The sequence below is a fragment of the Acidovorax sp. 62 genome, assembly GCF_002754495.1.
Classification (GTDB): domain Bacteria; phylum Pseudomonadota; class Gammaproteobacteria; order Burkholderiales; family Burkholderiaceae_C; genus Acidovorax.
In genome coordinates, this window is sequence record NZ_PEFJ01000001.1 from 4,332,775 (window position 1) to 4,388,016 (window position 55,242).

The window sequence follows — 55,242 nt, forward strand, 5'->3', positions numbered from 1 at the left end:
GCGGTCATGCCAGCGAGCAAGGCATCGGCGGTGGGCTCGGCGAGGGGGTAGAGGGCTTGGGTCATGTGGTGTGTCTTGCGGGTGGTCAGGGGCATCTCGATGTGCCCATGCCGCCACGATAGGCAAGTGATCACATGATGTCCAGTGCAATGTAGGCAATGAATACGTTACCCTGATGCAATGGATATGAACCTGCTCACCGCCCTCGATGCCCTGCTCGAGCACAACAGCGTGGCCATGGCTGCGGAGCGTCTGCACCTGACGCCGCCTGCGGTGAGCCGCACCCTGTCGCGCATCCGCCATGTGACGGGCGACGACATCCTGGTGCGTGCTGGTCGCACCATGGTGCCGACGCCGTACGCCCAGGCCATCCGCGCGCAGGTGCATGCCCTGGTGCAGGAGGCTTCGACCTTGTTGAAGCCCGCCGGTGCGCTCGACTTCACCACGCTTGACCGGGTGTTCACGCTGCGCGGGCACGATGCGCTGCTGGCCGCACTGGCGCCAACGCTGATCGCCAGCGTGGGCGAGGCGGCACCTGCCTTGCGCATCCGCTTCCTGGGCGAAGACGCGTCAGGGCGCCAGGAAGGGCTGCGAACAGAGGTGGACCTGGAGCTGGGCGCGTCGGTGCCGACCCAGCCGGAGATCACGCACCAGGTGCTGGGTGAGGACCATCTCGTCCTGGCGCTGCGACGCCAACACCCCCTGGCCCGGGCCCGGCTGTCGCCTGCGAAGCTGGCTGCCCTGCCGTACGTGGTCGTGTCGCGTCGTGGGCGGCTGCGTGATCGCGTGGACGAGGCCTTGGCCGACCTGGGCCTTTCGCGGCGTGTGGTGGCGTCGCTGCCCACCTCGGCGGCGGCGCTGGAGGTGGTCGCGCGCTCGGATGCCGTCACGGTGGTGGCCCAGAGGCTGTGCGCCGGGCTGTGCGAGGCGCTCGACATCGTGCAGCGACCACTGCCCATGCCGGTGGCGCCTGCACCGGTCGTGCTGTCCTGGCACCGCCGGTTCGACAGCGACGCTGCGCACCGTTGGCTGCGGGCCCGCGTGGCCGACACGCTTCAGGCCGCACTCGTTCAGTGAATCAGTGAAGGCCCGCACCTGGCGCTGCCCATGTCGTGGGGCACAGCAGTGGCTCACCGCGTTCGCAAACAAATTTCGCACCATCACTAGACGACCGGTCTAATTCAATCTATCATTGACCCATGTTCTGCATAGCGCGGCCCGCGAAGCCGCTCCACGCAGCCCACATCGCCGCACTTCCGTTGAAGTGTATTTTTTGATCCGGTTAAATAGTAGACCGGTCTAATGTTTTGACATCAAGGTGAATGCAATGAAAGTTCTGATGGTCCTCACTTCCCACGACCAACTTGGCAACACGGGCCGCAAGACCGGCTTCTGGCTGGAAGAGCTGGCCGCCCCCTACTACGCGTTCAAGGACGCCGGCGTCGAGATCGTGCTGGCCTCGCCGCTGGGTGGTCAACCCCCGCTGGACCCCAAGAGCAACGAGCCGATGTTCCAGACCGAGCTGACGCACCGCTTCGAGGCCGATTCCGATGCCAACGCCCAACTCGCCAACACCGTCCGCCTGGACACCATCGACCAGGCTGACTTCGACACCGTGTTCTACCCCGGTGGCCACGGCCCGCTGTGGGACCTGGTCGAAGACCCGCATTCCGTCGCGCTGATCGAGGCCTTCATCGCCGCCCACAAGCCGGTCGCCCTGGTGTGCCATGCCCCCGGCGTGCTGCGCGACGTCAAGGCCCCCAATGGCCGCCCTCTGGTGGAAGGCAAGCAGGTCACCGGCTTCGCCAACACAGAAGAAGACGGCGTGGGCCTGACCGATGTGGTGCCCTTCCTGGTGGAAGACATGCTGATCGCCAAGGGCGGCCGCTACAGCAAGGGCGCCGATTGGGGCTCCTACGTGGTGACCGACGGCCTGCTGATCACCGGCCAGAACCCGGCCTCGTCGGCCGAAGCGGCCACGGTGCTGCTGAGCCAGTTCGCCGCCACCGCCTGAGCCCGCGCCTCACGCTCACCCGCCATCTTCCATCCCGTTTCAAAGGATCCCCATGACCGCCCGACGCATCTTCGCCCGCTCCGCCCAGCACCTGCTGACCTTGTCCACTTTGGTTGCGGCCTTCGCCGGTGCGGCGCTGACGCCCACCGCGCCCGCCCTGGCCGCTGGCGTCCGGCCTGCGCTGCCGCAAACCGGCAGCGCCCAGCCCTCTGGCAGCTACATCACCACCCGTGACGGCGTGCAGCTCTACTACAAGGACTGGGGCCCGCGTGATGGCCAGCCCGTGGTCTTCAGCCACGGCTGGCCCTTGAGCTCGGACAGCTGGGAGAGTCAGATGATCTACCTGGCCGATCACGGCTACCGCGTCATCGCGCACGACCGCCGCGGGCATGGCCGCTCCAGCCAGCCCTGGGAGGGCAATGACATGGACCACTACGCCGATGACCTGGGCACGGTGATCGACATGCTGAAGCTGAAGAACGCGGTGCTGGTGGGCTTTTCCACCGGCGGCGGCGAGGTGGCGCGCTACATCGGCCGCCATGGCACGGCTCGGGTGGCCAAGGTGGCGCTGGTGTCGGCCGTCACACCGGTGATGATCAAGTCAGCGAAGAACCCGAACGGCGTGCCCATCGAGGTGTTTGACGGCATCCGCGCCGGCCAACTGGCCAACCGCGCCCAGTTGTACAAGGACATCGCCGCCGGTCCCTTCTTCGGCTTCAACCGCCCGGGCGTGAAGGTGTCGCAAGGCCTGATCGACAACTGGTGGTTGCAGGGCATGCAGGCGGGCCACAAGAACACCTTCGATTCGATCAAGGCCTTCTCCGAATCCGACATGACGGAAGACCTGAAAAAGATCGACCGGCCCACCCTGGTGGTGCATGGCGATGACGACCAGATTGTGCCCATCGACATTTCCGGCCGCGCCACAGCCAGGCTGGTCAAGGGTGCGCAGTTGCTGGTTTACCCCGGTGCGCCGCACGGTCTGACCGACACGCACAAGGACCGTTTGAATGCCGACCTGCTGGCCTTCATCCGCCAGTGAACCGGGCGCCGGGCCGGTCGTCTGTTTTGAGATTAATAGACGACCGGTCTAATCTGAGATAGGATGTGAACATGGTTTCCGCCCACACCTCCGAATCCTCTGACGTCCGCGACGGCATCATCGCCGTCGGCCAGCGCATCATGGCCAGCAAAGGCTTCTCTGCGGTCGGCATCAACGAAATCCTGACGGCCGCCAGCGTGCCCAAGGGCTCGTTCTATCACTACTTCGGCTCGAAGGACGCCTTTGGCGAGGCCATGCTCACGGCCTACTTTGCGCAGTATCACGCCGAGATGGACGCCACCCTGGGCCGCAGCAAAGGCTCGCACGCAGACCGCCTGCTGGCCTACTTCCAGGCCTGGCGCGAGGGCCAGTCGCTGCAAGACTGCCAGGGCAAATGCCTGGCCGTGAAGCTGGGCGCCGAGGTGGCCGATCTGTCCGAGGCCATGCGCGCGGCCATGAAGCTGGGCACCACGGGCATCGTGTTGCGCCTGGCGCAGGCCATCGCGGCGGGGCAGGCCGACCATTCGCTTGGCGTGCAGACCGACCCGGCCGAGCTGGCCGAAAGCCTCTACCAGCTGTGGATGGGCGCCAGCGTGATGGCCAAGATCGCCCGCAATGCGCAGCCCTTTGACGTGGCTCTGGGCGCCACGCGCCGCCTGTTGCAATTGCCGGGCTGACCCCTCCCATCGGGCACTTCGCGGGAAGTGCTTTTTTTTGCCCGATTAAGAATAGACCAGTCTACTATTAATATGAACAACCCTTACAAGACACTCTCCCTGACCGATGCCAAGGCCATGTCCCAAGCGGCAGAAGCCTTTGCGCTTCAGTTCGGCCTGCCGTTTTCGGTAGCCATCGTGGACAGCGGCGGGCACCTGCTGCACTTCACCCGGGGCGACGGTGGCGCGGTGGGCTGCGCCGACCTGGCGATCAACAAGGCCTACACCGCCGTGGCCTTCGGGCAATCCACCGCCGACCTGGCGCTGCTGGCGCAACCCGGTGCACCGCTGTTCGGCATCCAGCACAGCCTCAATGGGCGCGCCGTGATCTTTGGTGGTGGCGTCCCGGTGCTGTCCAACGGCAACGTGATGGGCGCCATCGGCGTCAGCGCCGGCACCGTTGAGCAGGATGTGGCCGTGGCCATGGCCGCGATGGCTGCACTGGAGACCGGCGCCGCCGATGCGTGGTCCACAGGTCACAGCCCTGATTGAACGCTTCATGCCCGCACCACATTGGAGATGACGATGCACACCTGCACTGCCGACGCCTTGTCCAGCCCTATCGAACAGAGCCGAATACTCAAGCTGGCTGGAAAGCCGCGCCTTGCAGCGGCCATACGCCCCGCCGAGCCCACCGGGCTCAGCCTCCCCATGACCATCGCAGTCATGGTGCTGGTGGCCACCAACCTTCGCCCGGGCATCGTGTCTGTTGCCCCTGTGCTGGGCTCCTTGCGCAGCGAGTTCCACATCAACAACGCGCAGGCCGCCCTGCTGACGGCCATCCCGACCTTGCTCATGGGGCTGCTGGCCATCCCCACACCCTGGCTGGCGCGGCGTTTCGGGCGCCATCGCGCGGTTCTCGCGGCGTTGGTGCTGTTGGCCGTGGCCACGCTGTTGCGTGCGTTCACCACGTCCACCGTTCTGCTCTTCATCAGTACAGCAGGCGTTGGTGCGGGCATCGCTGTGGCGGGCGCACTCATGTCCGGCTTTGTCAAGGCCCACCATCCGGGGCGCGGGTCGCTGTTGATGGGCCTGTATGCGGCCTCGCTGGGCCTGGGCAGCACCCTGGCCGCTGCGTTGACCGGGCCAGTGGCAGCACTCACCGGTGGCTGGCGCATGGCCACCGCCATTTGGGCTGTTCCGGGCCTGGTGGCCATTGGGGCCTGGCTGCAGGTGTCAAGCGCCGAGGGCACCCATACCGCACCCGATCGCACGGCAGTCAAGGCTGCGCACCCGCATCCGGCCCGCTCTCGGACGGCCTGGCTGGCTGCGCTCTACTTCTCAGCCAACAACTTCTTGTTCTTTGGCCTGCTGGCTTGGCTGGTACCCATGAACCAGGCCTTTGGCGCAACTGCAGCGCAGGCTGGGCTGATGCTGGCTGGCTTCACCACGGTGTTCATGTTGGCCAACCCCATGCCGGCCTTGGTGAGTCGGGGCCATGACCGGCGCTGGCCAATCGCAGGCTTTGCCGGCGCCTTCCTGGCGGGCATCGGCATGTTGATCGCCGCGCCGCATGCCCCGGGCTGGCTGCCCATCGTGCTGCTGGCCGTGGGCGTGGGCGGGTCTTTCTCGCTCGGGATGACGCTGCCGCTGGACAACGCGGCCGACGCGACCGAAGCCAACTCGTGGACTTCCTTCGTTTTAGCCATAGGCTATGGCGTGGGTGCGCTTGGCCCGCTGACCCTCGGGCTGCTGAACGACCTTACCCACAGTTACCTGTCAGGTCTGTGGGTGCTGGCGGCAGTGGGGGCGCTAAAGCTGGCTCTGGCGCCATTCCTCAACAGGCGAAGAGACGAGTGAGAGACTCCATGCATTGAGCCTCAGCAAAGGCGAAGCACCGCATGGTGGCCTCACGGGCAGAACCCATGCAAATGGTCGGATCGAACGCCTTTGGCACCTTTCCCGACCGCCCTCTGATGACCCCAACAGGCTGGGAGCGAACGCTTAAACAATGTCGCTGAAGGTCCGTGGCGATCTAAAGCAGACATAGATGGACTGCCCTTGTAGAACCAAGGTTCACGGTGAAGCAACTCGATCGAATTGCCGCTTGGCGCTCAGACTGCCAGTGGCAGCGCCATTTTGTGGTGTTTGACAGTTTGTTGAAGGTGCGTGTTTCAGTGCTTGCGGACGGCTATCAATTGAGTCGCTAACCACAAGGCGCTGGCCACAGGTGTGTCACCAGGGCATTGCACAAGGTAGTGTTTGCCGGTCATGCCGTTCTTGAACGCTGCCATCTCGATGAAAGCCTCGGTCGTCGGTACTTTTGCTCTCTCCTGCACTTGCTCCAACTTGCGCTGAAGGTGGTCACGGGCATCCTGCCCGCTGTACCAGGTCCCATTTCGGTTGAATTTGCAGCAGGATGACTCCAGGCGAGTCAATAGCGCACGTACCTCTGCTTTAACTGCAGGTGTAAGTGGCTCTGCGTAGCACGTCGAAAGGGCTAGGAAAAACAGGGCTAGGACGATTGAGCATGCGCGCATGGGAGCCCCTTCGCGTGTGGCAACGACCATGCTTAGCCGATGAACAGGTGGAACATGAATCGATGCAAGGTTCACCCAATCAGCTCTTTTTCGGTGACTGGGAGTCAGACAACTTATCAACCACGGCATTGAAAAGCAGCTCACTGATCACTTCGATGTCTTTCCGTGAGTTGCCTTGGAGCACCAGCGAAAGCAAGCCTTGGGACGCAGCCCAAACGGCGAGTGCTGCTGTGTCAACTGTCACCTTGAATCGCCCGGTGTCCACCAGGCGCTGTACCCGGGCATGCATCAAGGCATGTGCATCGGCCACCAAGGACGGTTGACTCCGTGCGTGATGCCAGAGCAATGAAAAGAGCGCTGGACGCTTGAGCGCAAACTCCAGCGCGACATCCCATCCCGAACGGAGTTGGACCAGCAGCTCCGATGAACTCGGTGGCTGCTGCTTGCGCCGCATGAAGTCTGCCAGCCCGCGGCGAATCATGGCCTGCTCCAACCCGTCCTTGTCACCAAAGTGGTGATAGAGCGTTGGCGCCTTGATGCCAGCCGCCTCGCAAACCGCACGGGTGGTCAATGCACTCGGCCCTTGCGACTCCAGGATGCCAAAGGCCGCATTAAGAATTGCCGTTTCCGTGTCCATCTATGCCCTCACATAGCTCTATCCATTGACAGAACTATATCATCATTATATTATCCATGTATCAATGTTACATGGGGATTTTCATGCTCAAAACTTGCTTGATCACTGGCGGCTCCGGTTTTGTCGGGGGGCGACTCATCGAAAGGCTCGTGACACAAGGGTGGCATGTTCGTGCGCTTGCACGCAGCGAAGAAGCCATGCGAATTGTAGAGAGTCGAGGTGCGCAAGCGGTGCGCGGCTCGCTGGATGATGTGAATTCGCTCGTCCGTGCAGCACAGGGTTGCAGCACCGTGATCCACGTGGCCGCGCACTTCAAGTTGTGGGGCGATGCCTCGGCGTTCGAGCAGTCCAATGTGAAGGGCACATCCAACATGCTGACGGCTGCAGCTTCCGTGACATCGGTCAAGCGCTTCATCCAGTTGGGGGCCGCTGCGGTCGTGATGGGCGACATGGCACCGATGTGCCGCGTCAACGAGTCACTGCCTCGCAATGAGCGCGCATGGGCCCCCTACAGCGCATCCAAAGCCCGCAGCGAAGCACTGGTTCTGAGTGCCAACAGAAATGGGGACTTTGAAACCGTGGTGCTTCGTCCGCCGATGATCTGGGGTGCGGGCATGCCAACGCTGGATCACATGATCGACAACGTCAAGGCGGGTCAATTCCGATGGGTGGGTGGTGGCTCGCAAGCCATGTCGACAGCGCATGTCGACAATGTTTGTCATGCGTTGGAGTTGGCGATCGAGAAGGGCCAGGGCGGTCAAGCGTACTTCATCAGCGATGGCGAGGACAGCACGCTCAAAGAGGTGATCTCCGCCCTGTTGAAGTCGCGTGCTGTCGAGCCGCCCCGTGCGTCCGTGCCCCTGCCTGTGGCGTGGGTCATGGCCAGTGCGATGGAGTGGATCTGGCGCACGTTTTCAAGGCGAGGTGAGCCGCCCATCACGCGCCAGATGTTGCGCCTGATCGGTGCGCCTTTCACCTTGGACATTGGCAAGGCAGAGCGCGATTTGGGGTATCGCCCCGTGGTCACGCGGGAGCAGGGCCTCAAGGCCATGCATGCGCCCATGCATGCATGACACCCGCAGAGGAACACCAGAAATGCCTGCCCGAAAAACCCTGATTGGCACGGCCATGGCCGCCTTGGCAACATTGGCCAGCCTGACAGGATGTGCAACCCGTCATGACGGACCACCCAGCGACCACTTCGACGGACGTGTGTTCCGCAATGACGAGCCGGCGCCGCCTGGCGCACTTTGGAAATTTCTGCGTTGGCAGATTTTTGAGCCAGGGGTTTCATGGCCCGATCATCTTCCCATCGAACGAGATCGACCTCCGCCACGTGTGCATGGCGATGACATTCGGGTGTCCTATGTGGGGCATGCGACCGTGCTGGTTCAGGTCGCAGGCATCAACATCCTGACTGATCCTGTCTGGTCTGAACGCGCCTCGCCATTGACCTTCGCGGGCCCAAAGCGCGTGCGTGAGCCGGGCGTGGCCTTTGAAGACCTGCCGCGCATCGACATCGTGCTGGTCTCTCACAATCATTACGACCATCTGGACAAAGACACGCTGGCAAAGCTGTGGGAGCGAGATCACCCGCTCATCGTGTCGCCGCTGGGCAATCTTGCGGCGATGCGGGGCAAGGCCTTGCAAGCCGTTGAGCTCGATTGGGGGCAATCGGTTGACAAGGGGGCCATCCGCATCACGGCTGAGCCCATGCAGCATTGGTCAGCTCGGGGCCCGATTGACCAAAACCTGTCGTTGTGGGCCGCATTTGTGCTGAAGACCCCGTCTGGGGCTGTCTACTTTGCGGGTGACACCGGCTACGGGAGCGGCGCGCATTTCAAGGCCACTCGCCAGAAGCATGGCCCGATGCGCTTGGCGATTTTGCCCATCGGCGGCTATGAGCCCAGCTGGTTCGTGGGCTATGCGCACATGAACCCGGAGGAGACCGTTCAGGCGGGAATGGACCTGGGTGCACAACGGGTGCTGGGCCACCATTGGGCGACCTTTCGGGTGACCAATGAAGCGATCGATGAGCCGGGACAACGTTTTGCATCTGCAGTGGATCGCGCCAGAATCCCCTGGGAGCATTTCCGAGCGCTTCTGCCAGGAATGGCTTGGCTGATCGACTGAACCAACCATTTCAGTCGTCCTCTTGTTGGCGCCGACTGAACATCGAAAGCGACGATGTCAGCATTGCCATCGAATCCGGTCATCCCAATGGCTTCAGGCGCGTTGGACCATTGACTGCAAAGTGGCCGAGACCGTGAGTCCAGAGCGTGACAGCAAACGGCGGCAACCGCTGCATAGTTGTCCACTGGCATCCAGTCGGCAGCTTCAGGCTGGTTGCTGTCGCTCAACACGCAGTTGTTGAACGACCGCTTCGAACACTTTTCGCCATGTAGCTGCTATGTTGGCAGGAACGCAACGAAAGGACTTGTATGTCTTTGAATCCAAAAACTGTCAGAGCGCGCGCTGAGCTCACGCGATCTGTGCTCATCGACAAACGCTACCGTTGTCCTTTGCCCGGGGAAGTATCTTGGACGTTGGGTACGAGAGTATTCTTCTCTCCGGTGAAAGCAGATGCGCGTGGAGGCTCCCCGGGGGTTGTAATCAGTAAAAAGCCCATGGGCGTGCGTAGAGGGCGAATCCTTTCAGCACGGGTACACCGTGTCGGACATACTCCATTAGCCAGGGCGCGATACAAGCCGCTGCAAACTCGCCCACGAAGACCAGTCACCGGTTGATTTCGCCAATGATGCGCAGATGAAGCTCCTTGTTCCTTCCTTTTGCATGTGGAATTTTCCCCGTTCAAACCAGACTCGGTAGCAACGGCCATTGCCGACATGGTGGACTGGCCGGGGACATCGACAAGAGCAGTCGGGTAGCCGCATGGGCTCGCCAGACGTTTCCAGCTGAGCCGGTGGTGCTGGTTGCGGGCAATCATATGGGGGTTAGTGGGGGTGCGGATAAAAACTTGGACTGGTTTTATGCCGCAAGTCCAAGGCTCACCCGGTATTCGATCGGGCTGAGGGCCCCCAAGGAGATCTTGATCCGCTTCTCGTTGTACCAGCGGATGTAGTCATCGACCACCTCAATGAACTGCTCAATGGTGATGCTCTTCCAGTCGCGAGGATAGAACAGTTCGTTCTTGAGGCGACCGAAGAACCCCTCGCAAGCCGCGTTGTCAGGCGAGCAGGCCTTGCGGGACATCGAACGGGTAAGGTTCGCTTCACTCATTCTCGATAGCCAGCCTGGCCATCGGTAGTGGCCACCGCGATCGGAGTGAACTATCGGCCTATCGGTGGTCTCCGCCACTGTCTCAATAGCCGCATCCAGCATGGTGTTGACCAATTCAGCGTCCGGACTTGTGCCAATGGTCCAACTAACCACCATGCCGTCGAAGCAGTCGATGATCGGCGACAGGTAGACCTTGCCTGCTGGGATCTGGAACTCCGTGATGTCCGTCTGTTAGAGCCGATCCAATCTTGACCACCAGTGCCAATCGAATATTGACCAGGGGCTAGGTCGACCTTCGTGAAGGCCAACTGTGAATAACTATAGGCTGCTTGCCTCGGTTGGTCCTCCTTTTCTTGAATCGATCTGTGGTGTTCCCGAGCCGTCAGGCGAGGCCCCTTCCTCCACGGTATCGCTGGCTTGGAGGCCTCGGCCGGCCGCCACCTTCCTGGCTTGCTCCCGCGTCTTGATGCGGCCTTTGGCTTCATTGCTGCTGTGGCGGAAGCGGTAAGACTCGTTGCCGGTTTCGATGATGTGGCAGTGGTGTGTGAGCCGGTCCAGCAGCGCCGTGGTCATCTTGGCGTCTCCGAACACCGTCGACCATTCGGCGAATGTCAGGTTGGTGGTGATCATCACGCTGGTGTGCTCGTAAAGCTTGGACAACAGATGGAACAGCAAAGCCCCACCGGCCTGGCTGAACGGCAGATAGCCCAACTCATCGAGCACCACCAAGTCCATGCGCCCCAGGCTCATGGCGATGCGACCGGCACGTCCGAGGCTCTTCTCCTGCTCGAGGGCGTTGACCAGGTCCACCGTCGAATAGAAACGCACCCGCTTGCCGTGCTGAGTCAGCCCGGAGATGCCCAGCGCGGTGGCGAGGTGGGTCTTGCCCGTGCCCGGACCGCCAATCAACACCACGTTCTGCGCGTCCTGGGTGAACCCCAGGTCGGCCAGTTTGTGGATCAAGCCTTGGTCGACTTGCGAGACCTCGAAGTCAAAGCCTGCCAGGTCGCGGTGGACCGGGAAGCGTGCGGACTTCATCTGGTGCGCAATCGAGCGCATGGCCCGGTCGGCATCTTCTGCCTGCAGCAGGTGTTCCACCAACCAGCGCGAAGCCGCCAGGCTGGTGTCACCGCCTTGCTCGGTCAGATCGGCCCAGGCAGTCGCCATGCCGTTGAGTCGCAATGCCTTCAGTTGGGCATACACATCCCCGGTGGTGTCACGCATGGCCGGCCTCCTGTCCATCCAGATGGGTGGGCCGCAAGCGGTCGTAGCGCGCCGTGTCCGCTTTGGGCGCCTGGCTCAGCCGCAGCGAGGTTTCTGCCTGCGCCGGCGTGGCCGGGTTGTTCAAGCGGGCGAGCACGTTGTGCACATGCTCGACGCTGATGGTGCCGCTGGGGGCCATGCCTTCGAGCACGAGCTCGACCGCCACCAGCACCGCTTCAAGCCCAGACTGCGGCACGGCGGCCAACACCTGGGCCATGGCCCGGTCGCCCCCCGCGTGGCGCAGCAATGACTGGCGTAAGCGCAGCAGTGGCGGCGGCAAGTCCAGGAACGGTGTGCCGTTGCGCAAGGCGCCCGGCTTGCGTTGCACCAGGTCGATGTAGTGCTGCCAGTCGTAGCTGGTCTGGCCGCTGCCGGGCAATCGGGCGTGGCTGGCCACCACGGCGTCTGCGGCGGCAACATCAATACGCTCGGGGTAGACGCGGGTGCTGACGATGTGCCCGGCCCACTCGCAGGGCACGGAGTAACGGTTGCGGGTGGCCGCCACCAGGCAGGTGCTGCTGACCCGAGCCAACTTCTCCACGTAGCCATCGAAGGGCGTCGGCATCGACATGAGGTGGCCTTTCTCCAACTCCCACATCTCGGCCACGGTGAACTGCCGATGGATCGGGTGTGCGGTGTCGGCCCACACCGAGCGACAGCGTTCCGCCAGCCAGGCGTTGAGTTCGATGAACGAGCCGAAGCGGCGCGTGGCGGCTTCGATCCAGATGCGCCGACGGCTGTCCTGCACGTTCTTCTCGACCACGCCTTTCTCCCAGCCCGAGGCGACGTTGCAGAAGTCGGGGTCGAACAGGTAGTGGCTGCACATGGCGGCGAAGCGGGCATTGACGATGCGTTGCTTGCCGCGCTGGACCTTGTCCACGGCGGTCTTCATGTTGTCGTAGATGCCGCGCCGCGTGACACCGCCCAGGGCCTGGAAGGACCGCGTGTGTGCATCGAACAGCATCTCGTGTCCTTGGCTGGGATAGGCCACTAGCCAGAAGGCCCGGCTGGCACACAGCTTCAAGTGCGCCACCTGGACGTTGTAGAACACGCCGCCGACCACCATGCCTTCGTCGCTCCAGTCGAACTGGAAGGCTTCGCCGAGTTCGAAGCTCAGCGGTACAAAGGCCTTGGTGGGACTGGACACGGACTCCACCCGCCAGCGGCGGATGTAGGCGGTGACGGCGCTGTAGCCGCCACGGTAACCCTGGGCCTGAATCTGTGCGAACAAAGCCCGGCCGCTGCGCCGGCCTTGCTTGGGCCGATGGCTGTCGGTGGTGAGCGCCTGGTGCAGGCTTGGCTCGAAGGCCGTGAGCTTGCCCACGGCGTGGGCCCGTTCGTACCGGGGAACGGCTTCGCTGGGGGCCTTCAGCCACTTCTTGACCGTGTTGCGCGACAGGCCGGTGCGCTTCGCGATCTCGCTGAGGGAGAGTTGGTCGCGCAGCTTCATGCGCCTGACCTTGCCAATCATGTCCATGGTGATCACCTTGTATCCCCCTGCTGAAAGATTCAGCAGGTCAGTGGAACACCCTGGTCAATTTTGGATTGGCACTTTGCGCTTTAGATGGTCAGTTTTGGGTTGGCACTAACAATCTCTGCGCTACTGTGAAAAATGTGCATCAGAGCATATTTCGTCGCATGGCGTTGCAATCTGGCGGGTCTCTCATCAACTTCCGGGCGTCGTAGTCTGCGTAGAACATGCTCAACCATTAGTTCAGTATTCGCAAATTCGCCAAATTTGGACCTTGCCTCTTTCGAGACGAGCAGGCGAAATATGTATTGCTTCGCAAAGGGAGCTTGAGTTCATGATTGCCGTAGCCAGGGCTGCTCGATATATTTTCGAAGACGAAGCAGTAGACGTAAATATGCTTCGGAATAATGCTTGCAAGGTGCTGTGTGAAGCCTATGGTGCGCTAGATGCTAAAAGATTAGACCCTGACCTCGTGGAGCGTGAATGGAGTCATTCAACCTTGTTTCAGTGGTGTACTCGCACTGCGACATGTATCAAGGCTTTTCCAAGATTTTGGCTCACTGATGTGATTAGAAGACGGCGCTCAGAAAGAAATCCTTTGAGATGGGCGTTTGCGGTTGCATATTTCAGTGAGCGATCATGGACTTCGATTGACATTTTTTTTGCAAGCCTGTCTGTTGCGCAGACTACTCAGCTCTCCTTGTGGTCAGATATTGAAGGTATTCCCCAAGAAATCCAGCACGCTTTTGAGCGCGCACATAGCCTTACCGAAGCGGCCGCGATGCTGAGAGTTACAGCACCTACCGTCCGCAGATGGATGCGCACTAATCCAGATCTTTCCGGTATCACTCAGCATTGGAAATTCAGGCGATGATAGCAAACGTGCCAGATGGGGTAGAGCTCGATTCCTATGTAAATTTGCTGCAATATTTGCGTGGTAGAAGAGCAAGTCCTTTCAAGAGGAGGTGCCTTATCTGGCGCGCCAATCAGGTTTCTGAGTCCATGCTCAGCGGTCGAAGTAATCCGTTGCAGATACTTGTGAGGCACTCCGTTTGGCCTTTGGTAGTCGCAACGCTTTGCGAATCTGCGAATAATAGCGTGATACCAGAAATGGCCTCGGCGCATGTTGACGTTGATTTTTCCGAAAGGGTCATGCGCTTGATGCCAAAACGCGCGCCGAGCTATAGGCGTTGCCCGCGCTGCATATCCGAGGATCTTAAGGAGTATGGATTCGCCTTCGGTCGGAGTCTGCATCAATTAACCGTTGTACGCACTTGCCCGAGGCATGACGTAGTACTGGAAGAGGAGTGTGCGAAGTGCCAAGCAGATTTTGAGTCGCCGATCCGTTGTGCACCATATAGAGGCGAACTTCAGCTATGCCGCCAATGTGGATCGACAAAAGGACGACCGGTTCCTCATACACCTTCAGACGGCTATAGGGCGTTGGTTGAGCTGCTTGGTTGTGGAATGGAAGGGCGTGCACCTGAAGTTGGGCCGCGGATGTTGAAAGTTGCGTTGGATCGTTTTGCCGAGCTCACTTTGGAGCATGGTGTTGACTTATTTCCAATGTTCTCTAGGTTTTGGGCTAAAAATGATTTGCAAGGCGCCTGCGAGGTGAGCAGTGCCAATCCGCAGGAGATTCGTGCTGCATTGTTGTTTGGAACTCCTCCAAATAGTGTTATTTCCGCATACGTATTGGCCAGCTTCTTTCATGCAGTGATCGTCAAAGAAGACGGCTTGCCGATCGGCCCAGCAGTTCGTACGCCCAGTTGGAAGTTCAAAACTAACTTTTTGGTGCATTCTCGTATCAAATGCCGGGCTCGAGAATTCGGGATACCTATGCGGGTTATGTATTGGGTATTTCTTGGGGACTGGTCAGCCATTAGCAGGTTTGGCTATTCTAATAAGGAGCTTCGTCGGTTTGTTGCTACGCTTGAAAGCTGGGACCAATTGGCTATTCACGCGCGCAGGGCGATATTTCTGAGGGAAAGGCTGCGTAGGCTAAATTTCAACGATGGGAAAATAGCGAGGCCGCCGAAAGTTTTGGTGAGGAGCGCTGAGAATTGCCGTGTGACGGAGCGATTCAAATTCGCTTGTAAGCTCTTGGGACTACATTGCGAAGTGGTGCTTCTGGATGGCGCCCGGAGCGAAAGCCCTGTAGTGCTGCTCGATGGAGTAGAGGTGAGGTACGGGTGTCCATATAAATTCTATACATACGTGATACAGCGTGCTCAATCTTGGCCTCAGCTTCGGGCGCTGAAATTTTTTATGATTCCCAACGTCCCGTGCTTTCATAACGACTCATGACAACTGCGTATTTCGGACACACCTGAACACGGGGGGGCATTTCGATGCGGCCACGCCGCCGACGGCATTAACAGGTCGGAAAAATCCGACCCCAGCGCTCTTGTGGGGCAGAATTCGGCCAACTCCAAACATGCGAAGCCTAGCTCCAGTTGACCCAGAAGCTAACATTCGCGTTCTCTTTTCAGAACCCGCTTGACCCGACCCTTAGGGCCACCTTTATAAAAACATCTTTCCAAATGTGAAGAGGTGACTTTGTGAACAGTCGAACGCGATTCCTGAGCCCTTCAGAGGCAGCGAGAAGGCTCGGCATCTCCGCAAAGGCATTACGTATTTACGAGCAACGTGGTCTTATGACACCGCGGCGCACCGAGGCTGGCTGGCGGTCTTACGGACCGGTGGAGATGCAGTGTGCCGGCGAGATTGTGGCCCTTCGTGCGCTGGGCTTGAGTCTTGCGCAAGTGGCCAGCGTTTTAGAAGGCGAGGCCGAGGGACTTGAGCCTGCCTTGGCCTTACATCAGTCCGTGCTTGAAGGTGATGCGCGTCGACTGGGAGACACCATCGAACGTGTTCGCGGTCTACGAGCCAAATTGGAAAGAGGGCAGAGGCCAACCGTCACAGAATTGACGCGCCTGCAGGTGTCGACCAGTCGGCTGAGCATCGAATTCGAACTGCCCTGGCCCTGGGGTGGTGAATTTTTCCAGTTGCACGACATCCGTCCCCTGAACTACGTCGTGGGTCCGTTGGGCAGCGGAAAAACGCGATTGGCCCTGCGCTTGGCCGAGGTGCTGCCGTCGGCGGCGTTCCTTGGCCTAGAACGGGTTGCTGCAGGTGATGCGAAGGCGCGCATGGATGCCGACTCGAACCTACGATTACGCGTCAATCACGCGATGGATTGGCTGATCGAAGAAGGCGCTGCCGCCTCCGAGGCACTGACCGCGTTGCTGGTCGGACTGGAAGCCGAAGGGCCGACCATTCTGGTCGTCGACATGGTCGAGCACGGACTGGATGCGCCCACCCAACAGGCGGTGTCCGCCTATCTGCGTCGCCGCATGTCCGTGGAGCGCCCGCTCTTCTTGATGACACGTTCTGCGGCCATCCTCGATTTAGCTTCCGTTGGCACGGGAGAGTCCATTCTTCTTTGCCCTGCCAATCACAGCCCACCCATTCACGTGGAGCCCTATCCAGGGGCTGCAGGCTATGAAGCCGTTGCAACTTGTCTGGCGGCTCCTGAGGTGCGCGCGCGAACGGAAGGCGTCATTGCATGGCGGCCTCGAGGGCATGTGTACGAGGATGGGCACCTCTCAGCTCGTTGCTAGCCACATTTTTTGCAGTGCAAAGGCGTTTGCGAATCCGGAAACATGGAGCAGCCAAGAGCAGGCGTTCGAGAAGCAGCCTCACTGTAGTGGAGATGCACCACCCGCCAATCGAAACCCATTTGTTTCCACACCGTCTTGGCCGTTTGCAGCCGGTGACTGAGGAATCCTGCTGAGGGTACTCATGGCGCTGGACTGACCGGTCATCACTACCGGCATATGCAATTCAATTGCGCGACCAGTAATGAAATCTCGCTTGTCAATCACCTAGTGGAATACTTTCAGTGAGCGCAAGTGGGCTAGTTCTATTGCGCTTTCAATGTCCGCAACAAGGCAAAATAAGTACTGCTACGCGACCCAGCCGAGGGGTGTCAGTATTGTGCCCACTGTCCTATGGCACTGCCCCTCGTGTTTTGCAGTCCCTCTGCCAGTAGATCCAATCATCGTTAGCGAGCTGGTTCTAGCAAGCCCAAGATCCACTCATTGCATTCCTCATTCGGATTCTCCCGCTTGGCCATGCCCTTTAGAACGGCAATACCAGATCCACTCATTGTTATTAAGACCCAGAGTCAGCGTAGGGGCAGAAAATTCAGCGCAGCCGGGCAGCTGCGTGGGGGGCGAACAGGTTTTTTGGGGGCTCACAGGCCCAGTTCGTATTCCACGGTGATGGGCGCGTGGTCCGAGAATTTCTCGCCCTTGTAAATGGATTCGGTGCGTGCGAGGGCGGCCAGGGCTGGCGTGGCCAGGTGGTAATCCAGCCGCCAGCCCACGTTGTTGGCATAGGCCTGGCCCCGGTTGCTCCACCACGTGTAAGCGGTGTCGGTGGTGGCAGGTTGTAACTGACGGTAAACGTCTACCAAGGCGCCGCCTTCGCCACTTGTGTCTAACAATTTTGTCATCCAGGCGCGTTCCTCGGGCAGGAAGCCGCTGTTCTTTTGGTTGCTGCGCCAGTTCTTCAAGTCAATGTTTTGGTGGGCGATGTTGACGTCGCCACACAGGATGAATTCACGCCCGGCCTTGAGCTGCATGAGGTGCGGGTAGAACTCGGCCAGGAAGCGGAACTTGGCCTGCTGGCGCTCCTCACCAGAGGAGCCACTTGGAAAGTAGGCGCTCACAATGGAGAGCTTGCGTGCAGGCGTGTCAAAGCGCAGCTCTACATAGCGGCCCTCCAGGTCAAACTCGGGCGAGTTGTAGCCCACGATGACGTCTGAAGGCTCGTGCCGGGTGTAAATGCCTACCCCTGAATAGCCCTTTTTCTGCGCAAAATGGAAGTGCCCCTTCAGGCCCGCCAGCACCTCGAAGCGGGTGGCGATGTCGGCGGCCTGGGCTTTGACTTCCTGCACGCAAATACAATCCGGCCGCGTGGTGGCGATCCAGCTCTCCACGCCTTTGCTGGTGGCCGAACGGATGCCATTGAGATTGAGGCTGGTTAATTTGAACAAGGAATTTCCCATGGTGGATGTTGGCGCGCAAGCCTTGGACGACGGCGCTTTGGCGCAGGATTTTGTACGTTTTGCCGTGGAATCGGGCGTCTTGCGATTCGGGGAATTCAAGACCAAAGCCGGTCGGATGAGCCCGTATTTCTTCAATGCCGGTCTGTTTGACGACGGGGCCAAGATCGGTCGGCTGGCCGAATTCTATGCAAAAGCCCTGCTGGCCAGTGGCATCGAATTCGACATGGTTTTTGGCCCTGCTTACAAGGGCATTCCGCTGGCGGCGACAGTGGCGGTGGAACTGGCCCGCCTGGGCCGCAACGTGCCGTTTGCCTACAACCGCAAAGAGGCCAAGGACCACGGCGAAGGCGGCACGCTGGTGGGCGCTCCGCTCAAGGGCCGGGTGTTGATCGTGGACGATGTGATGTCTGCAGGAACGGCCGCACGCGAGTCCATCGCGCTCATCCAGGCCGCAGGCGCCACGCCCCACGCCTTGGCCATTGCGCTGGACCGCCAGGAAAAAGCCACAGAGAATGGCGTGGACGTGGAGCACAGCGCAGTTCAGTACGTTCGCAACCAGTTGGGCATGCAGGTGTGCGTGATTGCCAAGCTGGCAGATTTATTGCTTTATCTCTCTCAAAACGGGGGGGCGGAGATGCGCATCCATCACGAGCGGGTCTTTGCATATCGCCAAAAATATGGCGTCACAGAAGGATAAGGAACTTGAAAAAATGGGCGGCGAGTGCAGTGGGGATCACGCTTTGGGCGGGCATCACTGCGCTTGCTTCAGCCCAGGGCATCTACACCTGCGTAGACAAACATGGCCGCCGTCTGACGGCCGATCGCCCCATCCTGGAATGCCTGGACCGTGAACAGCGTGAGCTGAGCCCCTCAGGGGTTACCCGTCGCCAGATTGGCCCCTCGCTGTCTGACACCGAGCGTGCGGCCCAAGAAGCCCAGCAACGCAAAGAAGCCGAAGAGCGCGTGCGTGTCACGGAAGAGCGCCGCCGCGAGCGCGCGTTGGTCGCGCGCTACCCCGACAAAGCCACCCACGACATCGAGCGCAACGCAGCCTTGCTGATGGTGGACGAAGTCACCGCCACGGCTGAAAAGCGCATTCTGGACTTGCGTGATGAGCGCAAGAAGCTGGACCAGGAAATGGAGTTCTACAAAAAGGACCCCAACAAAGCGCCCATGACCCTGCGCCGCAAGATCGGGGAAAACGAAGACAGCATTGCAGAGCAGCAGCGTTTCATCCTCGGCCAGGACCAGGAAAAGCGCAAGGTGAACCAGCGGTTTGATGTGGAGCTGGCCAAGCTCAAGGTGCTGTGGGAGGCATACAAACCCGTGAGCCTGCCTGCGGCTTCGGCCACGCAACCTGCGGCGGCATCGGCGGCCCGCTGATGGGCAGCATCAATAAACAAGCCCCTCTGGGATAGACCCGAGGGGCTTTTTCAATGGGGGGCAAGCCAGGGACTTTCAGCGCCCCTGCCTGCCCTTTGCGCTTCAGGCCGACAGCTTGGCCCGCAGCAAATCATTGACCTGCTGCGGATTGGCCTTGCCCTTGCTGGCCTTCATGATCTGGCCCACCAGCGCATTGAATGCCTTGTCCTTGCCCGCGCGGAACTGGGCCACGTTGTCGGCGTTGGCGGCAATCACTTCGTCGATGATGGCCTCCAGCGCGCCGGAGTCGTTCATCTGCTTGAGGCCCTTGGCGTCGATGACGGCGTCGATATAAGCCGTTGCTGAATCGTGCATGGTTCCTGGTGCATGGACCAAGTCCTCGGCAAACACTTTTCTAGCCGCTGCATTTGAAATCGTTCCATCCCCAATTCGAGTGATTAGGGCAGCCAGATTTGCGGGCGGAACCACCCCCGCAAACTCTTCAAAGGACAGGTCCTCCACCGCGTTCAGATATTTGGATACCTCGCCCATGATCCAGTTGCTGGCCAGCTTGGCCTGACCGCAGGCTTTGGCCGCCGCCTCAAAGTAGGCCGCCATCGCCTTGCTCTGCGTCAGCGTGGTGGCGTCGTACTCGGGCAGGCCGTAGTCGGCCACAAAGCGAGCCGCCATCGTTCGGGGCAGCTCCGCCATCTGGGCGCGCTGCTCGTCAATCCAGGCTTGCGAAATCTGCAGCGGTGGCAGGTCTGGGTCGGGGAAGTAGCGGTAATCGGCTGCATCTTCCTTGGTGCGCATGGCGCGGGTCTCGCCCGTGTCCGGATCAAACAGCACGGTGGCCTGCTGGATGGCGTGGCCGTCCTCGATCTGTTCGATCTGCCAGCGGATCTCGTAGTCAATCGCCTGCTGCATGAACTTGAACGAGTTCAGGTTCTTGATCTCGCGGCGCGTGCCCAGCGGCTGGCCAGGTTTGCGCACCGACACGTTGGCATCGCAACGGAACGAACCTTCCTGCATGTTGCCGTCGCAGATGCCGATCCAGGTCACGATCTTGTGCAGCTCTTTGGCGTAAGCCACGGCCTCTTCGCTGCTGCGGATGTCGGGCTCGGTCACGATTTCCAGCAGCGGCGTGCCCGCGCGGTTCAGGTCGATGCCGCTTTGGCCAATGAAGTCCTCGTGAAGCGACTTGCCCGCGTCTTCCTCCAGGTGGGCGCGCACCAGGCGCACGGTCTTCTTCTCGTCGCCCAGGAAGAAGGAGACCTCGCCGCCTTGCACCACTGGGATTTCAAACTGGCTGATCTGGTAGCCCTTGGGCAGGTCAGGGTAGAAGTAATTCTTGCGGGCAAAAATACTCTCTGGCGCAATGTGAGAGCCCAGAGCCAGTCCTAATTTGATAGCGCACTCAACGGCCTTGCGGTTCATCACCGGCAGTGTGCCGGGCAATGCCAGGTCCACCGGGCTGGCCTGGGTGTTGGGCTCGGCACCGAAGGCGGTGGGCGAGCGGCTGAAAATCTTGCTCTGCGTGGCCAGCTGGGTGTGGGTTTCGAAGCCGATGACGACTTCGTAACCGTGGATCAATTTGCTCGTCGTCATAAATCAAAGCCCTCCGGGCTGGCGGAGGTGGAAGTCGGTGGCTTGCTGCAGGCGGTGCGCGGTGTTCAGCAACTGGGCTTCCTTGAAGTAGTTGCCGATCAGTTGCAGGCCCACGGGCATGCCGCCTTCGCCAAAACCTGCAGGCACGCTCATGCCGGGCAGGCCCGCCAGCGATGCTGGCAGGGTGAAGATGTCGGCCAGGTAATCGGCCAGCGGGTCGCTGCCATGCTCGCCCAGCTTCCAGGCTACGGTGGGGGCCACGGGGCCAGCAATCACGTCGCATTCCTTGAAGGCGTTCTGGAAGTCGTCTGCGATCATGCGGCGGATTTTTTGGGCCTGCAGGTAGTAGGCGTCGTAGTAGCCGTGCGAGAGCACATAGGCGCCGATCATGATGCGGCGCTTGACCTCGTCGCCAAAGCCTTCGGCGCGGGTCTTTTTGTACATGTCCACCAGGTCGGTGTAGTCCTTGGCGCGGTGGCCAAACTTCACGCCGTCAAAGCGGCTGAGGTTGGATGAGGCCTCGGCTGGCGCAATGATGTAGTACACCGGGATGGACAGCTCGGTGCGCGGCAGCGTGATGGGCACGAGCTTGGCGCCGAGCTTTTCGTATTCCTTGAGCGCCCCATCGACGGCGGCGCGCACATCGGGCGCCAGCCCTTCGCCAAAGAATTCGGCGGGGACGCCGATGCGCAGGCCTTCGATGGAGTCATTGAGCTTGGCGCTGAAATTTTCGGCGGGCACATCCAGCGATGTGGAGTCGCGGTCAGGGTCCGGGCCGCACATCGCCGACAGCAGCAGCGCACAGTCTTCGGCGCTGCGGGCCATGGGGCCAGCCTGGTCCAGGCTGGAGGCGAAGGCGATCATGCCGTAGCGGCTGGCGCGGCCATACGTGGGCTTGATGCCGGTGATGCCGCAAAACGAGGCAGGCTGGCGGATGGAGCCGCCGGTGTCGGTGCCAGTGGCCGCGGGGGCCAGACGTGCAGCCACTGCCACGGCGCTGCCGCCCGACGAGCCGCCGGGAATGCGGCTGGTGTCCCAGGGGTTGCGCACAGGGGCGGGGGCGTCAAAGCCCAGCGGGGCGATGGCCGAATTCTCATTGGCCGAGCCCATGGCGAACTCGTCGCAGTTGAGTTTGCCCAGTGTCACGGCACCGGCCTCGGCCAGTTTGCTGACCACGGTGGCATCAAATGGCGACTGGTAGCCCGCCAACATCTTGGAGCCTGCGGTGCTCGGAAACTCTTTGGTCACAAAGATGTCTTTGTGCGCGATTGGCACGCCGGCCAAGGGGCCTGCGGTGCCCGCGGCAATGCGCGCGTCGGCCGCCTGGGCCTGGGCCAGGGTGGCGTCTTCGTTCAGGGCCACGTAGGCGCCCAGGGTGGGGTGGGCCTTGGTGCGGGCCAGGAAATGCTGGGCGGCTTCCACGGCGGAAACCTGGCGGTTGCGCAGCTGGCTTGCCAGCTCGGTCAGACTCAGGTCGTGCAGTGCGGTGGGGTTCTGGGTCATGGGGCTTACTCGATCACTTTGGGCACGAGGAACAGGCCGCGCTCCACGGCTGGCGCACTTTTTTGGTTGGCTTCGCGGTTGTTGGGCTCGCTGGCGATGTCTTCGCGCAGGCGCAAGGCCACGGCCTGGATGGCTGCCACGGGGTGGGCCAGGGGCTCAATCCCTTGGGTATCCACAGCCCGCATTTGCTCCACAACGTCGAAAAAACCGTTCAATTGCATGAGCATGCGCTCACTTTCTGAGGGTGTGAGCTCCAGTCGCGCCAGATTGGCGATGCGACCAATGTCCTGAGGGGTCAGTGCCATAGGGAAAATATTTCTCGGGATACCAGATGTAAAGCTGTGATCCGGGTCATGCCGGAGGGAGTTATTCACAGGGGATGGGGTATTATCCCGGCTTTGCCGCAATACCCTCTTTTCAGCCGGTCATTGTGCGAAAAAAGTGATATTTGACTCCCACCCACTCCCTGACACACCTGGCGATGGCAGGCCGACGCGCATGCCGTGCCTGAGAGGATTTTTGAATGTTCGGAGCTTTTCGTCGGTACTTCTCCACCGACCTTGCCATTGACCTTGGCACCGCCAACACCCTCATTTTTGCCCGTGACAAAGGCATCGTTCTGGACGAGCCCTCAGTGGTTGCTATCCGCCACGAAGGCGGCCCCCACGGCAAGAAGGTCATCCAGGCGGTAGGCCACGAAGCCAAAGCCATGCTGGGCAAGGTGCCCGGCAACATTGAAGCCATCCGGCCCATGAAGGATGGCGTGATCGCCGACTTCGTGATCACCGAACAGATGATCAAGCAGTTCATCAAGATGGTGCACCCCCGCACGCTGTTCACCCCCAGCCCGCGCATCATCATCTGCGTGCCCTGTGGCTCCACCCAGGTTGAGCGCCGCGCCATCAAGGACGCCGCTGAAGCGGCAGGCGCCACGGCGGTGTACTTGATCGAAGAGCCCATGGCGGCTGGCATCGGCGCTGGCTTGCCAGTCTCCGAAGCCTCGGGCTCCATGGTCGTCGACATCGGTGGCGGCACGACCGAGGTGGGCGTGATCTCGCTGGGCGGCATGGTCTACAAGGGCAGTGTGCGTGTGGGTGGCGATAAATTTGACGAAGCCATCATCAACTACATCCGCCGCAACTACGGCATGCTGATTGGCGAGCCCACGGCCGAAGCCATCAAGAAGAACATCGGCTCGGCCTTCCCGGGCTCCGAAGTGCGCGAGATGGAAGTCAAGGGCCGCAACCTGTCTGAAGGCGTGCCGCGCAGCTTCACCATCTCCAGCAACGAAGTCCTGGAAGCCCTGACCGACCCGCTCAACCAGATCGTCTCGGCCGTGAAAAACGCGCTGGAGCAAACCCCCCCAGAACTGGGTGCTGACATTTCCGACCGCGGCATGATGCTGACCGGCGGCGGCGCGCTGCTGCGTGACCTGGACCGTTTGCTGGCCGAAGAAACCGGCCTGCCCGTGCTGGTGGCCGAAGACCCGCTGACCTGCGTGGTGCGCGGTTGCGGTATTGCGCTGGAGCGCATGGACCGCCTGGGCAGCATCTTCACCAGCGAGTAATGTGCAAGCCGGGGGCCTTCTTTCGCAGGGGGCTCCGGGTCAGAACCGCGTGATCGCTGATGTCTCCATGCTTTGTGAATCCACTGCAGTGACCCAGCCCCTGCGCGACCCTTCCTGAAGTACTGCCCTCTATGCCCCTGGGAACCCTAGACCGCAGTGCGCCACCTTTCTTCAAGCAGGGCCCTTCGGCCCTGTCGCGTTTGGCTGCGTTCAGCGCGCTGGCGCTGTTCTTGATGGTGGCCGATGCCCGCTTTCAAATCACCGGGCCTGTGCGCCTGGCCATTGGCTCGGTGCTTTACCCGGTGCAGTGGTTGGTGTTCCAGCCGGTGGAGTTGGCACGCCACGGCTCGGGCTACTTCCAGTCCTTGCAATCGGCCCAGGCCGATGCCGATGCCGCCGCGCAAAAGCTGGTGCTGGTGTCGCAGCAGGCGCACCAGGCCGAGCAACTGGCGCAAGAGAACGTGCGCCTGCGCAAGCTGCTGGCGCTGCGCGAGCGGCTGCAAACGCCCGCCCAGGCCGCCCAGGTGATTTACGACACCGCCGACCCCTACACCCGCCGTGTGGTCATTGACCAGGGGCAGTTGCATGGCGTGGAGCAGGGCGTGCCCGTGATGGACGAAGGCGGCGTGCTGGGACAGGTGACGCGGGTGTTTCCCCTGGTGAGTGAAGTCACGCTGCTGGTGGATCGAGATCAGGCCATCCCGGTGCTGAACCTGCGCACTGGCGCCCGCGCCGTGGCGTATGGCGACCCGATGGCCGAGCATGGTGGCGGCATTGAACTGCGCTTCATCCAGGCCAATGCCGATGTGCGCGAGGACGACCTGCTCACCACCAGTGGGGTGGACGGCGTCTATCCCCCAGGCCTGCCTGTGGCCCGCGTGACCCATGTGGAACGCCGTGCCGACTCGGCCTTTGCCCGCATCTATTGCAAGCCCCTGGCCCAGGTGCAGGGCGTGCGCCATGTGATGGTGCTCAAACCCCTGACCGACCACCTGCCGCCTCGGCCTGAACCCGCCCCCACCGTGACCAGCAAGAGGGTGCGCAAATGATCATGCCCCGCGGCCAGCAGTTGCTGCTGCCTGTCAACCCGGTTTTCATCGTCATCAGCCTGCTGCTGGGCTTGGCCGTCAACTTGGTGCCCTTGGGGCGCTGGGTGTGGATGCCGGACTTGCTGATGGTGTTGATCGTGTTCTGGAGCGTGCACCAGCCCCTGCGGGTGGGCATGGGTGTGGCGTTTGCGTTGGGGCTGTGCATGGATGTGGCGCAGTCTGCGCTGCTGGGCCAGCATGCGCTGGCCTACACCGTGCTGTCTTTCAGCGCCACGGCCATGCACCGGCGCTTGCTGTGGTTCAGCGTGCCCTCGCAGGCCCTGCAGTTGTTGCCCATGTTTGCCATGGCGCATGGCATTGAGACCTTGCTGCGCGTGGTCACCGGCGGCATCTTCCCGGGCTTCTGGGTGCTGCTGGCCCCGGCGCTGGAAGTCGCTTTGTGGCCCCTGGCCAGCTGGGTGCTGCTGGCCCCGCAGCGCCGCCCTCCCGACCGCGACGAGAACCGCCCCCTGTGACCATGGTGAGCGCAGGAACGTTACGACTGCCCGCAGTGCAAGCCTGGGGGCGCGGCACACATGACTGAAATCCGCAACGTTGCTGCCGATGCATCGCGCCTGCGAGTGCGCGTGCTGGTGGTGGCCGCCGTGGTGTTTTTTGCGTTTGGCCTCATCGTGGCGCGGCTGCTGTATTTGCAGGTGGTGCGCCACGAAGATCTGGCCGCCCAGGCCGAGAGCAACCGCACGGCCGTGGTCCCCATCGTGCCCAACCGGGGCTTGATCCTGGACCGCAACGGCGTGACGCTGGCCACCAACTACGCGGCCTACACGCTGGAGATCACCCCCTCGCGCGCAGCCCCGCTGGACGACACCATCGACGCGCTGGCCAAGGTGGTGGACATCCACCAGCGCGACCGGCGGCGCTTCAAGCGCTTGCTGGAAGAGTCGCGCAACTTCGAGTCGCTGCCGATCCGCACCCGCCTGAGCGACGAAGAGGTGGCGCGCTTTGCCGCGCAGCAGTACCGCTTTCCGGGGGTGGAGATCAAGGCGCGCCTGTTCCGCAACTACCCCCTGGGCGAGATCGGCAGCCATGCCATTGGCTACATCGGCCGCATCAACCAGAACGAGAAGCAGCGCATTCAGGACGCGGACGACGAGGCCAACTACCGGGGCACCGAATACATCGGCAAGCTGGGGGTGGAGCAAAGCTTTGAATCCGACCTGCACGGCATCACCGGCGTGGAGCAGATGGAGACATCGGCCGGTGGGCGTGCCGTGCGCAAGCTGGCCAGCCGCCCAGCCACGCCGGGCAAGAGCGTGATGATCTCGCTGGACATCAAGTTGCAGAAGATGGTGGAAGACCTGTTTGGCGACCGCCGTGGCGCCCTGGTGGCCATCGATCCGCGCAACGGCGAAGTGCTGGCCCTGGTGAGCAAGCCCACGTTTGATCCCAACCTCTTCGTCGAAGGCATTGACGTGGAGAACTGGACCGCGCTCAACGAATCCATCGACAAACCCCTGCTCAACCGCGCCCTGCGTGGGCTGTATCCGCCGGGCTCCACCTACAAGCCCTTCATGGCGCTGGCGGCGCTGGAGCTGAACAAGCGCTCGCCCAGCATGATCGTCAATGACCCGGGCTTTTACAACTTCGGTGGCCGCACCTTCCGCAGCCACGAAGGCGGCCTGGGCGCGCTCGACATGCACCGCGCCATCCAGTTCTCCAGCAACACCTATTTCTACTCGCTGGCCGTGGACATGGGCGTGGACACCATCCACGACTTCATGAAGCCCCTGACGTTCGGGCAGTCCACCGGCATTGACCTGAACGGCGAAGTGCGCGGCACCCTGCCCAGCACCGAGTGGAAGCGCAACACCTACAAGCGCCCGGAAATGAAGCGCTGGTTCCCTGGCGAGACGGTGTCGCTGGGTATTGGCCAGGGCTACAACAACTTCACCATGCTGCAGCTGGCGGTGGCCGAGGCCACGCTGGCCAATGGCGGCACGCGCTACGCGCCGCACCTGATCAAGGCCGTCAGAGACACGGTGACGGGCGAGCTGACGCCGGTGCCCCAGCCGCCCGGCACAGACCTGGGCTACAAGCCCAAGAACGTGGAGATCGTGCGCAACGCGCTGGTGGCGGTGAACAAGGGCGGCACGGGCACCCGCGTGTTTGCCGGTGCGCCGTACACCTCGGCCGGCAAAACGGGTACCGCCCAGGCCGTGAGCCTGGGCCAGAACGTCAAATACAACGCCAAGTCGATGGAAGAGCACCAGCGTGACCACTCTCTCTTTGCCGCGTTCGCACCCGCTGAGTCGCCGCAGATCGTGGTGGCCTTGATTGTGGAAAACGCGGGCTTTGGTGCCGCTGCCGCCGGGCCCATTGCGCGGCGCGTGTTTGACTACTGGTTGCAGGGCGAGTACCCCAACGAGGAAGACATCCAGGCCGTGCGCAAGGGCCAGGCTGCTGCGCCGATTGGCAAGCCGCGCCGGGCAGACGAAGTCACCTTGCGCTGAGCCTGAAGCAGGCCGTAGCTGCCTGTGTGCCGTCTCGGCGAGGCAGTTAGTGGCAGTCGCGTTGTGCCAAAGCGATTGCTAACACCTGCTCACAGCATGCGGGCGCTGTTGGCATCACAATCCGGCCGCTTTCGCCATTCGGAGGAGAGCACCCGATTGCTAGCTGCCGGAGAACACCATGCAACGCCAACGCCGCCGGGCCCTGGGAGCCCTTCCTGTTTTGCTGCTCACGGCATGTGGCGGAGGCGGTGGGGGCGATGCTCCGACCAGCCCGACCAGCCCGACCAGCCCGACCAGCCCGACCAGCCCGACCAGCCCCGGCACGCCTTCGGTGCCTCCCTCGGGCGCCACGTACGGCAACCTCTCGCGCGCCAGCCTGGGCGCAGGGGCCGCGCTCAATGGGGCCATTCCGTTTCCTGCCGACAACCCCTGGAACACCGACATCAGTGCCGCCGAGGTTGACCCGAACTCCGAGCGCCTGATCGCCAGCATGGGTGCCGACACGGGCCTGTACCGCGACTTTGGCGCGGGCCTGTGGGAAGGGGCGCCCATCGGCATTCCGTACCGCGTGGTGTCCGGCCAGCAGGCCAAGGTGGCGATCGAGTACCAAGCCTACGGGGACGAAAGCGACCCTGGCCCGTTCCCCATCCCGCTGGACGCGCCGGTTGAAGGCGCGCCGGGGCAGGACGGGGACCGGCATGTGCTGGTGATTGACCGGGACAACCAGCGCCTCTACGAACTGGGACGTGCCTTTGCAAAAAGCGACCGTTGGCAAGCCGATGTAGGGGCCGCGTTCCACCTCGACAGCAACAACGTGCGCCCCAGCGCAAAGACGGGCTGGACCAGTGCCGATGCCGCCGGGCTGCCGATCTTTCCCGGTCTGGTGCGGTACGACGAGGCCTCGCAGGGCGCGGGGGGCATTCGCCACGCCTTGCGCTTCACGGCAGCGCGCACGCGCAAAGCTTTTGTGCCGCCCGCCACGCACTACGCATCCTCCAGCACCGACGCCAACCTGCCGCCCATGGGCATGCGGGTGCGGCTAAAGGCCAGCTACGCCATCCCTGCCACCTTCAGTCCCGAGGCCCAGGCCATCCTCACTGCGCTCAAAACCTACGGCATGCTGCTGGCCGACAACGGCTCGAACTGGTACCTCAGCGGCGCCCCGGATGAGCGCTGGAACAACGACCGCCTGCGCACCGAACTGGCCTCGGTCAAGGGGCGTGATCTGGAGGTGGTGAAGATGACGGGTCTGGTCACGCAGGTGTAGGCACGGGCTGCGCTGCTGTATTTCGTGCGGCGTTGGGCTCTATTTGCTATTGTTTTGGTAGCTGCTAGCGCTTATTCAATAAGCGCTAGAGCCTGTTTTTATCTAAAAATATCACGGCGGCGTACCTGTTCAGGCCGCCTGTGCCTTGCTGGCAGGCTGCAGCTGGCTCACTACCAGGGCGGCCACGATCAGGGCTGCGCCGCCGCTGCCTGTCCAGCCCAGGCTTTCGCCCAGCAGCACCCAGGCCGTCAGTGCCGCAAACACGGGCTCCAGCCCGAAGACGATGGCGCTGCGCATGGCGTCCACCCGCTGCTGGCCCCAGGCCTGCAGCGTCACCACCACCACGCTGGCCAGCAGGCCCAGGTACACCAGGGCAATCCAGGCGGCGTTGTCTAGGCGGGTCAGTTGGGGCAGCCAGTCCATGTGGCCATCGCGGCCCCACAGCAGGGCCGTGGCTGCGGCACACATGACCAAGGCCTGCGCAGCGGCCATGCGCGTGGCGCGCAAGGGGGCCGCGCTGGTGCGGCGCGCGCATTCTTCCAGGGCCAGGATGTACAGCGCATAGAACAGCGTGCTGGCCAGGGTGAGCGTGTCGCCCAGGTTCCAGGGTTCGTTCTCGTGGAACATCAGCGCCATGCCCGCGAACGCCATGGCGCAGGCCGCCCACAGCTGCCAGCCGTAGCGGCGACCCAGTGCCAGCATCGCAATCAGCGGCACCACCAGCACGTTCAGCCCCGTCACAAACGCATTGCGGTTGCTGCTGGTGCGCGCCAGCCCCTCAATTTGCAGCCAGAACGCCAGAAACAGCAGCAGCCCCAGCGCACAGCCCCAGCGCCGCTCATGCCGGTGCATGCCGCGCCACAAAGGCAGCAGCACCACCAGCGCAATCGCAAAGCGCAGCCAGATGATCTGCAGCGCATCGAGCTGTGCAGACAGTAGCTTCATGGCCGGGAAGGTGGTGCCCCACACCACGGTGACGATGAGCAAGGCCATCAGGCCGGAACGTTCGGTGCGCATGGGAAGACCTCTCCAGAACTAAAATCCAAAACAAAACCCGGCCCGCAAACAAAAAGGGCCCCCGGTTGCCCGGCGGCCCTTTGAACAGTTTCATAGGGAGCCTAGGCTGCCAGCCTCAGTGGCTGACCCGGCCCAGAAACGCACGGATGCGGTCGTTGGCCGGGTTGTTGAAAAACTCCTGCGGCGGCGCGTCGTGGGCGATGCGACCCTGGTCGAAGAACATCACGCGGTCAGCCACTTCGCGGGCAAAGCCCATTTCATGGGTGACCACAATCATCGTCATGCCGCCGCGCGCCAGCTCGCGCATCACGTCCAGCACTTCCTTGACCATCTCCGGGTCCAGCGCCGAGGTGGGCTCGTCAAACAGCATCACCTTGGGTTGCATGGCCAGCGCGCGCGCAATGGCCACCCGCTGCTGCTGCCCGCCCGACAGTTGCCAGGGGTACTTGTGCGCATGGTCTTGCATGCCCACGCGGCGCAGCAGCTGCATGGCGTCCTGGTTGGCCTGGGCGCGCGGCGTGCGGCGAATGCGGCGGGGGGCCAGCGTCACGTTGTCCAGCACGCTCATGTGGCCAAACAGGTTGAACTGTTGGAACACCATGCCCACCTCGCAGCGCTGGCGCTGCAAGGTGGTGTGGTCGTCGCACACGTCCACGCCATCGATGGTGATGCGCCCGGCATCGTGGGGCTCCAGCCGGTTGATGGCGCGCAGCAGCGTGCTCTTGCCCGAGCCAGAGGCGCCAATGATCACCGTCACCTCGCCCGTGTGGAACACGGTGGACACTTCCTTGAGCACCTGGTGCGTGCCAAACGACTTGCAAACGCCTTCGGCAACGATGTAGGGCTTGGGGTGGGGTACAGGGTTGAGGCTCATTGGTTGCGCCCTTCCACGTCAAAGCGGTACTCGACCGCGTTGGAGATTTGCGTGACCAGCGTGGTTAGCAGCAAATACGTCACCGCCACCGTGGTCAGCGTGGCAATGGGCTGGAAGGTGGCCGACTGGATGCGGTTGCCCACGTTGGTCAGCTCCACCACGCCAATGGCGTAGGCCAGCGACGAATCTTTGAGCAGCGCCACAAAGTTGCTCACCAGCGGCGGCAGCGAAATCTTGAACGCCTGCGGAAACACCACGTCCAGGAACACGTGCACACGCCCCAGACCCAGCGCCCGGGCGGCTTCGGTCTGGCCGCGCGGCACGGCCAGCAGGCCCGCGCGCAGCGCCTCGGCGTTGTAGGCGCCCACGTTCAGCCCCAGGGCCACCACGGCGGCAGCAAAGTCGGGCAGGTTCAGGCCCGGCACCAGCACCGGCAGGGCAAAGTACACAAACAGAATCTGCACCAGCAGCGGTGTGCCGCGAATCGCCCAGATGTACAGGCTGGCCGCCCAGCGCACGGCCACCCAGCGGGCGGTGCGGGCCAGTGCGGCCACGGTGCCCAGCACCAGGCCCACAGCGCCGCTGATGAGCGTGAGCCACAGCGTGGTGCGGGCGCCCTCAGAGAACGCCTGGGCGTTGGAGCCAATGGGTTCGGGCAGGAAGGAGAGCAGTTCGCCCAGCAGCGACAGGGCCAGCACCATGAGCACCACCGCGGCGACCAGGGTGGCATTGCTGCGCTGCTGGCGCGTCCAGGTTTGCGGCCAAAGGGCAATAAGCATGAATGAAATGACCGGTCGGTCTCAGTTCTGAATCAATCCAGCCGCAGAGGCTGGGGCATCCACGGCGCCAAAGGTGGCGAGTGTGCCAGCAAAAACAAAGGGTGCGCAGAGGGCATGTACCCTCTGTGCACCCTGGGGGCCGCAGGGGGGCGGCCAGCTTGGCCCGCCTCAACCCCTCTCGCCCCTGGCGACGGCAACTCAGTTGCAGCGCACGTCTTCGTTGAAGTACTTCTTGGACACGGCGGCGTAGCTGCCGTCGGCCAGCACTTCGGCAAAGGCCTTGTTCCAGGCATCGGCCAGGCTGGTGTTGCCCAGGGCCATGGCGGGGGCGATGCGCTCGATGAACAGCATGTCGCCCAGCTTGAAGCCGGCCTTGGCGTTCTTTGCCGCGGCTTCCTTGGCCACGAACTTGTCGCTCACCCAGGCGTCCACGCGCTTGGAGATCAGGGCGCGCTGGGCGTCGGTGTCTTGCGGGAAGTTTTTCACTTCCTTCACGCCTGCGAGCTTTTGCACGTTCGTGAGGTAGCTGGTTCCGGTTTGCACGGCCACCACCTTGCCGGTGAGGTCCTTGGCGTTGCGGATCTTTTCATCCATCGCCACGATCATGCCGCCCGAGCAGTAGTGGGGGTTGGCAAACGTCACGGCCTTGGCACGCTCTTCGGTCACGCCGTGCGAGGCGATCACGGCGTCCCAGCGGTTTTGGGCCAGGCCGGTCAGCAGGGCGTCAAAGCCCAGGGTCTTCCACTCCAGCTTCAGGCCCATCTTCTTGACCACCAGCTCGGCCACTTCCACTTCAAAGCCCGTCAGCTGGGTGCCCTTGAAGTAGTTGAAGGGGGCAAACTGGCCCTCGGTGGCCACGATGATCTTGCCGTCTTTTTTGACTTCGTCCAGCGTGCGGGCTTGGGCGGCAAAGGCAGCGCACAGCGCCACGGCGGTAACAACGGTCTTCAACAGTTTCATGGCAAGGTCCTGCTAGGGGTGTTTCAGGTACAAAAAAATCCGGCATGCAGGTAAGCAAGCCGGAGCGGGGGAGACGAGGCATCGCCAAAAGCGATGGGGTGCGTCATCAAATAGAAACAAATTATAGGATGCCCGTGCTTTTTCAGGCCACGCAGGACAACCCTAGTGTTGCGCGGATGGTCAAGGTTTTTTTGACCCTCCTCAAACCCCTTCTAGCAAGCGCGATGCCAGGGCAAATACAGGGCCGCCCTGCTGGCGGCCTCATTGCGCGGAGCTGTGCTCAGCGCAAAAACGCGTCGTAGCCCGTCTTCAGGATCAGGCTGCTCACCACCACGATGAAGATGCCGCGCACAAAACCGGTGCCGTGCTTGAGCGCCATGTGCGTGCCCGCCATGCTGCCCACCACGTTAGCAATGGCCAGTGTGACGGCGTAGTGCCACCACACATGGCCCTTGAAGGCGAACAGCGTGATGGCCGCAATGTTGGTGGCGCAGTTGAGCAGCTTGGCCGAGGCGGACGCGTTCAAAAAGTCATAGCCCAGCAGGCGCACAAACAAAAAGACAAAGAAGCTGCCGGTACCGGGGCCAAAGAAGCCGTCATAAAACCCAATGCCCAGGCCCACCAGGCAGGCCACCCACACCTCGGTGCGGCCCGCAAAGCGCGGGGCGTGGTGGCGGCCCAGGTCTTTTTTGGCCAGCGTGTAGGCCAGCACGGCCAACAGCACCAGGGGCAGCACTTTGCGCAAGAAGTCGGGCGACAGTGCGGTCACCGTCCAGGCCCCGGCAAAGGCGCCTGCAAAGCCCGCACCCGCTGCGGGCAGCAGGGCCCGCCAGCGCATCTCTACCCGGCGGCTGTATTGCCAGGTGGCCATGGCCGTGCCCCAGACCGAGCCGGCCTTGTTGGTGCCAAACAAAGTGGCCGGGGCGGTGCCCGGAAAAGCGGCAAACAGCGCAGGGGTCAGAATCAGGCCGCCCCCACCCACAATCGCGTCGATAAAGCCTGCGAAGAGCGAGGCCAGGGTAATAAAAATCCATTCCATCGCCCGATTTTGGCATGCAGCCTGTTATGGCTGTTATGGTTTTTATAGCGCCTGGGCCTCGTCGGCATGGGTGCTTGAGGAGGACAACCCCCCTGGCCGTGGACCCGCAAGGACAAAAAAAAGCGCTGGGATCGCCAGCGCTTTGAAAATTTTGCGCACCTCGTTGGGTGCTTATCTTGGTAGTTGGTTTACGGGTTGTCTCCTCGGTCCCCTCATCTGGGAACACCTTGGCGCCCCGTTGAGTAACTGCAATGTAACTCCTGCCCTGCGCTGGTGCATTGGGGGTTTCCCGAGGATTGTGCAGTGCATCAAATGGGGGCCAAGAACCTGTTCAAAGAGCTGGCACGCCTTGTGCAAACACCCGCTGCGTCTGCCCCCCTGTGGGGCATATCCGAAGGCAACGGAGGCAGCGACACATGAACCACAGCGAGAAACTCGCCATCGCCGCGCACCTGCATGTGCTGCTGCGGCGCAAGACGGGGCGCGTGACGGACACCGAGTGGATGGCGAGCAACGGCAGCTACGCCCGCGAGATCGTCCGCTTTGCCCGCGAACGCGCCGTGCAAGACCAGGCCCCCGAGCTGGTCGAATGGGCCGACCGCCTGGAGCACTGCATGCAAGACACCCAGGCCGCCGAGCTGCGCCGCAGCGCCCGCGAAGCCGTGGCTGCCCGGACTGCCGAACAGGCGGCGGCCCCCTCAGTGCACACCATGGCCTCGGCGCACCCGCAGGCGCGGCGTTATGTGGGTGGCATTCGCTGATCTGGCGCTGGACTGAACAGCCCGGCCGTGGGCAGGCGGCCCTGTAGCTGCCCGTCGCCGTAGGTGCGTAGCACCTCGGCAATCACCACCTGGTAACCGGCCAGCCAGCGCGCCTGCTCGGCCTTGGCTTCAGAGCCTATTTACGATCTCCCAGGGGTCGCGCAGCGGTCTTTGCGGGATGGGATGCAAGGCGCGGTGCGCAGTGGATAGCTTGGCTATCCACAAGCGCCGCAACGCCGCAGACCGCCCGCAAAAACCGCTGCCCGAAGGGTTGGAGCGAAATCGGGCGATTGAATGCCTCGGCCGCTTGCATGGGCACGAGCCCATGCGGCGCATCCGAGGCATCCACTCATCCCGATTGCGCTCCAACGCGATCCCCTGCGAGATCGTAAACAGGCTCTTGGATGCGCTGGGTGCTGCATCAGCGCCTGTAGCGCCGCCAGAGATTCCCAGTAATACACGTTGGAGAGCAGCCCGTTGCGCGTGTCCTCCCACGACTCTTCGCCCAGGTAGCCGGGCAGGGCGCGGGCAGGGCGCGGGCTGCCGTGGCAATGGCCTCGTCCAGGCGGTGAAAAGCCTCGTCAAACTGGCCCGCCGCAAAAATGAAGGTGGATGTGTACATGCCCGCGATTGTGCGGTGGCTTGTGCGGTTGCAGGTGGCCCGTCGCGCAGCCCGTCACGTCAACTCGTCGCCTCAACTGCCCGCGCGCTGTGCCTCCACCATCCACTGTGCGGCGCGCTCGGCCATCATCAGCGTGGGCGAATTGGTGTTGCCGCTGGTGATGGTGGGCATGGCCCCGGCGTCCACCACGCGCAGGCCGTGCACCACGCCGCCGCGCCCATCGCGCACCCGCATCTGGCTGTCCAGCACCGCCATAGGGTCCAGGTCGTGCCCCATTTTGGTGGTGCCCACGGGGTGGAAGATGGTGGTGGCAATGTCGCCCGCCAGCCGCGCCAGGTCTGCGTCGGTCTGGTACTGCACGCCGGGCTTCCACTCTTCGGGGCGGTACTTGTCCAGCGCGGGCTGGGCGACGATGCGGCGCGTCACGCGCAGGCTGTCGGCGGCCACCTTGCGGTCCTCGGGGGTGCTCAGGTAGTTGGGGGCAATGGCCGGGGCGGCGCGGAAATCAGCGTTCTTGATCTGCACCGTGCCCCGGCTGGTGGGGTTCAAGTTGCACACGCTGGCCGTGAAGGCCGGGAAGCTGTGCAGCGGCTCGCCAAACGCATCCAGCGACAAAGGCTGCACGTGGTACTGGATGTTGGGGTGTACATGCTCTGCGCTGCTGCGGGTGAAGGCGCCCAGTTGCGAGGGCGCCATGCTCATGGGCCCGCTGCGCTTGAGCACATATTCCAGCCCGATCTTGGCCTTGCCCACCAGCGAATTGGCCATGGTGTTGAGCGTGGGCACGCCCTGTACCTTGAAGACCGAGCGGATCTGCAGGTGGTCTTGCAAATTGGCGCCCACGCCGGGCAGGTCCACCGCCACCTCCAGCCCGTGCTGGCGTAGCAGTGCTGCGGGCCCAATGCCCGAGAGCTGCAGCAGCTGCGGCGAGTTGACGGCGCCCGCGCTCAGCACCACCTCGCGGCCAGCGTGGGCCGTCACCATCTGCTGGCCGTCCCACACCTTCACGCCGGTGCAGCGGTGCTGCCCGTCGGGCTGCGTCTCGATGATGAGCTGCGCCGCTTGCGCGCTGGTCCACATCTCAAAGTTGGGCCGCCCGTAGCAGGTGGGCCGCAAAAAGGCCTTGGCCGTGTTCCAGCGCCAGCCGCTTTTCTGGTTCACCTCAAAGTAGCCCACGCCCTCGTTGGTGCCCCGGTTGAAGTCATCGGTGGCGGCAATGCCGGCCTCCTGCGCAGCCTGGGCAAAGGCGTCCAGCACGTCCCAGCGCAGGCGCTGCTTCTCTACCCGCCACTCGCCCGTGCTGCCGGTGGCCTTGTTGCCGTGCAGGCGTTTGAAATTTTCATTCACGCCCTCGGGCTGGTCCAGCCGCCAGTGGTCCTCGTGGCGGCGGAAGAAGGGCAGGGCGTTGTCCCAGCGCCAGCTGTCGTCGCCCGTCAGCTGGGCCCATTGGTCGTAGTCGCGGGCCTGGCCGCGCATGTAGATCATGCCGTTGATGCTGCTGCAGCCGCCCAGTGTCTTGCCACGCGGGTAGCGCAGGGTGCGGCCGTTCAGGCCCGCGTCGGGCTCGGTGTGGTACAGCCAGTCGGTGCGCGGGTTGCCAATGCAATACAGGTAGCCCACGGGGATGTGGATCCAGTGGTAGTCGTCCTTGCGGCCCGCCTCCACCAGCAGCACGCGGTGGCGGCCGTCTGCGCTCAGTCGGTTGCACAGCAGGGCACCCGCAGTGCCGCCGCCAATGATGATGTAGTCAAACTGGGTGTCGCTCATGGATAGGGAAATGGCGGAGATGGAACGGATGGGTTACCCGCCCCATTGTGCTGAGCGCCCGTTGCCTGTCGATGGGGTAAATGCCTGTTGCTATCAAATAAATAGCTGCTTGCGCTTATCAATCAAGCGCTAGAGGGCATTTTGATAAAAATTGCATGCACGGGCCGCAAGAATGTGCCAAGGGGTTGCGCCCGGCTCCGCTACCATGCCTGACTCTGTCGTTTACCCCCATTGCCCTGCCCGGTGGCTTGTGCCGCCCTCCCACATGACCACTGACAGCGCCGCCCCCTGCATCGTCCGCACCGACACGCCCGAGGGGCCGTGCGCGCAGCCGCAGGGCCGCTGGGGTGCGGCCGAGCTGGGCACCCGCTCGCAGTGGAAGCTGCTGCGCCGCCAGCTGCAAGACAACGCGCCTGCCGCCGCCCTGGGCTGGGACCTGCGCGCCCTGCAGTGGCTGGACCATGTCGGCGCGCAGCTGCTGTGGAACCACTGGGGCCGTGCCTGGCCCGCGCGTCTGGCGCTGACGGACGTGCAGCGCACCCTGCTCGAACGCGTGGCCCAGCTCACCATTGCCAACCCACCCGCCCCAGCGCCCTGGCGCCTGTTTGACCAGGTGGACCACCTGGGCGTGCTGGTGCTGCACGGGCTGGACCACGCCCGCCATGTGGTGCAGATGGTGGGCCAACTGGTGCTGGACCTGCTGCGCCTGGCCCGCAACCCCCGGCGCGGCCCCTGGCGCGATGTGTCGGGCCACCTGTACCGCATGGGCGCCACGGCGCTGCCCATCACCGCGCTGGTGGGCTTTTTGATTGGCGTGGTGCTGGCCTACCTGATGAGCCTGCAGCTGCGCCAGTTCGGGGCCGAATCGTTCATCGTCAACATCCTGGGCATCTCGCTCATCCGCGAGCTGGGGCCCATGCTGGCGGCCATTTTGGTGGCGGGGCGCTCGGGCTCGTCCATCACCGCGCAGATTGGCGTGATGCGCGTGACCGAAGAACTGGACGCCATGCGCGTCATGGGCATCCCGCACGGCTTTCGGCTCGTTATGCCCCGCACCATCGCCCTGGCGCTGGCCATGCCGCTCATCAGCGTGTGGACCACGCTGGCCGCGCTGGCCGGGGGCATGCTGGCGGCCGACATCACGCTGGGCATTTCTTCGTCGTACTTTGTGCAGGCCCTGCCTGCGGCTGTGAAGGTGGGCAACCTCACGCTGGCCATGGCCAAATCGGTGGTGTTCGGGGGGCTCATCGCCCTCATCGGCTGCCACTGGGGCCTGCGCGTCAAGCCCAACACCCAAAGCCTGGGCGAAGGCACCACCGCTTCGGTCGTCACCTCCATCACCATGGTCATCATCGTCGATGCGCTCTTTGCCGTCGCCTTCCGCAACGTGGGGATCTGAGCCATGACCGCCGCTCTGCACCCCCCGTCTTCCGCCCCCATTCCGAAACCCCTCGCCGTGCCCGCCCACACACCTGTCCACGAACGGCCCATCGTTGAAGCCAAAGGGCTGTGGAGCGTGTTTGGCAAAGGCAGCGAAGCCTTTGCCGTGCACCAAGACCTGGAGTTCACGGTGCAGCGCGGCGAGATGCTCTCGCTCGTCGGGGGCTCGGGCACCGGCAAAACCGTGCTGCTGCGCCAAATACTGGGCCTGGCCCGGCCCACGCGCGGCAGCGTCACCGTGCTGGGCCGCCCCGCGTCTGAAATGGGCCGCGAAGGCGCCGCCAGCCGCGTGGGCATGCTGTTCCAGCACGGCGCGCTGTTCTCGGCCTTCAACGTGCTCGACAACGTCGCCTTTGCCCTGCGCGAGCAAGGCACCCTGCCCGAAGAACTCGTGCGCTCAGCCGCCCTCGTCAAGCTGCAGATGGTGGGCCTCAAGCCCGAGCACGCCACCCGCATGCCGGCTGATCTGTCGGGCGGCATGGTCAAGCGCGTGGCTCTGGCCCGCGCCCTCATCATGGACCCGCCCCTCTTGCTGCTCGACGAGCCCACCGCCGGGTTGGACCCGAGCAGCTCCGACGACTTCTGCGCCCTGGTGCGCGAGCTGCGCTCGGCCCTGGGCCTCACGGTCATCATGGTCACGCACGACCTGGACACCCTCTTTGCCCTGAGCACCCGCGTGGCCGTGCTGGCCGATAAAAAAGTCATCGTCACCGGCCCACCGCACGAGGTGGCCCACTTCAAGCACCCGTTCATCGAACATTTCTTCATGGGCGAACGCGGCCAACGCGCCATGGCCCCGCTGCAGCCCACCGCTGTTGCCGATGCAGCGCCAGCCACCACCGCCGCGCCCACGCCCGCATCTGTGCCCCACAAGGACCTCTGATGGAAAACAAATCACACGCCCTCGCCGCAGGCACCTTCGTCATCGTCGTGGCCGCCCTGCTGGCGGGCCTGGCCATCTGGCTCACCCGCGACAACGCCAACTACGAGCAATACGAACTCTCCACCCGCGAAGGCGTCAGCGGCCTGCAGCCCCAGGCCACCGTGCGTTACAAAGGCGTGGCCGTGGGCAAAGTCACCCGCATCGGGTTTGACCCGCAGATCAGCGGCAACGTGCTCATCCGCATCGCCGTCAACGACAGCGCCCCCATCAGCCCCACCACCTTTGCCACGTTGGGCTACCAGGGCGTCACCGGCCTGGCCCACGTCCTGCTCGACGACTCGCCACAGCCCCTGACCCAACTGCCCCCCGGCCCCAGCGGCCTGCCGCGCCTGACCCTCAAGCCCTCGCCCTTTGGCCGCCTGGCAGAGCAAGCGCCCAACATCCTCGCCCAGGTCGAAGAAGCCACCCGCCGCATCAACCAGCTGCTGGGCGACGAAAACCAGCAACGCATCACCCAGGCCCTGGGCCACATCGGCCAGGCCGCAGGCAGCGTCAACACCCTGACCCAGCGCGTGGACGCCGTTGTGCAAAACCGGCTGGACCCCGCCCTGGCCGCGTTGCCCCCCCTGGCCGCCGACGCCCGCCAGACCATGAAAGCCCTGCAACAAGCCAGCAACAACGTCTCCGTCATGGCCAACGACATCCGCACCACCACCCTGCGCCTGAGCGCTGAAGGCGGCGCCATCGACCAGCTCACCCACGGCACCCAGGTCATGGCCGCAGCGGCCGACAACTTCAGCCGATCCACCCTGCCCAGCATCAACCGCGCCGCCGACGAAACCGGCCGCGCCGTGCGCCAAATGGGCTTGGCCGCCGCCAGCGTCAGCGACAACCCCCAACTCTTCATCTACGGCAGTGGCCGCCTGCCCCCCGGCCCGGGCGAGCCCGGCTTTGCCCCACCCCTGGCCAAACCCTGACCCACAAAGGCCCGCGCCATGCACACCACCCCCGCCCACCCCTTTGCCCGTTCGTCCCGCTCTGCAATGGATGCTATTAAAAATATAGCTGCTAGCGCTCGCCTGGCAAGCGCTACAGGCACTTTTTGCTTGGTATTGCTGGCCGGTTGCAGCGCCTTGCCCGCCGCGCCTAACCGCCCCGTGTCCTACGACTTTGGCCCCGGCCTCACCAGCTACGCCCCGGCCGACCGCCGCGCGCCCCTGGCCCCCATCGCCCTGGCCGACGTAGAAGCCACCGGCCTGGCCGAAGGCAGCACCGCCGTGCAATACCGCCTGGCCTACGCCGACGCCCAGCAACTGCGCCCCTACACCCTGGCCCGCTGGACGCAACCCCCCGTGCAACTCGTGCAACAAGCCCTGCGCGCCCAACTGGGCCAACGCCGCGCCGTGCTGCAAGACGCCGACGCCGCCGCCCAGGCCCGCGACACCGCCCGCGGCGGCAAACTGCCCGCCGTGCTGCGCATCGAGCTTGAAGAGTTCAGCCACCTCTTCACCAGCCCCACCGAAAGCACCGGCCTGCTGCGCCTGCGCGCCACCCTGGTAGACCCCACCCCCGCAGGCGAAACCCTGCTGGGCCAGCGCGTCTTCATCGTGCAAAAGCCCGCCCTGACGGCAGATGCGGCGGGTGGAACACGCGCCCTGGCTGAGGCTGCGCGGCAGGTGGCGATGGAGGTGGATGAGTGGGTGGGGGCGGGGGTGAGGTGAGTTAGCAGGGCGGCTTCTGCTGTAGCTTCTGTGTCTTCTGAAGGTTTCGCTGCAGTCTTCGTATGCAAAGTTCCATGAACTGCTTCACCCCTTCGTCCAGCGCCAAAGACGTGTTGGTCAGGCAATTCGTTGCGTTGTTACTGGCGGCGTCTGTTTGGTTTTTGATAGGCGCCCCGTTGGCATCCTGGATGGCTTGGCATAAAGCAGAGAGTCAAATCACGGCTTTAGAGGCCAAGGCACAGCAAGATGAAACCATCTCCGCTGAGGCTTTGCGCACAGCCATTTCCAGGATCGAGGCAGAGGCCGCAGCAACTGAGAAGACGTGGACCGCAGTGCTTTGTATGGCTCTGGGCTTTCTTTCGAGCACCGGAGCATATGTTTGGTGCAGTCGTATCGGCACTGAGGTGAAAGGCCATTCCGGCACCACCGAACCGTAGGGATGATGTGACTAATCCCCACGCCGCATGGAGCAGGTGTTTTCATCCGCTCTGCCCCCGCAGGCGAGGCAGACAGCACCGAAGTGCTATGGCTACCCACCGCCAGCGGCCCCATGCCCATTGGGGCGCAAATCAACGGACGCCTGTACGCCATAGACAGCGACCACCTGAACACCCCCCGGCGCTTGACCAACACACAAGGCCAAGTCGTGTGGCAATGGCTGATCACGGGGTACGGAGAAGTAGCCCCCACCACCGGGGCCACAGGCTACGCGTTTGAAGCGCCACAGCTGGGCGGCAGCAGCAACACCTCAGGCAGCGTGTACAGCGAAGAAGTGAACTTCAAGCTGCGCTACCCGGGGCAGGTGTGGGATGAAGAGACGGGGTTGAGCTACAACCTGAATCGGTACTATGACGCTCAGGGGGGGAGGTACATCCAAGCGGACCCGATTGGGCTGGATGGGGGGTGGAATCGGTTTGGGTATGTCAGTGGCAATCCGTTGAATGGGATTGATCCACAGGGGTTGTATGAAAGCTCGCCTTGGCTTCGAGCGTGGGTGCCTGGGCAAGTGTCATTCGATAGAGGCATGACTGCCTTGGAGAATGGGAACTACGGAGCAGCTGCGCTGAGTTTCGGGACGATGCTGGGAGAGCAGGTATTAACTGCCGCGAGTTTTGGAGTGAGCCGCGCTGCCAAGCCACTCGGGGATGCGTGTGAAGCGGCAGCCGTGCAAACTACCAGGGTTGGACGGTGGATGTCGCAAGCTGAGCTTGATGCAATGAAGGCATCCGGTAGAGTTCAAGAGAGCTTCTCAGGTACCACACATGTCGCAACACCTACTAACGCTTCTGCATTTATCAATCAAGCCAAACCAGGTAGCGTGTATGTGGAGTTCAACGTGCCTTCGTCTTCTTTGAGAGCGACAAATGAAGGTTGGTCAAAAATCATTGGACCCAATTCGCTTGAGGGGCGGCTCGCCGGGAGAAAGGGGTTGCCACTACCGCAGATGCCTGAAGCGACTGGAATCGTGCACTCAGCGACCAGAATTCCTTAATGGAGAGAACATGTTGAGCTTTTTTCTTGATTGGGCAAAACACATTGGCGAAATCCAAACTTCTTTGGGAGTGGAAGCGACAGTGACCGAAGGTCGGCCTTCGGACAATTCCTCCGCACGGCTTGATATAGATACGCCTACTGCTGTAGCGCGTATAACGTGCTGGCGTAGTGGCGAATTCCATGCGGAGGTTATCGACTTGGAGACTGAGCAAATGAGGTTTTCTAGCCAGGGAGTCTTTCGAGGCGAGTTACCCATTGAACTGCAAGTTGCGCCGTTTCTGGCAGCAATAGGGATTGATTCAAAGCAATAGGAAGGAGGGAATGGGGCATGACAGTTGTTCACGGTCTTGAAAAAAGTCCTACATAGGCTGATTTGTGGGCCGCTAGGGATGCTCTGCACGAATCCCTCTGAGATGTGCTTGAGCCAGTGTGCAGGCGAGGACAATACGCTCATGAAGCAAAGCAGCCTGGGCCTGAGCAATACCACCAAGCGCACCCGCAAGCGTGAGTTTCTTGATGCGATGGAGTTGGTGGTGCCCTGGGTCGAGTTGGTCTCGCTCATTGAGCCTTATGCCCCAGAGATCGGACGCCGGGGCCAGCAGCCCTTTGCAGTGCAGACCCTGCTGCGTATCCATTTCATGCAGCAGTGGTTCAAGCTCAGCGATCCAGCCATGGAAGAGGCGCTGCACGATGTGCCAGCCTTTCGTGACTTTGCCGGCCTGTCTCACTGGGACGAACACATCCCCAGTGAATCGAGCATCCTGCGTTTTCGGCATCTGCTAGAGCGCCACAAGCTGGCCGATCAGATACTCGCTACGATCAATGCACTGCTGCAAGCCAAAGGGCTGCAACTCAAGGCAGGCACCGTAGTGGATGCAACGCTGATTGCGGCGCCGACGTCCACCAAGAACGAAGGCAAAGCACGAGACCCCGAGATGCATCAAAGCAAGAAGGGCAACGAGTGGTACTTTGGCATGAAGGCGCACATCGGGGTGGATGCTGACTCTGGGCTGGTGCACAGCGTGCGCGGCACCAGTGGCAATGTGAACGACGTGATTGAGGCCAACAGCCTGCTGCACGGGCAAGAAACGGATGCCTTTGGTGATGCAGGCTATCAAGGTGTAGACAAGCGGCCCGATGCTAACAAGAGTGTCCGCTGGCATGTGGCCCTGCGACCAGGACTGCGTCGGGCTTTGGACAAAGACAAGCCTCTTGAGGCGCTGATCGACCAACTTGAACGCACCAAGGCCAGCATCCGCGCCAAGGTAGAGCACCCTTTCAGGGTGCTCAAGCAGCAGTTTGGGTACGTGAAGGTGCGCTACCGTGGGCTCAAGAAGAACACGGCGCAGATCGTCACGCTGTTTGCGCTGTCAAATCTGTGGATGGCAAGGCACAAACTGCTGATCAGCCAGGGACAGGTGCGTGTGCAGGGGGCGTGATGCCCAAAGATCAAGGGCCAATGGCCCCCGCGCAGCGTCTGAGGGCGCACTGCTCAGGCCGAAGTTACTCAACGTGAGTGCTTTTAACTTCGCTCTGCGCCGTGGAACAACCACACCCGATTCGTGCAGAGTTTCCCTAGGGTCAAGTCTTGTTTTTTGCCTGACTCGCGCAAAACCTGGCACCTCTCGACGGCAGATTGAAAGGTGAAGTCCCGACAGGCCACTTGCAGCGGTTGATGACTCCTAAATTCATAGCTGCCAGCGCTTATCCCTCAAGCGCTAGCAGCCCATTTGGCTCAACCCCCACCAAGGCCAGCAGGCTCAACCTCTTGCTGGCCTTTGTCTTTGCCGGGCTCGCATCCACGGTAGCTACCAGCACCCAGGCCAACTACACCGTCCAAACCCTGGCAGGCACCGCCACAGAGCAGCGCACCGAACAAGCCGCCAGCGGCACCAACCGCCTGCAAAGCCACAGCGACACCGAAAACCCCCGGCGCCCGATCTCCGCGCGAGTGCAGTGGCGTGGCAACGACTCATCACCGGGGCGGGGAAGCAACCTTTCTTGCAAACTCAATTTGCTCTCAAATTAGTAGCTTCTAGCGCTTTCGGAATAAGCGCTAGGGCCACTTTTGATCCAAATTTCACACGGGTTTACCTGCCTCACTCTTGCGGCAACCCATCAAACTTCCCCACCAAAAAATCCACCAACGCCCGTACCCGCGCAGGCACGAAGCGGCCGCTGGGCAGCAGGGCTTGCAGAGGGTAGGGCGGGGTGTCCCATTCGGGCAGCAGGCGCACCAGGGGGCTGTGGTGCAGTTCGTGGTGCAGGTAGGGCACGGATTTGTAGATGATGCCGTGGCCTGCGATGGCCCAGTCGCGGGCCAGGGCGGCGTCGTCGGCGGTGCGGTTGCCTTTGACGCGCACTTCGGTCCATTGCCCGTCGCGGCCAAAGCGCCAGGTGCGGGCGGGGCGGCCTGCGATGTGAAAGGCGATGCAGTTGTGCTGCAGCAGGTCTTGCGGGGTGGTGGGCGTGCCGTGGCGCGCCAGGTAGGCCGGGGCGGCCCACAGCATGGGGCGGGTGGTGGTGAGGGGGCGGGCGATGAGGCTCGAGTCGGCCAAGGGGCCGTAGCGCAGGGCCACGTCGACTTCGTCGCGCGTCACGTCCAGGGGCCTGTCGCTCACGCTCAGGGCCAGTTCCACACCGGGGTGTATTGCCAAAAACTCGTCAAACCAGGGCAGCAGCATGTTGCGCGCCAAGTCGGACGGGGCGGCCACGCGCAATGTACCCACCAGGGTGCCGTGGTGGGCGGTGGCCATGCTTTCGCCTTCGGCCAGCAGGTCAAACGCGCGCTGGGCGTAGTCGAGCAGGATCTGCCCCTGGGCGGTGAGGCGCATGGCGCGGGTGGAGCGTTCGAACAGACGCGAGCCCAGTTGCCCTTCCAGCCGCTTGAGTGCGGCGCTGGCGGCGGCGGGTGTCATGCCCAGGGCGCGGGCGGCGGCGCTGAGGGTGCCGGTGCGGGCGGTGTGGGTGAGCACGTGCAGGTCGGCCAGGTTTTCGATTTTCATGGGCGGGCTGTGGGTCAGAGCAGGGTTTGGGCTGGGTGGACGGGGCACTTACCCCATGCAGCCGTTCACGCAGAGCGCAGTCGACGCGCCGCGCAGGGCTTCGACGGGCTCAGCCCGAACGGATGTTTCTAGTTCCGAGGTCCCGGATCGCTATTTTCAATTTTCATTTGAAATTGAATGCATTCAAAGCCGTCTTATCAATTGCGGGTTGCTTATCTACAGTGCCTGCATGGCTTGGGATGGGCCCGGCCAGTGATGAAGCGATGCAATGCCGTGTGCGCTGGGCGCCGTGTTGGCGCAATGCGCGCCTGCAGCAGTGCAATGAAAGGACTGTGATGAAAGCCGTTGGATACCGTGCAAATTGGCCTGTGGACCATGCCGAGGCGCTGTTGGATTTGGAGCTGCCTGCGCCGGTGCCGGGCGCACGCGATGTGTTGGTGCGGGTGAAGGCGGTGTCGGTGAACCCGGTGGACACCAAGGTGCGCAAGGGCTCGCTGCCGCCCGAGGGGCAGGCCAAGGTGCTGGGCTGGGATGCCGTGGGCACGGTGGAGGCGGTGGGCGCACAGGTGTCGCGCTTCAAGGTGGGTGACCGGGTGTATTACGCGGGCTCTATCGCCCGCCCCGGGGCCAATAGCGAGCTGCATGCGGTGGACGAGCGCATTGTGGCGCTGGCCCCCCAGTCGCTGAGCGACGAGCAGGCGGCGGCTTTGCCGCTGACCAGCATCACGGCGTATGAGCTGCTGTTTGACCGCCTGGGCGTGGCCAAGGGCGGCGGCGCGGGGCAGACGCTGCTGGTGGTGGGCGGTGCGGGCGGGGTGGGCTCCATCCTGATCCAGCTGGCGCGGCAGCTGACGCAGCTGCGGGTGGTGGCCACGGCCTCGCGCCCCGAAACGCGCCAGTGGTGCCTGGACCTGGGCGCGCATGTGGTGGTCGACCATTCGCGCCCGCTGGCGGCCGAGCTGAGGGCCGCTGGGGTGGAGGGCGTGGAGCTGGTGGCCAGCCTGACGCAGACGCAGCAGCACTACACGCAACTGATCGAGGCCCTCAAGCCCCAGGGGCGCCTGGGCGTGATCGACGATATGCAGGGGCTGGACGCGATGCCGCTCAAGGGCAAGGCGCTGTCGCTGCACTGGGAGATGATGTTCACCCGCCCCATGTATGAAACGCCCGACATGGGCGAGCAGGGTGCGCTGCTGGCCGAGGTGGCTGCGCTGGTGGATGCGGGGCGCGTGCGCTCCACCGTGAGCACCAGCTTTGGCAGCATCAACGCGCACAACCTGCGCAAGGCCCATGCGCTGATCGAGACGGGCAAGGCGCACGGCAAGGTGGTGCTGGCGGGGTTCTGATCGCGCTGCCTCCCAAGGCTCCGTTGGGTGGCCTGCCTGTGCTGTAGGGCGCGGGCAGGCCGTGATGGAGCCGACCTCTTTGAACTTGAAATATCCGTTCGGGTTGAGCTTGTCGAAACCTTGTGCGGCGCTTCGACAAGCCTGTCCTGAGCCTGCCGAAGGGCTCAGCGTGAACGGTTCTGCTCGGTTCGTGCCGGATCAATAGAATGGCCGCTCTCTAAAACCAAGATTACATGAGAGAGGGAACCGATGTTCATCGTCTGGGGGCGCAAGCTCGTCTATCGCAAGCTGGGCCATGTGGCCGATTTTTGTCCCATTTGCCGCAAGCCGCGGCCTTTTGCGTTGCAGCGCATTGGGTCTGCGGGGCATGTGTATTACGTCTCTGTGAGCCAGGGCGAGCTGGTGGGGTTTGAGCGCACCTGCCTGAAGTGCCACACCGTTTACAACGCCGAGCCCACCCATTACGCCAAGGTCGTGCCCAAGCTGCTGCCCTGGAACGACATGGTGCGCCAGACGTTTCCGAACCTGCACGAGGCCTGGGCCGATCGGCTGGCGCTGGAGCAGCAGGTGCGCGACAACCCGCACACCTTGTCGGCCCAAGACCGGCATGCGCTGATCCGCAATCCGTTTTTGCTGCTGTCGCCGAAGGTAGAGAAGCAGTTTGCCTCCACACACATGGACAAGGAGGTGGGTTTTGCACTGCTGGGGGCGGTGGCGCTGCTTGTCACGGTGCCTGCCATTGCGCACGTGATAGCGCCGGATGAGGGGGGCTTGGGCGTGCTGGTGGCCTTGGGCCTGGGCATTGCGCTGGTGGTGTGGCAGATGGCGATGACGGGAGGGCGCTTTATGCGCCGCCAGGTGGTGCCTGTGCTGGCCCAGTGCCTGCAGCCCCTGCAACCCACCCCCGGCGAGCTGCAGGCGGTGATGGCGGAGCTGAAAACCCTCAAGCACAAGATGGGCACCAAGCTGAAGCTGCCTGAGCTGTATGCGCAGTTGAAGATGAAGGCGCGGGGCTCTGCGGGCTGATGCCTTTGAATAGGTTCTTATTGCGCGCTGAGGCGGCGCGGCAGCGTTGCCCCAGGCCCCAGCGCAAAAAAGCCCGGAGCACTGGCGTGGTCCGGGCGGGTGGGGTGGGCCGGTAGAGGCCGGCGCCTGCGTCAGGCCGTCATGAAGCCCAGGTCGGTCGGGTAGTCGGCCCCGCCAAAGTGGCTGAGGTTGGGCAGCACGCCCGCCATTTCGCCGTTGGCCACGCCAAACCATTTGGCCAAGGTGGCTGCGTACTGGTCGACCGAGGTGCTGGGCAGCAGGCGGCCTTGGCCCACGTGCCATTGGTCTGCGGCGTCGGTGGTGCTGTTGGTGTTGCTCACGGGCGGTGCCTTGCCATAAAGCGCCTTGCCCTTGACGGCGCCGCCCACCATGAAGTGGTGGCTGCCCCAGCCGTGGTCCGAGCCGTCGCCGTTGGAGTTCAAGGTGCGGCCAAAGTCGGATGCGGTGAAGGCGGTGACCTTGTCGGCCACACCCAGTTCGACGGTGGCGTCGTAGAAGGCGGTCATGGCTTCGCTCACGCGCTTCATCAGGGTGGGCTGCTGCGAGATGAGGTTGTCGTGCAGGTCAAAGCCGCCCAGCGACACCATGAACACCTGCCGCTTGCTGCCAAGGGTGCTGCGTGCGCCGATGAGGCGCGCCACCATCTTGAGCTGATCGGCCAGCGAGTTGTTGGCAGGGAAGGCGGTGGCCAGTGTCACGCCCGCCAGGCCGCTGGTGATTTGCGATTCAGCGGTGACGGCGCGGGTGGTGATGCGGTTGTACTCGTTCTCCAGCACCTGGGGGCTGGTCTGCTGGATGAGCGATGTGAGCACCGAGCGCACGGCGGTGGAGCCGTAGACGTTGTTCTTCACCCCATTGATGGCAATGGCCCCGCCGGTGCTGACCTGGTAGGACAGGGCCGAATCGCCGGACAGAAACACCGCGTTGCCGGTGACCGAAATGCAGGTGAACAGCGAGTTGGTGTTGGACGACAGGGCCAAATCACCCAGATTGCCGCCCCAGCCTACGGTGGAGCCTTCGGGTGACGAGGACTGCCACACCGACTGTTGGTCGTTGTGCGAGAACAGCTTGGGCGGGATGGGGTAGAGCGCGCGGTTGCTGCTGTTGTATTGCGTGCGGGTGAGCGGCACGATGAGCGGGCCCACGTTGAGTTGCACGGCGGCCTTGCCGGTGTTGAACAGGTTGGCCATGCCCGTCATGGCGGGGTGCATTGCGTATTGGCGGCCAGCGGCCAGGGGCACGGTGGGGTTGAGCAAGGTGGCGGCAAGGTCTGCCTTGGGGATGGCGATGCCGCCGCCCGCCTGGCCGCTGCCGCCACGGATGGTGGCGTACTTGTTGTAGCTGTCGTCGTCGTAGGTGACCACGGTGTTGGCGTAGTCGTTGCCGCCGTACAGAAACACACACACCAGGGCCTTGTAGTCGGTGGCGGTGAAGGCGGCCGCTTCGCCCATGGCAGCGAGGTTCAGGGCAAAGGGCAGGGCTGTGCCTGCCAGCCCCAGCTGGGTGGAGCGGCGCAAAAACGCCCGGCGTGTGTGGAGTTCGGGTTGGATCAGGTGCATGGGGGCCTTCTCTCTGTTCTCTTTTTTTGCCGTTATTTTTGGACGAGGTACTCGGCCGAGGCCATGACCAGGAGGATGGCCGCTGCAATGCGATTGAGCTTCACGGCCTCGGTGCTGGCCGCTGTGACGGGCGTGGCCTTGAGCGCATCGGCAATGAGCTTGATGTTGGCGGCCGAGAGCTGGCCTGCGCACATCAGCAGGTTGATGCGCGCCACCAGCGCGTCGGCGTCGGCCACGAGGGCCATCTCGTTGGGGTAGGTGGTCTTGATGTCGTAGCCGTTGTTGCCGTTGCTGGTGCTCTCGGGCACGTCGGGCGCATTGGCATAGATGCCGTTGCGAATGGTGTTTTGCATGTAGTTCAAGTAGCTGCCCACGCTGCTTTCGTTGACCAGCTGAAACTCGGGCGCCACCTGCCCGGCCGTGGCCAGGGCTGTGGAGGGCGGCACATACCCGGGGCGAAAGAAGTTGAACACCGAGGGTGAGCGCAGCGGGCTTTGCGACAGGCGCGAGCCCGCGCTGCTGGTGTCGCCAATCTTCCAGTACCCGTATTGCGAGTTGACGCCAAAGGTGCGCGCCCATTGCACCAGGCGCAGCATGGGTTCGCGCAGCTTGCCAAAGCTGGGCTTGGTCAGGCCTGCGGGTTCGCGGGCTTCGTCGTCCATGAGGATGGCCATGACCACGGCCTGCAGGTCGCCGCGCACGCCTGCCCCGTTGTTGTTGAACTTGGCGGCCACGCGGCCCACATAGGCAGGCGAGGGATTGCTGGTGACCAGCCGCTGGATGAGCTGCTTGCCAATGAATGGCCCGACGTTGGCGTGGTTGAAGATGGTGTCCAGCGCCGTCTTGAGCGCGGCCGCGCCCGGTGTGCTGGCCGCAATGGTGGTGCCCAAAAAGGTGGCTGCCAGGCTGGAGTGCAGCGACTCCTTGAGTGCCATGGGCAGCCGCGTGAAGTGGGTGCTGGGCACCACGCGCGAGCCACCGGGCACGGTGGCAGGCACGTTCTGCGTCTGGTCGTAGTCGTAGCCGGTAAAGACGCGGGCCAGGTTGGTGATGTCGGACTGGCTGTAGCTGTCGATGGGCTTGCCCGCGCCATCGGTTTTGGGCGTGCCGTCCTGGTTGAGTTCGGCCAGGCCGACGGACATGAGCTGCAGGATTTCTCGGGCGTAGTTCTCGTCAGGCTGGCGGCCGCTGGCGGCGTTTTCCTTCTGGTTGCCGCGCGTGTTCAGGTAGTACCCCATGGCGGGGTTCAGCGTCACGTCTTGCAGCACCTGGCGGTAGTTGCCAAAGGCGTTGGCCACCAGTTGGTCCCAATAGTGGGCCATGGCGTGGCTGCGCCAGTTGAAGTCCAGCCCGCTGAGCGAGACCACGCAGATCTCCGACAGCGCCAGGGCCACGCGCTTGCGCAGGCCGTCTGATGCCGTCATGAGCTGGCTCCAGATCATGTTGTCGGCGGGGTAGGTCTGGTCGTAGTAGTTGGTGGTGTCAGACACGGTGGCGTAGCCGCGCTGGGTGAGCCAGTCCCAGCCTTTGGTGCCCATGGGGGCTGCAAACTGCGAGTTGATCCAGGCCTCGTATCCCACGCTGCGCACGGCGGCGATTTCGGCGGGGGACGCACTGAACTGCGCTTGCAGCAAAAAGCGCGCGGCCTCCTGGTCTGTGGCAGCGGTCTTGTAGGTGTAAGGGCTGGGGGCAGGGGCCGGGCTGGGCGATGGAGACGGCGCAGGCGATGGGCTGGGGGCCGGGGCTGGTGTGGGCGACGGAGCAGGAGTGGGCGCTGGTGTTGGCGTGGGTGTTGTGGGGCTCGGCGCTGGGGTTGGGGAGGGTGTGGGAACCGGTGACGGGGTGGGGGTGGTACTGACAGGCGGTGTCGCCGTGGTCGTGCCCTCGCTCCCGCCTCCGCAGGCTGCCAGCGCCACGCTGGCCATCAGTGCAGCCAGTGGTGCGCGGGGCACGGCGCTTACTTCCGGCGCTGGTGTCCCTTGAACTGCATGCGCTGTATGTGCCGCGTGTGCTGTGGCTTGGGGGCTGCCCTCTGCTTCCTCTGCCGCCGTGGCGTGCAAAGGCTCCTCGTACGTTGTTGTTGTCATGGTGTGAGCAATCGTGGAAATGCTGAACAAAGTGTAAGAAGGCGGGCGGTTTTTGTGCTCGGTGAATGTGTGAGCAATGGATACGGCCGTTACGCTGGGACACATTCGAGGCGCCCTTCAGACACATCGGTGATACGTCTTTGCCCCTTGGGTGGGGGCTGGGCTGCAAAAAGCATTCCACCTGTCTGAGGCTGGCAGATATCCCGGCGCTGTGGCCTACAGACACGCTGTGTTGTCCGGCAGCCCCGTAGGCCTGGGCCCACGCGGCCTGCGTGGCAGGGACTACGCGGGGCTGCTGCATCTGTTCGTACAGTGAATCCATCGCATCACGCAGATGTTCCGCGCATTTCGGGCGGATGGCTGAGGCGAGTTGTACGAAGGACGCAAGCCATGAACGAAGACACCATCAAGGGCAACTGGAAGCAATTCAAGGGCAAGATGGTCGAGCAGTGGGGCAAGCTCACTGACGACGATTTCGATGTGATTGCCGGCCGCCGCGAGCAGCTGCTGGGCAAGCTGCAAGAGCGCCAGGGCCTGGCCCGCGAGGCGGCAGAAAAGCAGCTCAAGGACTGGCAAGCCCGCCACCCCACCTTCCACTTCAACGACTGATCTGTCTGAGTCAGTCCCCCCGTGCACTGCGCCCTGTGCGCGTGCACCGGGCATGCAGCCCCGCGGCTGCATGCCCACCCAGCGGCCCGGCCGCGCCCCCACCGTTTGAACATTGAGGAGAAGCACCATGCACTTCAAAACCAATCTCTTGTCCCGCAACCTCATCGCCCTGTCTGCCGCCACCTTGCTGGCCACCTCTGCCATGGCCATGGGCCAGCCCGAATACAAGGCGGCCAAAGACCAGATTGCCGCCGACTACAAAGTAAACAAGCAAAAGTGCGATGCCCTCAGCGGCAACGCCAAGGACATTTGCCAAAAGGAAGCCAAGGGCACTGAGAACGTAGCCAAGGCTGACCTGGAGGCGCAGTACAAGCCCAGCGACAAAACCGCCTACAAGGCACGCGAGGCCCGCGCCGATGCCGACTACGCCATTGCCAAGGAAAAGTGCGATGACCTGAGCGGTAACGCCAAGGACGTGTGTGTGAAGGACGCCAAAGCCGCCCAGGTGACGGCCAAGGAAAACGCCAAGGTGGCCAAGGCCGCAGCCAAGCCCGGTGAAACAGCCACCGAAAAGGCCGCTGGTGTGGCCGAGGCGCGTAAGGACGCCGCCGCCGAGAAGAACGAAGCCAACTACAAGGCCGCCAAGGAGCGCTGCGATGCCCTGGCGGGCGACCTCAAGTCCAAGTGCGTGGACGACGCCAAGCGCCAGTTTGGGCAGAGCTGATGGCAGGGCTGAGCTTGGGGTCCTCGCCCTGAATTCGCCAAGGGGCTCTTGACGCTGCAGGCCGTTGGGCGAGTGTGAACGCACCCCTCAACGGCCTGCAGCGATGGAATTTGTTACGGAATGCAAGCCTGCGTGGCTGTCCACTGATTTGGGTCAAAACACGCCACGCCGTTGTACCTAAGCTGCCGTTTTTGTCACACACCGAGGAACAAAAATGGCTGCACTGGAATGGTCTGACGCACTGGCGCTGGATTTGCCGCTCATGGACGACACCCACCGCGAGTTCGTAGACCTGCTGGCGCAAGTCGAGCAAGCCGACGACGCCACCGTGGCGCAGCAATGGCAGGCGCTGGTGGACCACACCGAGCACCACTTTGGCCAGGAAGACGCCTGGATGGCAGCCACGCGCTTTGCCTCGGGCAACTGCCACACCACGCAGCACAAGGTGGTGCTGCAGGTGATGCGCGAGGGCATCGTGCGCGCCGAGCAGGGCGACCTCCAGCCCATCCGCATCATGACGGGCGAGCTGGCCCAGTGGTTTCCGCAGCACGCGCAAATGATGGACGCATCGCTGGCCCTGCACCTGCGCCGCGTGGGCTTTGACCCCGTGACAGGGGTGGTGCATGCCCCCGATGCCCTGCCCGGCGAACTGATCCAGGGCTGTGGCAGCACCCACAGTTGTGTCGACCAACCTGCTGCGGTCACGGCGGAAGTGGCCTGAGGGGTGGGGCTCCAGCCTGCAAGGCAATTGCTATTAAATGCATAGCTGCTAGCGCTTTGTTAGGAAGCCCTGGAGGCCAAATTGACTGGATGGCTATGTGACCCGTCTCGGACTCCTCCATCCCACCTCCCACAGCCACCCCCGCCCGTTCGGGCTGAGCTTGTCAAAGCCGGGGCCCATCAGACCCCGTAGGTCGGGTTAGCCCGCAAGGGCGTAACCCGACGCCCACAGGGCCAGTAGCGTTCACGTCGGGTTACGCTGCGCTAACCAGACCTACACGGCTGCCATCTCACCGTTCGGGCTGAGCCTGTGGACGCCTGGGCACTGTCGGCCTGCGGCATTACCCCCGCCCGGTGCGCAAGCGCCGCAGCCCAGACCTATCGCGGCAGCAGCATGCCGGCCATGCACCACGACAACTCGCGCAGCGCGCGCCGCAGTGCGGCGGTGGCGGGTTCGCGGTAGGCGCTGCGCAGCACGGCTTGCTTGGCGGTTTGCAGCGCCCGGCGGTCCTGGGCGCGCAGGGCCGACAGCAGCCGCTGGCGGTAGCGCTCTACCCGCTGCGCCTCGGCGGCAGACAAGCCTGCGGCCGATGGCCGTGGGGGCTGTGCACCCCCGGCGTTTGCCCCCACCAGGTGCTGCCCCCAGGGGCCGTGGGTGGGTGTGGCTGGGGCTGCTCTACCCGGCGCCGCTCCTTCTTCACGGCCTGGGGTTGGGATGTGCTTCATGGGGCGTCCTTGCCTGGTGTGGTGGCCGCACCCGTGGCGACGTTCGGGTTGCGCGGTGCTGGCGTCAGGCCATACCAATTCACCTTGCGGGTTAGCACCATCACTGCCGTCAGCACCAGGAACAGCGCAATCGAGCCCACTGCCAGCGCCGTTTGCTCCAGCTGCAGCAGCACATACAGCAGGCCATACAGCAGCGCCATGCCCGCCCCCAGCGGAATGCCCCGCGCCAGGCTGCCCAGCATGTGGCTGGCGTAGTAGCCCAGCAGCAGCACGCAGGCCGTGGCGGCCGCCAGGTACGACCAGCCAAACGCCAAATGCTCCGACAAGCTCACCAGCAGCAAGAAAAAGCTGCAAATGGCCGAGCCCACCAGCAGGTACTGCACCGGGTGCACGCGCAGGCGCTTCATCAGTTCAAACAAGCCCACGGCCACAAAGGTGAGGGCGATGAACAGCAGGCCGTACTTGGTGGCGCGGTCTGCCAGGGTGTAGGGGTTCACCGGGTCCACAAAGGCCACGCTGAAGCTGTCTGCGCAGTCGCGTGGCGTGGTGCTGGGTGAGCTGCCGTCGGTGGGGTACTGCACCGGGCTGTCGTCATAGCCACCCACGCAAATACGCCGGCCATTCAAGATGTCTTGCTGCGCCGTGGTGGCCAGCGACGACAGGCGCCACTGCGCCGTGAAGCCCTCGGGGCCCCAGTCGCGCTCAGACGGCAGAAAGCGCCCGGTGAACGAGGGGTGGGGCCAGCCGCCGGTCATTTTCACTTCGGTGTTGCCACCCAGCGGCACGATGGCCAGGCGCTCGGTGCCCACCAGCTCCAGGTCCAGCGCCAGCGTCATCGGCTCGGCCTGGCCGCGCACCGACTCGGGCAGCACCGCGTGCAGCCCCCGGCTGTAGGTGGGGTGGAAGGTGCCAGGCTTGAGGGCCAGGGCCTGCTCGCCGTGCAGCACCTGCGCCGTGCGGATGCCGCGCGCATCGCCCACCGCCACCATCACGATGGGCGCGCCGCACTGCAGGCGCGAGCCCTTGACGGTGCTGTGCGCCTGCAAGCTGGCCAGCGTGCCCCACTGCGCAGTGATGTGCGCCTTGAGGTTGAAGGTGTTGACTTTGTGAAGGCCCCGGGCGCGCTCTTCCATGCTCACGCTGGAGCGCACCTGCAACTGCTCGGGCATGGCGGTGAGCAGAAATTCGCGCCGCTGCTCGGTGGTGCGGCGCTCGTCGCCCTTGCCCGTTTCTACGTCCCAGCTTTCCACGCAGGCGCT

At 63.1% G+C, this 55,242-nt stretch carries 52 protein-coding genes and 4 pseudogenes (2 of these 56 cut by a window edge); 34 read left to right on the forward strand and 22 right to left on the reverse strand.

Annotated elements, in window-relative coordinates:
* On the reverse strand, nt 1–65 hold the beginning of the coding sequence (locus CLU86_RS19355) for an inositol monophosphatase family protein (RefSeq protein WP_099743717.1). The gene continues 769 nt to the left of window position 1, outside the view; 65 of the gene's 834 nt are visible here — the first part of the coding sequence; the start codon lies at nt 63–65; its stop codon lies beyond the left edge, outside the window.
* A gap of 121 nt (nt 66–186) precedes the next feature.
* Between CLU86_RS19355 and CLU86_RS19360 the strand changes: the two genes are divergently transcribed.
* The 6 genes from CLU86_RS19360 to CLU86_RS19385 all read left to right on the forward strand — a co-directional run bounded on the left by CLU86_RS19360 (nt 187) and on the right by CLU86_RS19385 (nt 5,572).
* Nucleotides 187–1,077 (forward strand): LysR family transcriptional regulator, encoded by an 891-nt coding sequence (locus CLU86_RS19360; RefSeq protein ID WP_099743718.1) that lies wholly within the window; start codon nt 187–189, stop codon nt 1,075–1,077.
* Between the two features lie 250 nt (nt 1,078–1,327).
* Entirely contained in the window at nt 1,328–2,014 is a 687-nt protein-coding gene (locus CLU86_RS19365; RefSeq protein WP_099742775.1) for a type 1 glutamine amidotransferase domain-containing protein, read from the forward strand.
* A gap of 52 nt (nt 2,015–2,066) precedes the next feature.
* Nucleotides 2,067–3,056, forward strand: a complete 990-nt coding sequence (locus CLU86_RS19370) for an alpha/beta fold hydrolase (RefSeq protein WP_099742776.1) — start codon at nt 2,067–2,069, stop codon at nt 3,054–3,056.
* A 71-nt stretch (nt 3,057–3,127) separates the two neighbouring features.
* On the forward strand, nt 3,128–3,733 hold the full coding sequence (locus tag CLU86_RS19375) for a TetR/AcrR family transcriptional regulator (protein ID WP_099742777.1): 606 nt from the start codon (nt 3,128–3,130) through the stop codon (nt 3,731–3,733).
* A gap of 72 nt (nt 3,734–3,805) precedes the next feature.
* The gene (locus CLU86_RS19380) at nt 3,806–4,264 is read left to right on the forward strand and encodes a heme-binding protein (protein WP_099742778.1); all 459 of its coding nucleotides are present in this window, start codon (nt 3,806–3,808) and stop codon (nt 4,262–4,264) included.
* 159 nt (nt 4,265–4,423) lie between these two features.
* Nucleotides 4,424–5,572, forward strand: coding sequence for a CynX/NimT family MFS transporter (locus tag CLU86_RS19385; protein ID WP_099743719.1), 1,149 nt, complete (start codon nt 4,424–4,426; stop codon nt 5,570–5,572).
* A 314-nt stretch (nt 5,573–5,886) separates the two neighbouring features.
* On the opposite strand, the gene CLU86_RS23325 is transcribed toward CLU86_RS19385, so the two are convergent.
* Nucleotides 5,887–6,381 carry a DUF5329 family protein gene (locus tag CLU86_RS23325; RefSeq protein ID WP_369803846.1) on the reverse strand — a complete coding sequence of 165 codons (495 nt, stop codon included), beginning with the start codon at nt 6,379–6,381 and terminating at the stop codon, nt 5,887–5,889.
* Entirely contained in the window at nt 6,332–6,889 is a 558-nt protein-coding gene (locus CLU86_RS19395) for a TetR/AcrR family transcriptional regulator (protein WP_099742780.1), read from the reverse strand. Before CLU86_RS19395 ends, CLU86_RS23325 begins: the two co-directional genes overlap by 50 nt.
* Before the next feature lie 71 nt (nt 6,890–6,960).
* Here CLU86_RS19395 and CLU86_RS19400 point away from each other — a divergent pair, with 71 nt between their 5' ends.
* A complete protein-coding gene (locus tag CLU86_RS19400) occupies nt 6,961–7,962 on the forward strand; it encodes an NAD(P)-dependent oxidoreductase (RefSeq protein WP_199175154.1) in 1,002 nt (333 codons plus the stop codon).
* Between the two features lie 22 nt (nt 7,963–7,984).
* Nucleotides 7,985–9,022 carry an MBL fold metallo-hydrolase gene (locus CLU86_RS19405; protein WP_199175155.1) on the forward strand — a complete coding sequence of 346 codons (1,038 nt, stop codon included), beginning with the start codon at nt 7,985–7,987 and terminating at the stop codon, nt 9,020–9,022.
* Nucleotides 9,023–9,877: 855 nt separating this feature from the next.
* Here CLU86_RS19405 and CLU86_RS19410 read toward each other — a convergent pair.
* The 3 genes and pseudogenes from CLU86_RS19410 to istA form a co-directional block, all read right to left on the reverse strand.
* Nucleotides 9,878–10,357: pseudogene (locus CLU86_RS19410) on the reverse strand (IS3 family transposase); the annotation flags it as partial.
* A gap of 90 nt (nt 10,358–10,447) precedes the next feature.
* Nucleotides 10,448–11,353, reverse strand: coding sequence for an IS21-like element helper ATPase IstB (gene istB, locus CLU86_RS19415; RefSeq protein WP_099742781.1), 906 nt, complete (start codon nt 11,351–11,353; stop codon nt 10,448–10,450).
* Complete coding sequence (istA, locus tag CLU86_RS19420) at nt 11,346–12,869, reverse strand: IS21 family transposase (protein WP_099743722.1); 1,524 nt, start codon at nt 12,867–12,869, stop codon at nt 11,346–11,348. Before istA ends, istB begins: the two co-directional genes overlap by 8 nt.
* Before the next feature lie 118 nt (nt 12,870–12,987).
* On the opposite strand from istA, the pseudogene CLU86_RS23330 reads away from it, so the two are divergent.
* The 5 genes and pseudogenes from CLU86_RS23330 to CLU86_RS19430 form a co-directional block, all read left to right on the forward strand.
* Nucleotides 12,988–13,092, forward strand: a pseudogene (locus CLU86_RS23330) (TniQ family protein); the annotation flags it as partial.
* Between the two features lie 105 nt (nt 13,093–13,197).
* A complete protein-coding gene (locus tag CLU86_RS22720; protein ID WP_143226749.1) occupies nt 13,198–13,737 on the forward strand; it encodes a helix-turn-helix domain-containing protein in 540 nt (179 codons plus the stop codon).
* A gap of 287 nt (nt 13,738–14,024) precedes the next feature.
* Nucleotides 14,025–14,150: pseudogene (locus CLU86_RS23335) on the forward strand (TniQ family protein); the annotation flags it as partial.
* 213 nt (nt 14,151–14,363) lie between these two features.
* On the forward strand, nt 14,364–15,170 hold the full coding sequence (locus tag CLU86_RS23160) for a hypothetical protein (RefSeq protein ID WP_233195122.1): 807 nt from the start codon (nt 14,364–14,366) through the stop codon (nt 15,168–15,170).
* A 254-nt stretch (nt 15,171–15,424) separates the two neighbouring features.
* Complete coding sequence (locus CLU86_RS19430; protein ID WP_099742783.1) at nt 15,425–16,486, forward strand: MerR family transcriptional regulator; 1,062 nt, start codon at nt 15,425–15,427, stop codon at nt 16,484–16,486.
* Between the two features lie 635 nt (nt 16,487–17,121).
* Here CLU86_RS19430 and CLU86_RS19435 read toward each other — a convergent pair.
* Nucleotides 17,122–17,925 carry an exodeoxyribonuclease III gene (locus tag CLU86_RS19435; RefSeq protein ID WP_099742784.1) on the reverse strand — a complete coding sequence of 268 codons (804 nt, stop codon included), beginning with the start codon at nt 17,923–17,925 and terminating at the stop codon, nt 17,122–17,124.
* A gap of 10 nt (nt 17,926–17,935) precedes the next feature.
* Here CLU86_RS19435 and pyrE point away from each other — a divergent pair, with 10 nt between their 5' ends.
* The gene (gene pyrE, locus CLU86_RS19440; protein ID WP_099743723.1) at nt 17,936–18,634 is read left to right on the forward strand and encodes an orotate phosphoribosyltransferase; all 699 of its coding nucleotides are present in this window, start codon (nt 17,936–17,938) and stop codon (nt 18,632–18,634) included.
* A gap of 5 nt (nt 18,635–18,639) precedes the next feature.
* Nucleotides 18,640–19,320, forward strand: coding sequence for a DUF4124 domain-containing protein (locus tag CLU86_RS19445; RefSeq protein WP_369803848.1), 681 nt, complete (start codon nt 18,640–18,642; stop codon nt 19,318–19,320).
* A 102-nt stretch (nt 19,321–19,422) separates the two neighbouring features.
* Here CLU86_RS19445 and gatB read toward each other — a convergent pair whose 3' ends face one another.
* The 3 genes from gatB to gatC are packed head-to-tail and all read right to left on the reverse strand — an operon-like array spanning nt 19,423 to nt 22,715.
* On the reverse strand, nt 19,423–20,907 hold the full coding sequence (gatB, locus tag CLU86_RS19450) for an Asp-tRNA(Asn)/Glu-tRNA(Gln) amidotransferase subunit GatB (protein WP_099742786.1): 1,485 nt from the start codon (nt 20,905–20,907) through the stop codon (nt 19,423–19,425).
* Nucleotides 20,908–20,910: 3 nt separating this feature from the next.
* Nucleotides 20,911–22,410 (reverse strand): Asp-tRNA(Asn)/Glu-tRNA(Gln) amidotransferase subunit GatA, encoded by a 1,500-nt coding sequence (gatA, locus tag CLU86_RS19455; protein WP_099742787.1) that lies wholly within the window; start codon nt 22,408–22,410, stop codon nt 20,911–20,913.
* Between the two features lie 5 nt (nt 22,411–22,415).
* Nucleotides 22,416–22,715, reverse strand: a complete 300-nt coding sequence (gene gatC / locus CLU86_RS19460; RefSeq protein ID WP_099742788.1) for an Asp-tRNA(Asn)/Glu-tRNA(Gln) amidotransferase subunit GatC — start codon at nt 22,713–22,715, stop codon at nt 22,416–22,418.
* A 218-nt stretch (nt 22,716–22,933) separates the two neighbouring features.
* Here gatC and CLU86_RS19465 point away from each other — a divergent pair, with 218 nt between their 5' ends.
* The 5 genes from CLU86_RS19465 (at nt 22,934) to CLU86_RS23165 (ending at nt 28,803) form a co-directional block, all read left to right on the forward strand.
* Nucleotides 22,934–23,977 (forward strand): rod shape-determining protein, encoded by a 1,044-nt coding sequence (locus CLU86_RS19465; RefSeq protein ID WP_099657536.1) that lies wholly within the window; start codon nt 22,934–22,936, stop codon nt 23,975–23,977.
* A 131-nt stretch (nt 23,978–24,108) separates the two neighbouring features.
* Complete coding sequence (gene mreC / locus CLU86_RS19470) at nt 24,109–25,026, forward strand: rod shape-determining protein MreC (protein WP_099657537.1); 918 nt, start codon at nt 24,109–24,111, stop codon at nt 25,024–25,026.
* Nucleotides 25,023–25,541 carry a rod shape-determining protein MreD gene (mreD, locus tag CLU86_RS19475; protein ID WP_099657538.1) on the forward strand — a complete coding sequence of 173 codons (519 nt, stop codon included), beginning with the start codon at nt 25,023–25,025 and terminating at the stop codon, nt 25,539–25,541. The genes mreC and mreD overlap by 4 nt, the downstream gene beginning before the upstream one ends.
* Nucleotides 25,542–25,601: 60 nt before the next feature.
* The gene (gene mrdA, locus CLU86_RS19480; RefSeq protein WP_099742789.1) at nt 25,602–27,536 is read left to right on the forward strand and encodes a penicillin-binding protein 2; all 1,935 of its coding nucleotides are present in this window, start codon (nt 25,602–25,604) and stop codon (nt 27,534–27,536) included.
* A gap of 178 nt (nt 27,537–27,714) precedes the next feature.
* Entirely contained in the window at nt 27,715–28,803 is a 1,089-nt protein-coding gene (locus tag CLU86_RS23165; RefSeq protein WP_143226751.1) for a hypothetical protein, read from the forward strand.
* Between the two features lie 129 nt (nt 28,804–28,932).
* Here the strand turns inward: CLU86_RS23165 and CLU86_RS19495 are convergent, their stop codons facing one another.
* The 5 genes from CLU86_RS19495 to CLU86_RS19515 all read right to left on the reverse strand — a co-directional run bounded on the left by CLU86_RS19495 (nt 28,933) and on the right by CLU86_RS19515 (nt 33,472).
* A complete protein-coding gene (locus CLU86_RS19495) occupies nt 28,933–29,820 on the reverse strand; it encodes a DMT family transporter (protein WP_099742792.1) in 888 nt (295 codons plus the stop codon).
* Between the two features lie 115 nt (nt 29,821–29,935).
* Nucleotides 29,936–30,694 (reverse strand): amino acid ABC transporter ATP-binding protein, encoded by a 759-nt coding sequence (locus CLU86_RS19500; protein WP_099742793.1) that lies wholly within the window; start codon nt 30,692–30,694, stop codon nt 29,936–29,938.
* Entirely contained in the window at nt 30,691–31,473 is a 783-nt protein-coding gene (locus tag CLU86_RS19505) for an amino acid ABC transporter permease (RefSeq protein ID WP_099657542.1), read from the reverse strand. Before CLU86_RS19505 ends, CLU86_RS19500 begins: the two co-directional genes overlap by 4 nt.
* Before the next feature lie 198 nt (nt 31,474–31,671).
* Nucleotides 31,672–32,433 (reverse strand): ABC transporter substrate-binding protein, encoded by a 762-nt coding sequence (locus CLU86_RS19510; protein WP_099657543.1) that lies wholly within the window; start codon nt 32,431–32,433, stop codon nt 31,672–31,674.
* 280 nt (nt 32,434–32,713) lie between these two features.
* Nucleotides 32,714–33,472 carry a TSUP family transporter gene (locus tag CLU86_RS19515; RefSeq protein ID WP_099657544.1) on the reverse strand — a complete coding sequence of 253 codons (759 nt, stop codon included), beginning with the start codon at nt 33,470–33,472 and terminating at the stop codon, nt 32,714–32,716.
* 416 nt (nt 33,473–33,888) lie between these two features.
* On the opposite strand from CLU86_RS19515, the gene CLU86_RS19520 reads away from it, so the two are divergent.
* Entirely contained in the window at nt 33,889–34,233 is a 345-nt protein-coding gene (locus tag CLU86_RS19520; protein ID WP_099742794.1) for a hypothetical protein, read from the forward strand.
* Between the two features lie 215 nt (nt 34,234–34,448).
* Here CLU86_RS19520 and CLU86_RS23340 read toward each other — a convergent pair.
* A pseudogene (locus CLU86_RS23340) lies at nt 34,449–34,855 on the reverse strand (antibiotic biosynthesis monooxygenase).
* Nucleotides 34,856–34,927: 72 nt separating this feature from the next.
* Nucleotides 34,928–36,622, reverse strand: a complete 1,695-nt coding sequence (locus CLU86_RS19535) for a GMC family oxidoreductase (protein ID WP_099742795.1) — start codon at nt 36,620–36,622, stop codon at nt 34,928–34,930.
* Between the two features lie 265 nt (nt 36,623–36,887).
* On the opposite strand from CLU86_RS19535, the gene CLU86_RS19540 reads away from it, so the two are divergent.
* The 8 genes from CLU86_RS19540 to CLU86_RS19575 all read left to right on the forward strand — a co-directional run bounded on the left by CLU86_RS19540 (nt 36,888) and on the right by CLU86_RS19575 (nt 44,189).
* Nucleotides 36,888–38,021: an ABC transporter permease gene (locus tag CLU86_RS19540; protein ID WP_099657548.1), complete on the forward strand. Its 1,134-nt coding sequence runs from the start codon at nt 36,888–36,890 to the stop codon at nt 38,019–38,021.
* A 3-nt stretch (nt 38,022–38,024) separates the two neighbouring features.
* Nucleotides 38,025–38,945, forward strand: coding sequence for an ABC transporter ATP-binding protein (locus CLU86_RS19545; RefSeq protein ID WP_233195123.1), 921 nt, complete (start codon nt 38,025–38,027; stop codon nt 38,943–38,945).
* Nucleotides 38,945–39,922 (forward strand): MlaD family protein, encoded by a 978-nt coding sequence (locus tag CLU86_RS19550; protein WP_099657550.1) that lies wholly within the window; start codon nt 38,945–38,947, stop codon nt 39,920–39,922. Before CLU86_RS19545 ends, CLU86_RS19550 begins: the two co-directional genes overlap by 1 nt.
* Before the next feature lie 66 nt (nt 39,923–39,988).
* Nucleotides 39,989–40,666, forward strand: a complete 678-nt coding sequence (locus CLU86_RS19555; RefSeq protein WP_099742796.1) for an ABC-type transport auxiliary lipoprotein family protein — start codon at nt 39,989–39,991, stop codon at nt 40,664–40,666.
* A gap of 74 nt (nt 40,667–40,740) precedes the next feature.
* Nucleotides 40,741–41,103 carry a hypothetical protein gene (locus CLU86_RS19560; protein ID WP_143226752.1) on the forward strand — a complete coding sequence of 121 codons (363 nt, stop codon included), beginning with the start codon at nt 40,741–40,743 and terminating at the stop codon, nt 41,101–41,103.
* Nucleotides 41,104–41,288: 185 nt separating this feature from the next.
* Nucleotides 41,289–42,158, forward strand: a complete 870-nt coding sequence (locus CLU86_RS23255; protein WP_158236360.1) for an RHS repeat-associated core domain-containing protein — start codon at nt 41,289–41,291, stop codon at nt 42,156–42,158.
* A 454-nt stretch (nt 42,159–42,612) separates the two neighbouring features.
* Nucleotides 42,613–43,599: an IS5 family transposase gene (locus CLU86_RS19570; RefSeq protein WP_099740912.1), complete on the forward strand. Its 987-nt coding sequence runs from the start codon at nt 42,613–42,615 to the stop codon at nt 43,597–43,599.
* Nucleotides 43,600–43,835: 236 nt separating this feature from the next.
* Entirely contained in the window at nt 43,836–44,189 is a 354-nt protein-coding gene (locus CLU86_RS19575) for a hypothetical protein (protein WP_143226753.1), read from the forward strand.
* Nucleotides 44,190–44,259: 70 nt separating this feature from the next.
* Here the strand turns inward: CLU86_RS19575 and CLU86_RS19580 are convergent, their stop codons facing one another.
* The gene (locus tag CLU86_RS19580) at nt 44,260–45,165 is read right to left on the reverse strand and encodes a LysR family transcriptional regulator (protein ID WP_099742800.1); all 906 of its coding nucleotides are present in this window, start codon (nt 45,163–45,165) and stop codon (nt 44,260–44,262) included.
* 335 nt (nt 45,166–45,500) lie between these two features.
* Here CLU86_RS19580 and CLU86_RS19585 point away from each other — a divergent pair, with 335 nt between their 5' ends.
* Both CLU86_RS19585 and CLU86_RS19590 read left to right on the forward strand, forming a co-directional pair.
* Nucleotides 45,501–46,511, forward strand: coding sequence for a zinc-binding alcohol dehydrogenase family protein (locus tag CLU86_RS19585; RefSeq protein ID WP_099743725.1), 1,011 nt, complete (start codon nt 45,501–45,503; stop codon nt 46,509–46,511).
* A gap of 249 nt (nt 46,512–46,760) precedes the next feature.
* Nucleotides 46,761–47,537, forward strand: coding sequence for a hypothetical protein (locus tag CLU86_RS19590; protein ID WP_099742801.1), 777 nt, complete (start codon nt 46,761–46,763; stop codon nt 47,535–47,537).
* A 131-nt stretch (nt 47,538–47,668) separates the two neighbouring features.
* On the opposite strand, the gene CLU86_RS19595 is transcribed toward CLU86_RS19590, so the two are convergent.
* Nucleotides 47,669–49,117 (reverse strand): DUF1501 domain-containing protein, encoded by a 1,449-nt coding sequence (locus CLU86_RS19595; RefSeq protein ID WP_099742802.1) that lies wholly within the window; start codon nt 49,115–49,117, stop codon nt 47,669–47,671.
* A gap of 32 nt (nt 49,118–49,149) precedes the next feature.
* Nucleotides 49,150–51,204: a DUF1800 family protein gene (locus CLU86_RS19600; protein WP_099742803.1), complete on the reverse strand. Its 2,055-nt coding sequence runs from the start codon at nt 51,202–51,204 to the stop codon at nt 49,150–49,152.
* Between the two features lie 390 nt (nt 51,205–51,594).
* On the opposite strand from CLU86_RS19600, the gene CLU86_RS19605 reads away from it, so the two are divergent.
* The 3 genes from CLU86_RS19605 to CLU86_RS19615 all read left to right on the forward strand — a co-directional run bounded on the left by CLU86_RS19605 (nt 51,595) and on the right by CLU86_RS19615 (nt 53,258).
* Nucleotides 51,595–51,813 (forward strand): CsbD family protein, encoded by a 219-nt coding sequence (locus tag CLU86_RS19605; RefSeq protein WP_099657560.1) that lies wholly within the window; start codon nt 51,595–51,597, stop codon nt 51,811–51,813.
* Between the two features lie 127 nt (nt 51,814–51,940).
* Nucleotides 51,941–52,537 carry a hypothetical protein gene (locus CLU86_RS19610; protein ID WP_099742804.1) on the forward strand — a complete coding sequence of 199 codons (597 nt, stop codon included), beginning with the start codon at nt 51,941–51,943 and terminating at the stop codon, nt 52,535–52,537.
* Between the two features lie 214 nt (nt 52,538–52,751).
* On the forward strand, nt 52,752–53,258 hold the full coding sequence (locus CLU86_RS19615; protein ID WP_099657562.1) for a hemerythrin domain-containing protein: 507 nt from the start codon (nt 52,752–52,754) through the stop codon (nt 53,256–53,258).
* Nucleotides 53,259–53,635: 377 nt separating this feature from the next.
* On the opposite strand, the gene CLU86_RS23180 is transcribed toward CLU86_RS19615, so the two are convergent.
* Nucleotides 53,636–53,983 carry a hypothetical protein gene (locus CLU86_RS23180; protein ID WP_233195126.1) on the reverse strand — a complete coding sequence of 116 codons (348 nt, stop codon included), beginning with the start codon at nt 53,981–53,983 and terminating at the stop codon, nt 53,636–53,638.
* A protein-coding gene (gene creD, locus CLU86_RS19625) for a cell envelope integrity protein CreD (RefSeq protein ID WP_099742806.1) crosses the window boundary here: on the reverse strand, nt 53,980–55,242 show its 3' portion. 180 nt of this gene lie beyond the right edge of the window; only the last 1,263 of its 1,443 coding nucleotides appear in the window; its start codon lies off the right edge, out of view — the gene reads right to left on this strand; the stop codon is at nt 53,980–53,982. Before creD ends, CLU86_RS23180 begins: the two co-directional genes overlap by 4 nt.

What these genes read in the sequence shown, in the direction of transcription:
- CLU86_RS19515 (WP_099657544.1), bottom strand. Translation starts at nt 33,472, where the DNA reads ATGGAATGGATTTTTATTACCCTGGCCTCGCTCTTCGCAGGCTTTATC.
- mrdA (WP_099742789.1), top strand. Translation starts at nt 25,602, where the DNA reads ATGACTGAAATCCGCAACGTTGCTGCCGATGCATCGCGCCTGCGAGTG.
- CLU86_RS23180 (WP_233195126.1), bottom strand. Translation starts at nt 53,983, where the DNA reads ATGAAGCACATCCCAACCCCAGGCCGTGAAGAAGGAGCGGCGCCGGGT.
- CLU86_RS19605 (WP_099657560.1), top strand. Translation starts at nt 51,595, where the DNA reads ATGAACGAAGACACCATCAAGGGCAACTGGAAGCAATTCAAGGGCAAG.
- CLU86_RS19365 (WP_099742775.1), top strand. Translation starts at nt 1,328, where the DNA reads ATGAAAGTTCTGATGGTCCTCACTTCCCACGACCAACTTGGCAACACG.
- CLU86_RS19555 (WP_099742796.1), top strand. Translation starts at nt 39,989, where the DNA reads ATGGATGCTATTAAAAATATAGCTGCTAGCGCTCGCCTGGCAAGCGCT.
- CLU86_RS19590 (WP_099742801.1), top strand. Translation starts at nt 46,761, where the DNA reads ATGTTCATCGTCTGGGGGCGCAAGCTCGTCTATCGCAAGCTGGGCCAT.
- istB (WP_099742781.1), bottom strand. Translation starts at nt 11,353, where the DNA reads ATGCGTGACACCACCGGGGATGTGTATGCCCAACTGAAGGCATTGCGA.
- CLU86_RS22720 (WP_143226749.1), top strand. Translation starts at nt 13,198, where the DNA reads ATGATTGCCGTAGCCAGGGCTGCTCGATATATTTTCGAAGACGAAGCA.
- CLU86_RS19465 (WP_099657536.1), top strand. Translation starts at nt 22,934, where the DNA reads ATGTTCGGAGCTTTTCGTCGGTACTTCTCCACCGACCTTGCCATTGAC.
- CLU86_RS19405 (WP_199175155.1), top strand. Translation starts at nt 7,985, where the DNA reads ATGCCTGCCCGAAAAACCCTGATTGGCACGGCCATGGCCGCCTTGGCA.
- mreC (WP_099657537.1), top strand. Translation starts at nt 24,109, where the DNA reads ATGCCCCTGGGAACCCTAGACCGCAGTGCGCCACCTTTCTTCAAGCAG.
- mreD (WP_099657538.1), top strand. Translation starts at nt 25,023, where the DNA reads ATGATCATGCCCCGCGGCCAGCAGTTGCTGCTGCCTGTCAACCCGGTT.
- CLU86_RS19535 (WP_099742795.1), bottom strand. Translation starts at nt 36,622, where the DNA reads ATGAGCGACACCCAGTTTGACTACATCATCATTGGCGGCGGCACTGCG.
- CLU86_RS19510 (WP_099657543.1), bottom strand. Translation starts at nt 32,433, where the DNA reads ATGAAACTGTTGAAGACCGTTGTTACCGCCGTGGCGCTGTGCGCTGCC.
- CLU86_RS19550 (WP_099657550.1), top strand. Translation starts at nt 38,945, where the DNA reads ATGGAAAACAAATCACACGCCCTCGCCGCAGGCACCTTCGTCATCGTC.
- CLU86_RS19520 (WP_099742794.1), top strand. Translation starts at nt 33,889, where the DNA reads ATGAACCACAGCGAGAAACTCGCCATCGCCGCGCACCTGCATGTGCTG.
- CLU86_RS19580 (WP_099742800.1), bottom strand. Translation starts at nt 45,165, where the DNA reads ATGAAAATCGAAAACCTGGCCGACCTGCACGTGCTCACCCACACCGCC.
- gatB (WP_099742786.1), bottom strand. Translation starts at nt 20,907, where the DNA reads ATGACGACGAGCAAATTGATCCACGGTTACGAAGTCGTCATCGGCTTC.
- CLU86_RS19375 (WP_099742777.1), top strand. Translation starts at nt 3,128, where the DNA reads ATGGTTTCCGCCCACACCTCCGAATCCTCTGACGTCCGCGACGGCATC.
- CLU86_RS19395 (WP_099742780.1), bottom strand. Translation starts at nt 6,889, where the DNA reads ATGGACACGGAAACGGCAATTCTTAATGCGGCCTTTGGCATCCTGGAG.
- CLU86_RS19600 (WP_099742803.1), bottom strand. Translation starts at nt 51,204, where the DNA reads ATGACAACAACAACGTACGAGGAGCCTTTGCACGCCACGGCGGCAGAG.
- CLU86_RS19610 (WP_099742804.1), top strand. Translation starts at nt 51,941, where the DNA reads ATGCACTTCAAAACCAATCTCTTGTCCCGCAACCTCATCGCCCTGTCT.
- CLU86_RS19615 (WP_099657562.1), top strand. Translation starts at nt 52,752, where the DNA reads ATGGCTGCACTGGAATGGTCTGACGCACTGGCGCTGGATTTGCCGCTC.
- CLU86_RS19540 (WP_099657548.1), top strand. Translation starts at nt 36,888, where the DNA reads ATGACCACTGACAGCGCCGCCCCCTGCATCGTCCGCACCGACACGCCC.
- CLU86_RS19585 (WP_099743725.1), top strand. Translation starts at nt 45,501, where the DNA reads ATGAAAGCCGTTGGATACCGTGCAAATTGGCCTGTGGACCATGCCGAG.
- pyrE (WP_099743723.1), top strand. Translation starts at nt 17,936, where the DNA reads ATGGTGGATGTTGGCGCGCAAGCCTTGGACGACGGCGCTTTGGCGCAG.
- CLU86_RS19595 (WP_099742802.1), bottom strand. Translation starts at nt 49,117, where the DNA reads ATGCACCTGATCCAACCCGAACTCCACACACGCCGGGCGTTTTTGCGC.
- CLU86_RS19360 (WP_099743718.1), top strand. Translation starts at nt 187, where the DNA reads ATGAACCTGCTCACCGCCCTCGATGCCCTGCTCGAGCACAACAGCGTG.
- CLU86_RS19570 (WP_099740912.1), top strand. Translation starts at nt 42,613, where the DNA reads ATGAAGCAAAGCAGCCTGGGCCTGAGCAATACCACCAAGCGCACCCGC.
- CLU86_RS19505 (WP_099657542.1), bottom strand. Translation starts at nt 31,473, where the DNA reads ATGCTTATTGCCCTTTGGCCGCAAACCTGGACGCGCCAGCAGCGCAGC.
- istA (WP_099743722.1), bottom strand. Translation starts at nt 12,869, where the DNA reads ATGGACATGATTGGCAAGGTCAGGCGCATGAAGCTGCGCGACCAACTC.
- CLU86_RS19500 (WP_099742793.1), bottom strand. Translation starts at nt 30,694, where the DNA reads ATGAGCCTCAACCCTGTACCCCACCCCAAGCCCTACATCGTTGCCGAA.
- CLU86_RS19560 (WP_143226752.1), top strand. Translation starts at nt 40,741, where the DNA reads ATGAACTGCTTCACCCCTTCGTCCAGCGCCAAAGACGTGTTGGTCAGG.
- CLU86_RS19575 (WP_143226753.1), top strand. Translation starts at nt 43,836, where the DNA reads ATGACTCCTAAATTCATAGCTGCCAGCGCTTATCCCTCAAGCGCTAGC.
- CLU86_RS19400 (WP_199175154.1), top strand. Translation starts at nt 6,961, where the DNA reads ATGGGGATTTTCATGCTCAAAACTTGCTTGATCACTGGCGGCTCCGGT.
- gatA (WP_099742787.1), bottom strand. Translation starts at nt 22,410, where the DNA reads ATGACCCAGAACCCCACCGCACTGCACGACCTGAGTCTGACCGAGCTG.
- CLU86_RS19380 (WP_099742778.1), top strand. Translation starts at nt 3,806, where the DNA reads ATGAACAACCCTTACAAGACACTCTCCCTGACCGATGCCAAGGCCATG.
- CLU86_RS23165 (WP_143226751.1), top strand. Translation starts at nt 27,715, where the DNA reads ATGCAACGCCAACGCCGCCGGGCCCTGGGAGCCCTTCCTGTTTTGCTG.
- CLU86_RS19370 (WP_099742776.1), top strand. Translation starts at nt 2,067, where the DNA reads ATGACCGCCCGACGCATCTTCGCCCGCTCCGCCCAGCACCTGCTGACC.
- CLU86_RS19385 (WP_099743719.1), top strand. Translation starts at nt 4,424, where the DNA reads ATGACCATCGCAGTCATGGTGCTGGTGGCCACCAACCTTCGCCCGGGC.
- CLU86_RS23325 (WP_369803846.1), bottom strand. Translation starts at nt 6,381, where the DNA reads ATGCCGTGGTTGATAAGTTGTCTGACTCCCAGTCACCGAAAAAGAGCT.
- CLU86_RS19495 (WP_099742792.1), bottom strand. Translation starts at nt 29,820, where the DNA reads ATGCGCACCGAACGTTCCGGCCTGATGGCCTTGCTCATCGTCACCGTG.
- CLU86_RS19545 (WP_233195123.1), top strand. Translation starts at nt 38,025, where the DNA reads ATGACCGCCGCTCTGCACCCCCCGTCTTCCGCCCCCATTCCGAAACCC.
- CLU86_RS23160 (WP_233195122.1), top strand. Translation starts at nt 14,364, where the DNA reads ATGTTGAAAGTTGCGTTGGATCGTTTTGCCGAGCTCACTTTGGAGCAT.
- gatC (WP_099742788.1), bottom strand. Translation starts at nt 22,715, where the DNA reads ATGGCACTGACCCCTCAGGACATTGGTCGCATCGCCAATCTGGCGCGA.